This window comes from Methylomonas sp. ZR1 (assembly GCF_013141865.1).
Classification (GTDB): Bacteria; Pseudomonadota; Gammaproteobacteria; order Methylococcales; family Methylomonadaceae; genus Methylomonas.
The window spans coordinates 3,913,750-3,971,420 of sequence record NZ_RCST01000001.1 but is presented as its reverse complement, the minus strand read 5'-3'; the positions used below and the strand labels follow the sequence as shown (position 1 = coordinate 3,971,420).

The 57,671-nt window shown below is 53.4% G+C and carries 48 protein-coding genes (1 of these 48 running past the window's edge); 20 read left to right on the top strand and 28 right to left on the bottom strand.

The genetic code is table 11. The annotated features are described in order from the left end of the window. Together DDY07_RS17995 and aceE are read right to left on the bottom strand one after the other, a co-directional pair. Positions 1 to 588, bottom strand: the beginning of a protein-coding gene (locus tag DDY07_RS17995) for a 2-oxo acid dehydrogenase subunit E2 (protein ID WP_033158245.1). It extends 708 nt beyond the left edge of the window; only the first 588 of its 1,296 coding nucleotides appear in the window; its start codon is at positions 586 to 588; its stop codon lies beyond the left edge, outside the window. A gap of 13 nt (positions 589 to 601) precedes the next feature. Then, on the bottom strand, positions 602 to 3,274 hold the full coding sequence (gene aceE / locus DDY07_RS17990; protein ID WP_033158244.1) for a pyruvate dehydrogenase (acetyl-transferring), homodimeric type: 2,673 nt from the start codon (positions 3,272 to 3,274) through the stop codon (positions 602 to 604). A 284-nt stretch (positions 3,275 to 3,558) separates the two neighbouring features. On the opposite strand from aceE, the gene DDY07_RS23910 reads away from it, so the two are divergent. Next, a complete protein-coding gene (locus tag DDY07_RS23910; RefSeq protein WP_216614774.1) occupies positions 3,559 to 4,248 on the top strand; it encodes a VPLPA-CTERM sorting domain-containing protein in 690 nt (229 codons plus the stop codon). Here the strand turns inward: DDY07_RS23910 and DDY07_RS17980 are convergent. Beyond that, entirely contained in the window at positions 4,245 to 6,398 is a 2,154-nt protein-coding gene (locus tag DDY07_RS17980; RefSeq protein WP_171696880.1) for a retention module-containing protein, read from the bottom strand. The two genes, DDY07_RS23910 and DDY07_RS17980, sit on opposite strands and share 4 nt — an antisense overlap. A gap of 112 nt (positions 6,399 to 6,510) precedes the next feature. Further along, complete coding sequence (locus DDY07_RS17975; protein WP_171696879.1) at positions 6,511 to 8,115, bottom strand: YdiU family protein; 1,605 nt, start codon at positions 8,113 to 8,115, stop codon at positions 6,511 to 6,513. Positions 8,116 to 8,225: 110 nt separating this feature from the next. Here DDY07_RS17975 and bamE point away from each other — a divergent pair, with 110 nt between their 5' ends. Together bamE and DDY07_RS17965 are read left to right on the top strand one after the other, a co-directional pair. Then, on the top strand, positions 8,226 to 8,570 hold the full coding sequence (gene bamE / locus DDY07_RS17970) for an outer membrane protein assembly factor BamE (protein ID WP_026602570.1): 345 nt from the start codon (positions 8,226 to 8,228) through the stop codon (positions 8,568 to 8,570). A gap of 12 nt (positions 8,571 to 8,582) precedes the next feature. Continuing rightward, positions 8,583 to 9,524, top strand: coding sequence for a peptidoglycan DD-metalloendopeptidase family protein (locus DDY07_RS17965; protein WP_171696878.1), 942 nt, complete (start codon positions 8,583 to 8,585; stop codon positions 9,522 to 9,524). Here DDY07_RS17965 and DDY07_RS17960 read toward each other — a convergent pair. Then, the gene (locus tag DDY07_RS17960; RefSeq protein WP_171696877.1) at positions 9,521 to 11,683 is read right to left on the bottom strand and encodes a PAS domain S-box protein; all 2,163 of its coding nucleotides are present in this window, start codon (positions 11,681 to 11,683) and stop codon (positions 9,521 to 9,523) included. The genes DDY07_RS17965 and DDY07_RS17960 overlap by 4 nt on opposite strands. A 233-nt stretch (positions 11,684 to 11,916) precedes the next feature. After that, the gene (locus DDY07_RS17955) at positions 11,917 to 13,116 is read right to left on the bottom strand and encodes an MFS transporter (RefSeq protein ID WP_171696876.1); all 1,200 of its coding nucleotides are present in this window, start codon (positions 13,114 to 13,116) and stop codon (positions 11,917 to 11,919) included. Positions 13,117 to 13,272: 156 nt separating this feature from the next. Between DDY07_RS17955 and DDY07_RS17950 the strand changes: the two genes are divergently transcribed. Further along, entirely contained in the window at positions 13,273 to 14,058 is a 786-nt protein-coding gene (locus DDY07_RS17950) for a dienelactone hydrolase family protein (RefSeq protein WP_216614773.1), read from the top strand. On the opposite strand, the gene DDY07_RS17945 is transcribed toward DDY07_RS17950, so the two are convergent. After that, positions 14,059 to 14,754: a TetR/AcrR family transcriptional regulator gene (locus tag DDY07_RS17945; RefSeq protein ID WP_171696875.1), complete on the bottom strand. Its 696-nt coding sequence runs from the start codon at positions 14,752 to 14,754 to the stop codon at positions 14,059 to 14,061. It lies immediately after the preceding gene. A 136-nt stretch (positions 14,755 to 14,890) separates the two neighbouring features. On the opposite strand from DDY07_RS17945, the gene DDY07_RS17940 reads away from it, so the two are divergent. Together DDY07_RS17940 and DDY07_RS17935 are read left to right on the top strand one after the other, a co-directional pair. Further along, on the top strand, positions 14,891 to 16,060 hold the full coding sequence (locus tag DDY07_RS17940) for an efflux RND transporter periplasmic adaptor subunit (protein WP_253734531.1): 1,170 nt from the start codon (positions 14,891 to 14,893) through the stop codon (positions 16,058 to 16,060). After that, complete coding sequence (locus DDY07_RS17935; protein ID WP_171696874.1) at positions 16,060 to 19,122, top strand: efflux RND transporter permease subunit; 3,063 nt, start codon at positions 16,060 to 16,062, stop codon at positions 19,120 to 19,122. The genes DDY07_RS17940 and DDY07_RS17935 overlap by 1 nt, the downstream gene beginning before the upstream one ends. 19 nt (positions 19,123 to 19,141) lie before the next feature. Here DDY07_RS17935 and crp read toward each other — a convergent pair whose 3' ends face one another. After that, positions 19,142 to 19,795, bottom strand: a complete 654-nt coding sequence (gene crp / locus DDY07_RS17930) for a cAMP-activated global transcriptional regulator CRP (protein ID WP_033158235.1) — start codon at positions 19,793 to 19,795, stop codon at positions 19,142 to 19,144. Positions 19,796 to 19,923: 128 nt separating this feature from the next. On the opposite strand from crp, the gene DDY07_RS17925 reads away from it, so the two are divergent. Both DDY07_RS17925 and speD read left to right on the top strand, forming a co-directional pair. Continuing rightward, a complete protein-coding gene (locus DDY07_RS17925; protein WP_033158234.1) occupies positions 19,924 to 20,343 on the top strand; it encodes an OsmC family protein in 420 nt (139 codons plus the stop codon). A 4-nt stretch (positions 20,344 to 20,347) separates the two neighbouring features. Then, positions 20,348 to 21,127 (top strand): adenosylmethionine decarboxylase, encoded by a 780-nt coding sequence (gene speD / locus DDY07_RS17920; protein WP_033158233.1) that lies wholly within the window; start codon positions 20,348 to 20,350, stop codon positions 21,125 to 21,127. Between the two features lie 60 nt (positions 21,128 to 21,187). On the opposite strand, the gene DDY07_RS17915 is transcribed toward speD, so the two are convergent. The 3 genes from DDY07_RS17915 to apaG form a co-directional block, all read right to left on the bottom strand. After that, positions 21,188 to 21,508, bottom strand: coding sequence for a periplasmic heavy metal sensor (locus DDY07_RS17915; protein ID WP_171696873.1), 321 nt, complete (start codon positions 21,506 to 21,508; stop codon positions 21,188 to 21,190). A gap of 75 nt (positions 21,509 to 21,583) precedes the next feature. Then, positions 21,584 to 22,417 carry a symmetrical bis(5'-nucleosyl)-tetraphosphatase gene (locus DDY07_RS17910; protein WP_171696872.1) on the bottom strand — a complete coding sequence of 278 codons (834 nt, stop codon included), beginning with the start codon at positions 22,415 to 22,417 and terminating at the stop codon, positions 21,584 to 21,586. Next, the gene (gene apaG, locus DDY07_RS17905; RefSeq protein ID WP_020484295.1) at positions 22,417 to 22,794 is read right to left on the bottom strand and encodes a Co2+/Mg2+ efflux protein ApaG; all 378 of its coding nucleotides are present in this window, start codon (positions 22,792 to 22,794) and stop codon (positions 22,417 to 22,419) included. Before apaG ends, DDY07_RS17910 begins: the two co-directional genes overlap by 1 nt. 71 nt (positions 22,795 to 22,865) lie before the next feature. Between apaG and DDY07_RS17900 the strand changes: the two genes are divergently transcribed. The 4 genes from DDY07_RS17900 to DDY07_RS17885 all read left to right on the top strand — a co-directional run bounded on the left by DDY07_RS17900 (position 22,866) and on the right by DDY07_RS17885 (position 27,128). Beyond that, positions 22,866 to 23,387 carry an ankyrin repeat domain-containing protein gene (locus DDY07_RS17900; RefSeq protein WP_171696871.1) on the top strand — a complete coding sequence of 174 codons (522 nt, stop codon included), beginning with the start codon at positions 22,866 to 22,868 and terminating at the stop codon, positions 23,385 to 23,387. Between the two features lie 62 nt (positions 23,388 to 23,449). After that, positions 23,450 to 24,820: a UDP-N-acetylmuramate:L-alanyl-gamma-D-glutamyl-meso-diaminopimelate ligase gene (gene mpl / locus DDY07_RS17895; protein ID WP_171696870.1), complete on the top strand. Its 1,371-nt coding sequence runs from the start codon at positions 23,450 to 23,452 to the stop codon at positions 24,818 to 24,820. 3 nt (positions 24,821 to 24,823) lie between these two features. Further along, the gene (locus DDY07_RS17890) at positions 24,824 to 25,111 is read left to right on the top strand and encodes a SelT/SelW/SelH family protein (RefSeq protein WP_033158228.1); all 288 of its coding nucleotides are present in this window, start codon (positions 24,824 to 24,826) and stop codon (positions 25,109 to 25,111) included. Beyond that, positions 25,080 to 27,128: a serine/threonine protein kinase gene (locus tag DDY07_RS17885; RefSeq protein ID WP_171696869.1), complete on the top strand. Its 2,049-nt coding sequence runs from the start codon at positions 25,080 to 25,082 to the stop codon at positions 27,126 to 27,128. The genes DDY07_RS17890 and DDY07_RS17885 overlap by 32 nt, the downstream gene beginning before the upstream one ends. A 143-nt stretch (positions 27,129 to 27,271) precedes the next feature. Here DDY07_RS17885 and DDY07_RS17880 read toward each other — a convergent pair whose 3' ends face one another. From DDY07_RS17880 to DDY07_RS17870, 3 genes are all read right to left on the bottom strand, one after another. Then, positions 27,272 to 31,315, bottom strand: a complete 4,044-nt coding sequence (locus DDY07_RS17880) for a hypothetical protein (protein WP_171696868.1) — start codon at positions 31,313 to 31,315, stop codon at positions 27,272 to 27,274. Positions 31,316 to 31,574: 259 nt separating this feature from the next. Further along, a complete protein-coding gene (locus DDY07_RS17875) occupies positions 31,575 to 31,961 on the bottom strand; it encodes a diacylglycerol kinase (protein ID WP_171696867.1) in 387 nt (128 codons plus the stop codon). A 3-nt stretch (positions 31,962 to 31,964) separates the two neighbouring features. Continuing rightward, positions 31,965 to 32,600, bottom strand: coding sequence for a phosphatase PAP2 family protein (locus tag DDY07_RS17870; protein WP_171696866.1), 636 nt, complete (start codon positions 32,598 to 32,600; stop codon positions 31,965 to 31,967). Between the two features lie 347 nt (positions 32,601 to 32,947). Here DDY07_RS17870 and DDY07_RS17865 point away from each other — a divergent pair, with 347 nt between their 5' ends. Then, the gene (locus tag DDY07_RS17865) at positions 32,948 to 33,253 is read left to right on the top strand and encodes a hypothetical protein (protein ID WP_171696865.1); all 306 of its coding nucleotides are present in this window, start codon (positions 32,948 to 32,950) and stop codon (positions 33,251 to 33,253) included. Positions 33,254 to 33,362: 109 nt separating this feature from the next. On the opposite strand, the gene DDY07_RS17860 is transcribed toward DDY07_RS17865, so the two are convergent. From DDY07_RS17860 to DDY07_RS17850, 3 genes are all read right to left on the bottom strand, one after another. Further along, positions 33,363 to 34,067 (bottom strand): DUF2490 domain-containing protein, encoded by a 705-nt coding sequence (locus DDY07_RS17860; protein ID WP_171696864.1) that lies wholly within the window; start codon positions 34,065 to 34,067, stop codon positions 33,363 to 33,365. Positions 34,068 to 34,461: 394 nt separating this feature from the next. Then, complete coding sequence (locus DDY07_RS17855) at positions 34,462 to 34,896, bottom strand: hypothetical protein (protein ID WP_033158222.1); 435 nt, start codon at positions 34,894 to 34,896, stop codon at positions 34,462 to 34,464. Between the two features lie 174 nt (positions 34,897 to 35,070). Further along, positions 35,071 to 36,633 (bottom strand): bifunctional aminoglycoside phosphotransferase/ATP-binding protein, encoded by a 1,563-nt coding sequence (locus DDY07_RS17850; RefSeq protein WP_171696863.1) that lies wholly within the window; start codon positions 36,631 to 36,633, stop codon positions 35,071 to 35,073. A 315-nt stretch (positions 36,634 to 36,948) separates the two neighbouring features. Between DDY07_RS17850 and DDY07_RS17845 the strand changes: the two genes are divergently transcribed. The 6 genes from DDY07_RS17845 (at position 36,949) to DDY07_RS17820 (ending at position 44,224) form a co-directional block, all read left to right on the top strand. After that, positions 36,949 to 37,776: an undecaprenyl-diphosphate phosphatase gene (locus tag DDY07_RS17845; RefSeq protein WP_033158221.1), complete on the top strand. Its 828-nt coding sequence runs from the start codon at positions 36,949 to 36,951 to the stop codon at positions 37,774 to 37,776. A gap of 60 nt (positions 37,777 to 37,836) precedes the next feature. After that, entirely contained in the window at positions 37,837 to 38,820 is a 984-nt protein-coding gene (locus tag DDY07_RS17840) for a calcium/sodium antiporter (protein WP_171696862.1), read from the top strand. Between the two features lie 2 nt (positions 38,821 to 38,822). Continuing rightward, on the top strand, positions 38,823 to 41,489 hold the full coding sequence (locus tag DDY07_RS17835; RefSeq protein WP_171696861.1) for an MMPL family transporter: 2,667 nt from the start codon (positions 38,823 to 38,825) through the stop codon (positions 41,487 to 41,489). 116 nt (positions 41,490 to 41,605) lie between these two features. Beyond that, positions 41,606 to 42,451 (top strand): flagellar motor stator protein MotA, encoded by an 846-nt coding sequence (gene motA, locus DDY07_RS17830; protein ID WP_033158218.1) that lies wholly within the window; start codon positions 41,606 to 41,608, stop codon positions 42,449 to 42,451. Between the two features lie 11 nt (positions 42,452 to 42,462). Next, positions 42,463 to 43,434 (top strand): flagellar motor protein MotB, encoded by a 972-nt coding sequence (motB, locus tag DDY07_RS17825; RefSeq protein ID WP_171696860.1) that lies wholly within the window; start codon positions 42,463 to 42,465, stop codon positions 43,432 to 43,434. Positions 43,435 to 43,477: 43 nt separating this feature from the next. Next, on the top strand, positions 43,478 to 44,224 hold the full coding sequence (locus tag DDY07_RS17820; protein WP_171696859.1) for a hypothetical protein: 747 nt from the start codon (positions 43,478 to 43,480) through the stop codon (positions 44,222 to 44,224). Between the two features lie 79 nt (positions 44,225 to 44,303). Here the strand turns inward: DDY07_RS17820 and DDY07_RS17815 are convergent, their stop codons facing one another. The 11 genes from DDY07_RS17815 to pyrF all read right to left on the bottom strand — a co-directional run bounded on the left by DDY07_RS17815 (position 44,304) and on the right by pyrF (position 55,173). Continuing rightward, a complete protein-coding gene (locus tag DDY07_RS17815) occupies positions 44,304 to 46,139 on the bottom strand; it encodes an SDR family NAD(P)-dependent oxidoreductase (RefSeq protein WP_171696858.1) in 1,836 nt (611 codons plus the stop codon). Beyond that, positions 46,136 to 47,167: a glycosyltransferase family 4 protein gene (locus tag DDY07_RS17810; RefSeq protein ID WP_171696857.1), complete on the bottom strand. Its 1,032-nt coding sequence runs from the start codon at positions 47,165 to 47,167 to the stop codon at positions 46,136 to 46,138. The genes DDY07_RS17815 and DDY07_RS17810 overlap by 4 nt, the downstream gene beginning before the upstream one ends. Before the next feature lie 7 nt (positions 47,168 to 47,174). Further along, a complete protein-coding gene (locus DDY07_RS17805; protein WP_171696856.1) occupies positions 47,175 to 48,128 on the bottom strand; it encodes an NAD-dependent epimerase/dehydratase family protein in 954 nt (317 codons plus the stop codon). Positions 48,129 to 48,198: 70 nt separating this feature from the next. After that, entirely contained in the window at positions 48,199 to 48,657 is a 459-nt protein-coding gene (locus DDY07_RS17800; protein WP_171696855.1) for a DUF411 domain-containing protein, read from the bottom strand. Positions 48,658 to 48,667: 10 nt separating this feature from the next. After that, positions 48,668 to 49,087: a secondary thiamine-phosphate synthase enzyme YjbQ gene (locus DDY07_RS17795; protein WP_064008716.1), complete on the bottom strand. Its 420-nt coding sequence runs from the start codon at positions 49,085 to 49,087 to the stop codon at positions 48,668 to 48,670. A gap of 259 nt (positions 49,088 to 49,346) precedes the next feature. Then, on the bottom strand, positions 49,347 to 50,411 hold the full coding sequence (hemE, locus tag DDY07_RS17790; protein ID WP_171696854.1) for a uroporphyrinogen decarboxylase: 1,065 nt from the start codon (positions 50,409 to 50,411) through the stop codon (positions 49,347 to 49,349). 21 nt (positions 50,412 to 50,432) lie between these two features. Further along, positions 50,433 to 51,992 carry an AAA family ATPase gene (locus DDY07_RS17785; RefSeq protein ID WP_171696853.1) on the bottom strand — a complete coding sequence of 520 codons (1,560 nt, stop codon included), beginning with the start codon at positions 51,990 to 51,992 and terminating at the stop codon, positions 50,433 to 50,435. Then, positions 51,982 to 53,067 carry a 3-dehydroquinate synthase gene (gene aroB, locus DDY07_RS17780; RefSeq protein ID WP_171696852.1) on the bottom strand — a complete coding sequence of 362 codons (1,086 nt, stop codon included), beginning with the start codon at positions 53,065 to 53,067 and terminating at the stop codon, positions 51,982 to 51,984. The genes DDY07_RS17785 and aroB overlap by 11 nt, the downstream gene beginning before the upstream one ends. Further along, on the bottom strand, positions 53,039 to 53,593 hold the full coding sequence (locus tag DDY07_RS17775; protein WP_171696851.1) for a shikimate kinase: 555 nt from the start codon (positions 53,591 to 53,593) through the stop codon (positions 53,039 to 53,041). Before DDY07_RS17775 ends, aroB begins: the two co-directional genes overlap by 29 nt. Positions 53,594 to 53,861: 268 nt before the next feature. Further along, a complete protein-coding gene (locus tag DDY07_RS17770) occupies positions 53,862 to 54,224 on the bottom strand; it encodes an endonuclease domain-containing protein (RefSeq protein ID WP_171696850.1) in 363 nt (120 codons plus the stop codon). A gap of 223 nt (positions 54,225 to 54,447) precedes the next feature. Next, entirely contained in the window at positions 54,448 to 55,173 is a 726-nt protein-coding gene (pyrF, locus tag DDY07_RS17765) for an orotidine-5'-phosphate decarboxylase (protein WP_064008710.1), read from the bottom strand. 281 nt (positions 55,174 to 55,454) lie between these two features. Here pyrF and DDY07_RS17760 point away from each other — a divergent pair, with 281 nt between their 5' ends. Continuing rightward, positions 55,455 to 56,876: an undecaprenyl-phosphate glucose phosphotransferase gene (locus tag DDY07_RS17760; protein WP_253734530.1), complete on the top strand. Its 1,422-nt coding sequence runs from the start codon at positions 55,455 to 55,457 to the stop codon at positions 56,874 to 56,876. The last annotated feature ends 795 nt before the right edge of the window (positions 56,877 to 57,671 follow it).

Below are 57,671 nucleotides of genomic sequence, written 5' to 3'. Positions count from 1 at the left end.
ATCTACTGCCGGAATGGCCGGTATGCCTGCGCCACCGCTGGTCGAACCTCCGGAGGCCATGACTTGCTTGACGAAGTTTTTCACATCGTCTTGCAGGATACGGCCTTTACGGCCGCTGCCGGTTTGGATTTTGCTCAGGTCCACGCCCAATTCGCGGGCAAACAGTCTGACGCTGGGGGTGGCGTGTGCTTTAAACCCTTCATTGCTACTTGCCACGGGCGCAACAGGCGCTGCGGCTGGTTGGGCAGGTTCTACTTTTGGGGCTTCCGCAACCGGTGCAGGGCTCGGTTCAACTGGGGCAGGTGTTACAGTCTGTGCCGGTTCGGCGGGAACTGCAGCGGCTGCCTCGCCTGCTTCAAGAGTAGCGATCAGTGTGCCTTCGGAGACTTTATCGCCGGGTTTGATATGCACGGTTTTGATGGTGCCGGCCGCGCTGGACGGTAAATCCATCGTCGCTTTGTCGGTCTCCATCACCGCCAGGGTTTGTTCCACCGCGACCACGTCGCCGGGCTTGATCAGCACCTCGACGATGTCGATTTCAGGGACATTGCCGACGTCGGGGACCTTTATTTCAATTACAGAACTCATATGTCGCTTTCCGTTAGATCAACCAAGGGGCGGTTGCGTCAGGGTTGATGTTGTATTTAGCAATGGCTACCTCGACTTTCGCGGCGTCGAACTCGCCGGCTTGCGCCAGGCTGTGCAAGGCGGCAACGGCAACGTGGTATCTGTCCACTTCGAAGAAGCTACGCAGCTTGGCGCGGGTGTCCGAGCGGCCGAAACCGTCAGTACCCAACACCGTGTAAGAGCGATTCACCCAAGGGCGAATTTGTTCGGCAAATGCGCGCATGTAATCGGTAGCGGCGATGATCGGACCCTTGGTGCTATCCAGGCAGTGTTCGATATGCGTGATGCGCGGCTTTTCGGTCGGATGCAAACGGTTCCAGCGCTCGCAGGTTTGGCCGTCGCGAGCCAGCTCGGTAAAGCTTGGGCAGCTCCAGATGTCGGCGTCCACGCCCCAATCATCGTGCAGCAGTTTGGCGGCTTCAATGACTTCGATAAAGATGGTGCCGGAGCCCAGCAATTGCACGCGCGGTTTTTTGCTGTTCGGGCCTTTTTTGAACAAATACATGCCTTTCAGGATGTCGGCCTCCGCGCCTTCCGGCATGGCCGGCTGGTCGTAGTTTTCGTTCATCAAGGTGATGTAGTAAAAGATGTCTTCCTGCTCGACATACATCCGGCGCAAACCGTCCTGAATGATCACCGCCAATTCGCAGGCGAAGGTCGGGTCGTAGGAATAGCAGTTCGGTACTGTGGCGGACATCAGATGGCTGTGGCCGTCTTCATGCTGCAAACCTTCGCCGTTCAAGGTGGTTCTGCCGGCGGTGCCGCCCAGCAGGAAACCGCGGGTACGTTGGTCGGCCGCGGCCCAAATCAGGTCGCCGACCCGTTGGAAACCGAACATCGAGTAATAGATGAAAAAGGGAATCATCGGTACGCCGTGGGTCGAATACGCAGTGCCGGCGGCGATCCAGTCGCACAAACCGCCGGCTTCGTTGATACCCTCCTGTAACACTTGGCCGTGCTTGTCTTCCTTGTAAAACATCAATTGTTCGGCGTCTTGCGGGGTGTAAAGCTGGCCGACTTGCGACCAGATACCCAATTGCCGGAACATGCCTTCCATACCGAAGGTGCGCGACTCGTCCGGGACAATCGGTACTACGCGCTTACCGATTTGTTTGTCCTTGACCAGGATGTTCAAAATGCGCACAAAGGCCATGGTGGTGGAAATCTCGTGACCTTCGCCGGTGCCGTCCAATAGCGCTTTGAAAGCGGATAAGGCCGGTACTTCGAGCGGGTAGGACTTGGCGCGGCGAGCCGGCAGATAACCGCCCAGATCGACGCGGCGTTGGCGCAGGTAATTCAGTTCGGCGGAGTCTTCCGCGAAACGCAGGTAGGGCAGATTGATCAATTCTTCGTCGCTGACCGGCAATTGATAGCGGTCGCGGATGTATTTGATCGATTCCATGCTCATCTTCTTTTGCTGATGGCTGGTGTTTTGCGCTTGTCCTGAGTCGCCCATCCCGTAACCTTTGATGGTTTTAGCCAGAACCACGGTGGGCTGACCGGTATGGTTGACCGCCGCGTTGAAGGCCGCGAAGACTTTGATCGGGTCGTGGCCGCCGCGATTCAATTCCCAGATGTCGCGGTCGGTGTAATCCTTGACTAGTTCCTGCAGTTCGGGGGTGTTGAAGAATTTTTCCCGGACGTAGGCGCCGTCCTTGGATTTGAAGGTTTGGTAATCGCCGTCCACGCATTCCATCATGCGTTTAACCACCAAACCGTCCTTGTCGCGGGACAGAATCGCGTCCCAGCGCCGGCCCCAGATTACTTTGATGACATTCCAGTTGGCGCCGCGGAAGTTGGCTTCCAGTTCCTGAATGATTTTGCCGTTGCCGCGTACCGGGCCGTCCAGACGTTGCAGGTTGCAGTTGACGACGAAAATCAGGTTATCCAGTTTTTCCCGGCCTGCCATGCCGATCGCGCCCAGAGTTTCCGGTTCGTCGGTTTCGCCGTCGCCCAGGAAGGCCCAGACTTTACGGCCTTCGGTGTTGGCAAAGCCGCGGTTTTGCATGTAGCGCATGAAGCGGGCTTGGTAGATTGCCATGATCGGGCCAAGGCCCATCGATACGGTGGGGAATTGCCAGAAGTCCGGCATCAACCACGGGTGCGGGTAAGACGATAAGCCGTTGCCGCCGACTTCTTGTCTAAAGCTGTCCATTTGCTCTTCGCTCAAGCGGCCCAGCAAGAAGGCGTGAGCATAAGTGCCGGGCGCGGAATGACCTTGCGAGAAAATCAGGTCGCCGCCGTGTTTGTCCGAGGGGGCGTTCCAGAAATGATTTTGCCCGACATCGTATAAGGTGACGGCGGAAGCGAAACTGGCGATATGGCCGCCGACATTGGTGTATTTGTTGGCGCGCAACACCATCATCATCGCATTCCAGCGCACGTAAGAGCGGATGGTGCGTTCGATGTCGGTGTTGCCGGGAAATTTGGGTTGCCTATCTATCGGGATGGTGTTGATGTAAGGCGTATTAGCCGAGAACGGAATGTCCATGCCGGCTTGTCTGGCGGTACTGAGCAGGGTTTCAATCAGAAAACTGGCGCGGTCGCCGCCTTCTTTTTCTATCACCGCTTGCAGTGCCTCCATCCATTCTAGGGTTTCAGCAGGATCAATATCGTGTTTGGCGGCAATATCGGTATTGTTGGTCATTACGGAACCTTGGAAAACGTTGGATTAGCTTAAAAAGGATACCCGAAATGGCTGGTTTGAGCATATTTTTTTAGTAATCCGCTGCCGGCAAATCCGGCTAGAATCCAGGTAAAACCTGGGTGTAGCCAAAAAACGCAGCGGTTTAGTTTTTCGAAGCAGGCAAAAGGTTATTGTATGGTCAGAATTGCATTGGATTTAATGAGCTTCAGCCCTTAAGTACAGGTGGCTTTGCAAGCCGACATGACGTAAAATTTGTGCCAGTACTCATTTTTAAGGAAATCCCTATGCGTAATCAACTAGTTAAACCCTTGGTTGCCTTGTTTCTTTCTACGGCAAGCATAGAAGCTAGTGCTGGGCTGGTCAGTTTTACCTCCACTGAGTTCCAGCAAACCCTGGATGGACAGGTTTTTACTTTCTCTATTGATAATGCGCCTTTGGCGGATTTAGTGGCCGGCAGCTTCACTGTCCATGCGCGCGGAGATTACTCTATCAACGCATCTACTGCCAATCCTGAAAACATCGCCGTTACATTCGAAAGTGTGATCAGCAATCTGAAATTCGCTCCTATTGCTCCACCCGTTAACTCTAGTGCTGTCTTTGTCGACGCCAACAATTACAGCACGGTTACAAACGCCGATTTGGTCGAGTGGTCGCGGAGCACGCTGCTACCGGGTGCTTTATTGCAGAGTTGGACACAGGACAACAAAATTCTTATCACCTTGGCGCTGTCACCTGATGTGACCGCGGACTTGAATGCGGGGCAAGGCAGCAACCCTTTTGTCCAAGCCACTATTACGTATACGACTTCGGCAGTACCTTTGCCGGCCGCAACATGGCTGTTTTTGTCTGGTCTGATTGGTATGGTAGGCTACGGAAAACAGCGCAAAGCAGCGCAAAGCAGATTAAAGCTTGTTCCCAGACAACAAAAAGCCGGCTTATGCCGGCTTTTTTTGTTGCGAAATGCGCTTGATTAATGAATAACGCTATCGGGGTGTTGCAAATCAGGCAGCACACTGCTGATGCCAGTATTGAGCAATGCGCCGGTATCGACGGTAAAGCTACCAACGCCGGTGCTATCGCCATCACCATCTGTTGCACTAAAACCAAACTGTAATTGCAGGTTTTGTGGCGCTACGCTGGTATATTGCAGGCCTCCCACCGCGAGTTTGCCAAAATTGACCTGGATTTCCAGCCTGTCGTATCCACCAACCACATTAATCGGATCCGTAAGCCCACCTCCAGCAGGCGTGCTAAATACAACCGTTCCAGTATCAACTTGGGTTAGCCCCCTATAAGCTGTCCAGCTAAAAACATCCAAAGCACTACCAACATCGGCTTCATTGAGTTGTACCGAGTTTACTAATTGCGGAGATGTAATATCGAAACCGCCGACAGTACCAAACCTGTAGGTTATTACTTCCGATGCATCCAAAAATCTATCACCCACACCGACGTCATTGTTTGCTGAGTCGATAAACAGGTTGCTGCCCTCAACAAGCAGAGAATTCCCTACAGCAACTTTTCCGGCACCGAAAGCCAGCGCGGCGCTGCCAAAATCTAGCGTGGTGCTCGGCGCAGCAGGCAAATCCAAAACATCGTGCAATTCCAATTTGTACGCACCATCTACGGCGCCGTTAACTGTCGGCAGCAGCGAAAATACCATGCGGTCAGCGCTGAGGTCGGCAAATGTGGTCGTCAGGGCACCGTTATCGACAAAAGCATAAAGTTCTTGTAACTGGTCGCCGTTGCTATCGACAATCAAATAAGAAATACCGTCTGCTCGAGACGTTAACGCCCCATTATTGTTTGTCAAATTTACACCACCGGCACTCCCAAAGCCGTCAAAACCCAGATCGTAATCAATCAAGCCCGTTAATGTTTGACCTGCGGCATCTTGTAAATTCCCGTTGCTGTTTTTGACGAAGGGCGCATCATCAAACACGTTCGCACTAAACGTCGTATTCGCGACCCTTCCGTCCTGATCGGTTAACGTCGCGGAAAATGTAAAGCCAATAGCTGGCGATTCCGGTGCGCCTGTGTTTATGTGGGTCAAAGCGTTTAGCAAGGTAAAGGTGTAACTGTCATTGTTCACAACTACCTGATAAGAACCGTCGCTGGCTGTCAGGGTTTGCGTAGCGGCGTCCCAGGTTGCCCCGCTGGCCGACAAGACAACCGATGTTGGTGCTTGGCCGTTAATACGCAGAGTGCCGGTCTCGGCAGGGGGTAAGCTAGCGTCACTTTCGTCCACGATGACGTCGCTGACAGTGACAGTAGGCACGTAAACAATGCTGACTTCGGCGGGATTGGACTCCAGGCCCAAATCATCCTCGACGGTGTAGGTGATCAGAGTCGGATTGCCGGTAAAACCGGGGGTTGGCGTAAAAGTGATGGAGCCTGTAGTCGTGTCGACAGTCCAAATACCCTGGCCAGGCACAACTAGTGGTTGACCGGGTCCGTTACTGCCGACGATTTGCACGCTGGCGGGGTTGAGCGTGCCATCCGGGTCATTGTCGTTGCCCAGCACGTTGATCGTAACACTGCTGCCGGGTGTTAAGCCTGTAACGCTGTCATTGCCTGCAATCGGCGGCTGGTTGCCGGAGGTTGCAGCGGCCTGCTCCGGATTCAAAATCAAAACTTCCGGCACAATCGGCGGAAATGCGACATTGGGACCGGTGGTATCGAAACCATTCGTGACCGGTGCTACAGGGTTGAGATATTCGACGATAACCGGCACATGGCCTTCGTTACCTGCCCCAGGCGCGCCTCCTGCTGCCGGCGCACCGCCAGCGGCAGTCGCTTCAGCTATTGTGGTTGGATCGGCGCCGGCCAGTAAGGCCGCCTGAATATCTTCCGCGCTGGGACCGGCGGGTGTAGGATTCTGGACGATCTGAGCCGGCTCGCCTTGTTCCTGCAGCGCTGCAGCAAGCTGCATGCTGTCGTTGCCGCCCATATCAATAAACGAGCCATTGGCAAGTTGTATCATCACCGTGCTGCCGTCGGCAGTGGTCAAAAGATCGGTTGGATAAACGCGGTCGCCGACCTGCAAAATACGTTTACTGCCGTCGGCGGCAATGGCGGTAACGGTGCCAGTTGCGATTTTAACGATGCCGATTTCTTTGGCCATGCTTTGCTCCGAAGTTTATTCCAAATAAATAACGTGATTTTGTGACCGAATAATAAGCTAATTTGAACAAGTTAACATAGTACCTTGGTTCGAAATTTGCCGAGACGAGTCGTTAGGAGCTGCAGGACAGCATGGAGCAGCCGGCGCGCTGCTTAGCCCAATCGGGCCGTTTAGCGGCAAAACTCTGTTTATCCGCTTGTTCGGCGTAAGGGTGGCGCAGCACTTCGAGTAACTCCTGGACCAAAGAAAAATCGCCTTGTTCAGCCTGATCAATAGCCAATTGCGCCAGATAATTACGCAATACGTATTTCGGATTGACCGAGTTCATTGCTGAGCTGCGATCCAGCGGTAGCCTGCCGTCGCGCTGACTGCGCAGGCGATAAATGGCGAACCAGCGGCTAGCTTGTTCCATGAGGTCGTCGTTCAACGGCTCGTAGCTGGTGCGCTGCAACAGCGCTAAAAATTGCGCCGGCGAATTCGATTCCGCGCTGACATCGACATCAGCCAACTGCCGATAAAACAAAGTCATATCGGTTTCAGCGGTTTGCATGAGCTGGGTTAAGTCGTTCACCAAGGCCTCGTCTTCGCTGGGCTCGAACCTTGTTAGGCCCAATTTGGCGGCCATCATCGCCTGCCAGCCGGCGTCGAAGGTGTCGGTATAAGCCGATAAAGCTTGTTGCAAACTTTCGGCGCGCATAATCAAGGGATACAGAGCGTTGGCGAGTTGTACCAAATTCCAATAGGCGATTTTCGCCTGATTGCCGAACCGGTAGCGCCGGCCTTGGGCGTCGGTGGTGTTAGGCGTCCAGTCCGGATCGTAATTTTCAAGCCAGCCGTAAGGACCATAATCGATGGTCAAGCCCAGGATCGACATATTGTCGGTGTTCATCACGCCGTGCACAAAGCCGACCCGCTGCCAGTGCACGATCATTTCGGCCGTCTTGCGGCAGACTTGTTTAAACCATTCCAGGTAGACGGGAATCGATGGCTCACCCAGCTCCGGAAAATCGGTGCGAATGGTGTAATCCACCAGTTTTTTCAGCGAATCGAGGTCATCGCGCGCGGTGAATAGTTGAAAATTGCCGAAGCGGACGAACGACGGCGCCACCCGGCACACCACCGCGCCAGGTTCCATTTGCGGATTACCGTCGTAAAACATATCACGCACCACCTGTTTGCCGGTCAGGATTACACTCAAGGCGCGGGTGGTCGGCACACCGAGATGATGCATGGCTTCGCTGCACAAAAACTCACGTATTGACGAACGCAGTACAGCCAAGCCGTCGGCGCTACGGGAATAAGGCGTCACGCCCGCGCCTTTCAGTTGCAAGGTGTAGCGTTGCTTACGCTGATTAACCACCTCGCCCAAGTTGATGGCTCGGCCGTCGCCGAGCTGGCCGGCCCAATGGCCGAATTGATGGCCGCCGTAGCACATCGCATACGCTTCCATGCCTTTTGCTAGCCGGCTGCCGGAGAATACTTGGCAAAAATCTTCCGATTCGCAGAGTTCGGCGGATAAGTCCAAGTCTTCCGCGACTTCTCTGGAATAAGCGACCAATCTGGGTTGCTGCGCCGGCGTCGGATTGGCCCGGGAATAGCAGGCTGCATAAACTTGGCGCCGAAAATTATCCGGTTCGGGATCACCAGGCAACTCGCGGATAAAACGATTGTCGAAGTTCAGATTATCGAGGGCTGAATTGTGGTTTTCGGTAGGCATGATGACATCTTATCGGAGGCTAAAAAATTTTCGAATCGCGGCTGGAACCGGCTAAGATAAGCCACTAACAGCTAGTTTATATCAATCAATTTTTCAATCAGGGAATACCAATGAACAATTTTCTTGCAAAACGCGGACCACGCGCTTTTGGCTTTAGTTCACTTCTATTAGTCGCCAGCCTTGCGACGACGCAACTGACCGGTTGCTTTACTGTCGGCCAAGAGTTTTCCCCCGTCCGAGTGCCGGAAATCAAGGTCGGCCAAACCCGTAAGCAAGATATTACCGAAATGTTCGGCACGCCTTGGCGCACCGGCATGGAAGATGGTAAGCCTACCTGGACTTACGGGATCTACAAATATGCCCTGTTCGGCGGTAACGATTCCCAGGATTTGCTGATTCGTTTCGACGCACAAGGCGTGGTGCGGTCTTACACCTTTAGTTCTACCCGCAAATAATCGTGGCGACCGGTGTTTGCTCGCGGTATTTTAGCGATTTCGCTGTTACTGGCGTCCAGTAGCGGCGTAGCTAAAAAGCTTTATAAATATCAGGATGCCGAAGGTACCTGGTTTTTTACCGATCAGGCCCCCGCATCGAATCAGCCGGTAGCAGTCAGGCAGTTAAAAGCCGCCAATCCTAAGCGCGTTTGGCTGGAAAAAACGGCCGATGATTTGCAACCGAGTTTTTTTGCGCTGAACGCCTATCCGGGGCCCATCGAACTGGCCGTCGATTGGCGTGAGCGGGAAAATGTCAGCGCCAATCCGGATTTGCCGCGCCGCTTTGTCGTTGAATCCGGCCAGTCCGGCAGCTTGTTCTCGCTTATTCCCAACCAGAGCGCCGGATTTTATAGTGTCAATCTGCAATACAGCTATGTGGTCGGGCGGCCTTTACCCGGCTATGTGAGTCAAACGCTTTATAAGCCACCCTTGCCGGCCGGTGCACAGTTTCAAATTACCCAAGCTTTTAATGGACCATACAGTCATAACGATGAACAGAATCGTTATGCGGTAGACATCATGATGCCGGTTGATACGCCGGTTTACGCAGCCCGGGGCGGTATCGTGCTGGAAGTGGAAAATGACTATACCAGTCATGGTACTAGCCAGGCTTACGCCAGCAAGGCTAACAGTATCAGGATCTTGCATGAGGACGGCTCCATGGCTGTGTACGCGCATTTGGCTCTGGAAAAAGCCCAAGTCACGCCAGGAATGCGGGTGGCAACCGGGCAGCTGATCGCTTACTCCGGCAATACCGGTTTGACGACCGGGCCGCATTTGCATTTTGCGGTGCAGATCAATCGCGGTATGGAGCTGATTTCCGTACCGTTTCAATTTACCGACGAGAACGGTCTGGCGGTAGAACCGAAGCTTGGCCTTTGGTTATCCGGACCGGCGGCTACCGTCGGTAATTAGCCATCGGCTTTGGGTCTGAAAAACCGAAAGCAGCCCCGCCCCGCGCATTTGGCTTGATACATGGCATTGTCGGCGTTTTTCATCAGGCTATTTGCCTCCAGGCCGTCATCGGGATAAACGGCAATGCCGATACTGGAAGAAATATCCAGCGTGTGTTGTTGAATCACAAACGGCTGATTCAGACTGCTTAAGATGTTTTCGGCCACCAGCCCGGCCGCGGAGTGTCGGTCCAATTGGCAGAGTAAAATTACAAACTCATCGCCGCCCAAACGCGATACGGTATCCGTTTCCCGCTTGACGCAAGCCTCCAGACGATTCGCCACCTCTTTCAGCAATAAGTCGCCGACATCGTGGCCGAAGCTGTCGTTGACCGGCTTGAATTTATCCAGATCCAGATAGAGCAAGGCCAGCAAACTGCGCTCGCGTCTGGCCTGAGCGATAGCCTGATGCAAACGGTCGATCAGCAAGGTGCGATTGGGCAAATCGGTCAGTGCGTCGAAGTGGGCCAGATGATGAATGTGTTGCTCTATGGCTTTACGTGCCGTTATGTCCATCATCGTGCCGACATAATGGGTTATCTTGCCATCCGGGCTTTTCACGGCGCTGATGGTGAGCCATTCCGGAAATATATTGCCGTTCTTGCGCCGATTCCAGATTTCACCTTGCCAGACACCTTTGCTATCAATGGATTGCCACATTTCGGCAAAAAACAGCGCATCGTGAATGCCGGAATTGAGGATATTCATTTTTTGACCGATGGCCTCTTCGCTGGCGTAGCCGGTAATCTCGGTAAAGGATTTATTCACCTTTAAAATGACGGCATCGGCATCGGTAATCATCATGCCCTCCTGCGATTCAAAAGCTGTCGCGGCAATTCGCAGTTCGGTGTCCAGGCGTTTGCGTTCGCTAATATTTTGCGCGAAGGTAAAACTCAGTTCCAAGCCATTGTGAGCGATATAGTGGCAGGTGAGCTCAACCGGGAAAATCGTGCCGTCCTTACGTCGATGGCGGCTTTCGTGGCTGACAATTTCACAGTCGCGCAAGCGCTGCCAGATGTTTGACCAGGCACTGGCCAAAAGGTCCGGATCGAATTCCCAGGGTGCCATACCCACCAGCTCGTCCCGCGAATAGCCCAAGGACTGACAAGCGTAATCGTTGACGTACGTCACCATGCCCTTGGAATCAAGACAGAAGAAAGCGGTCTTGCTTTTATCGACCATGGTTTTGGCCAGCCACAACTCGTTTTCGATCTTCTTTAGCTCGGTGATGTCATCGTATACTCCCAATACCCCGATGGTTTCGCCCAAACTATTGCGCAGTGGCGCTTTCGATGTTCTCAGTAGAATCTCTTTGCCCTCAGGCGTGGTTTGCGGCTCTTCGTAAGCCAGCTTAGGCAGATTGGATTGCATGACCTGGCGGTCGTCGGCACGATAGCGCAAAGCCTGGTTTCGCCAGGATAGTTGCTGATCGACTTTACCGAGGAGGTCTTCGGTTCTCGTGAAACCGCCATCTCGCGCGAACTGCGAGTTGCAGCCGAGATAGCGCGAGTGCAGGTCTTTCCAAAATACCCGCATGGGTATGGTTTCGATCACCGATTGCAGCAAGCTGCGCGACTCGGCGAGCGCATTCATCGCATTGATGCGTTTGGAAATATCGTAGAGCAATACCAGTTGCATTTTCTTGCCGGCCCCGCCTGTGCGGGTAGCGGTGGTCATGACGTGCTTGTTCAGGCCGTTTTTGCAACGAACTTTGATTTCCAGGGGCTGAAATTCTTGGTCGTCATTTTCGAAGCGCTTTTGCCATTCCGCGCCAATCGTTTCACGGTAAACAGGATCGGGGAAGGCCTGTAATTGCCACGCGGACAGGTTGGGAATATCCCGGAGCCGGTAGCCGAAGACCTTGGTAAATTCCGGGTTCAGCATTTGCAGATTGCGCTTGTCGTCGAATAGCGCCAGTGGAATGGGGAGTGCGGTGACAATAGTGCTTAATTGGATATTGTCGTCGTTCAAACTGTTCAACTGGTCTAAAAAAACAATGATCATCGCGCAGATCAGCGAGGCGACCAGTAGCGAAGCGACCAAGCCGGTAAGTAGATAATCGAAGCTGATTTCGCCTTTCAGCAGCCATTCCATTATCGCCACAATCGATTCGGTAAGCATTGTCGCCAGAACAACCGAAATCAGCCAAAGCTGGTATTTATTGATACGCTGTAACCGGCTGAGAAGGATGTATTTCAAACTAGGCTTTAAGTACTTATTCGGCTGAAACGCTCAGTCGTTGACGAGATTTTTTTGTACGCTAAAGCTTACATCTTTGTAGGTCTATTTCAAAATCTTTCGGGAGTTTTTCCGTTTTTAGTCTACGGCTGCTCCAATCCAATGGACGCTCAATGTCAATGAGCTGCTTTACCCCGGCGACGAGCGATGAGGATGCATAAGGCCATTAAACAAAATCCGGCCCCCGCGTAAAACGTAAACTCGGCGCCGTAGCTATCCCACAGCAACCCCGCCATGACGCTAGCCAACAGCATGGCGATGCCGCCGACCAGATTGAAAAATCCGTAAGCGGTGCCGCGCAGGTCGGCCGGTGACGTGTCCGCGACCATTTTGGCCAGCAGGCCTTGAGTCATGCCCATGTGCACCCCCCAAAGCCCAACGCCGGCCAACACTATCCGCCAATCGGCGCTACTGGCCAGTACCAAGTCGGCGGCGATCAGTACCAACAGCCCCCAAGCCAGCAGTTTCCGGTGCGATACGCGGTCGGACAGACGGCCAAACGGGTAAGCCGTGGCCGAATACACAACATTCATCGCCACCATTGCCAAGGGTAACAGCGCAATCGGAATGCCGCTTTGTTGGGCGCGCAGCACCAAAAAGGCCTCGCTGAATCGCGCCAGTGTGAACACCGCGCCTATCATCACTACTCGCCAATAGTCGGCATTTAAGCGTTGCAGATTGACGCGCTTGATGGGGTTGCCGTGTTGCGAACGCTGCAGATGCTTGGGTTCGCGCACACCAAACAGCAACATCAGCACCGACAACCCGCCGGGGATCACGGCCACCCAAAAAACCGCCCGAAAATCGTTGGCCCAAAGTAGCATCAGCGCCACCGCCAGCAATGGTCCCAGAAAAGAGCCGACCGTATCCAGCGATTGCCTGAGGCCAAAGGCCGCGCCGCGAATTTTCGGCGGGGTGATGTCGGCAACCAGTGCGTCGCGCGGTGCGCCGCGTATGCCCTTGCCCACCCGGTCCAGCAGTCGCGCGCTTAAAACCATGCCGCTGCTGCCGGCGATGGCAAACAGGGGTTTGGTCAAGGCTCCCAGGCTGTAACCTATCAAGGCCAGACTTTTGCGCTTGCCCAAATAATCGCTGAGCACCCCGGAAAATACTTTGACGATCAGCGCGGTCGCTTCCGCGGCGCCTTCGATCAAACCGATGCTCAAACTGCTGGCATGCAGAGTGGTGAGCATGAATACCGGCAGCAGGCTGTGGATCATTTCCGAGGAAATATCCATCAACATACTGACAAAGCCCAATGCCCAAACGCTTTTCGGGATTTGTCGCCAGATAGGTTTTGCGCCGGAATGCGTCATGGAGTTTATGTTTGCCGTTCGTTTAAAGGAAATCACAGCGCCTAGGTTGCCGTAAAACCCGCCGCCCCGATGGAATTTTATTGTCGCAAGGCCCTAGAGATTGACAATGCCCGTTAGCAGTGTAAACGTAAGGCCATTTTTCAACAGGAGGTTTTTATGATGCGTAGTTTATTCTTTTTGGCCTTATTGTTCAGTTCCGGTTTGCAAGCGGCATTGCAGGAGCAAGCCGTGAGTTATGCCGCCGGCGATACCACGCTAAAAGGCTATCTGGTTTGGGACGACACGAAAGGCGACAAGCAGCCCGGCGTGCTGGTGGTTCACGAATGGTGGGGCTTGAACGACTACGCCCGGCAGCGCGCGAAGATGTTGGCGGAACTGGGTTATACCGCGCTGGCGGTCGATATGTACGGCGACGGCAAATCCAGCGAGCATGCAGCCGAAGCCTCAACCTTCATGAACAGCGTCGTGGAGCGGGCGGGCGTTTCGCAATTACGTTTTACCGCGGCTTTAGCCTTTTTACAAAAACAAGCCAGTGTCGATAAGGGCAAGATTGCGGCGATAGGTTATTGTTTCGGCGGTGCGACAGTCTTGAATATGGCGCGCTTGGGTACCGATCTGGCGGCAGTGGTGAGTTTTCACGGCAATCTGTCCACGCAAACGCCGGCAAGACGTGGGCAGGTCAAATCGCGGGTATTGGTTTTGAACGGCGCGGCCGACGAGTTTGTCAGCGCCGACAGCATTGCGGCATTTGAAAAAGAAATGACCCAAGCCGGCGTGGACTATCGTTTGGTTAACTATCCCGGCGCGCGCCACGGCTTCACCAACCCCGACGCGGATAGGTTAGGCAAAGCCAATAATTTGCCTATTGCTTACGATGCCGACGCGGATAAACAATCCTGGGAAGCCATGCAACAGTTGTTTCGCGAAGTGTTCAAGCAATAGCTAATCGTCAGTCAAATCGGTGGCAGTCGGTGCATAGGCTCTGATAAACGCGCTGACGGCGCGCTCGACTGTGGCTTTAACTTGTTTGGGTTTCAATTCCCGGCGGGCGTTGAACAAGCCCGATTCGTAGACTTCCGATTCCAGCAAACCGCGAAAATGCGCGGCCACCACATGTGGGTCGGCATGCCGCAACTGGCCGGCATTCATCGCTTGTGCGAAAAATTGCGCAGTAAATTGCATGCCCTTGGCGGGGCCGTTTTCGAAAAACAGGCGGCCGGCTTCCGGATGAGTGGCGGCGGCTGCGATCAACATGCGTCGGGCCGCCAAACTTTTCAAGGACAGAAAGTTGCTCATCACGCCTTCGCCGAAACGTTGCAAAGTGGCCGGCAAGTCGTCGGAAGGTTGCAACAGTGCCAGGACTTGGTTGACCTGGTCTGGCAGTGTATCGAGAGGTGCACTGCCGCAGTCCGGCATCAGCAAGGAAAATAATTGCTCGCTGTGGCGATCAGCGGAACGGCGCGCCAATTCCAGAAACAACTGTTCCTTTGAGCTGAAATAGTTGTACAGCGTGGCCTTGGAGTGGCCGGCAGTAGCGGCGATTTCCGCCATCGTCGCTTGTTCGAAACCGACTTTTTCAAACAGGGTTTTTGCCGCATCCAGAATAGCTTGGCAACGTTCTCCACTTTTCTTTCTCATGGAACCTTCCTTATTCGAGCGAGTCGGCTGAGTTTCGAGCGCTAGGCCGCTATTTGGCTTATTCTAGACCCGATGGTTCAGTTTTAAATTGTCGTATAGACTTGGAGCTGAGTAATGTTTGCCGAGATTTTTCGTCATGATGACACACCTAGCCCGCCGTATAAGCTTTTATACCCTTTATTCCCAGCGTGGATTGGCACGCGGTTCATTGCTTATCGGGATTTTTACCGTACTAGCATGCTGTGCGGTGCTAATAGTTTGGTTGTTAAACCGGGAAAGTCCAGGCGCTGCCGCGCCGGGAAAAACGGTGCCGGCGCTGACGGTGACGCGGGCAGTGCCGCAATGGCGGCAGTGGCCAACCACCCTGGAAGCGTCGGGGGCGATTACGGCCTGGCAAGAAGCCGTCATCGGCGCCCAGCAATCCGGATTAAGGTTAATCGAAGTCAATGTCAATGTCGGCGATCAGGTCAAGCGCGGTCAGCTATTGGCGCGTTTCGACGCTGATATGCTGCGCGCCGATCTGGCGCAATTGCAGGCCAATCTGGCCCAGGCGCGGGCCACTGCCGCGCAAGCCGAAACCAACAAACAGCGGGTGCTGAAACTCAAAAACGCAGCGACGCTGAGTCAACAGGAGTTGTTGCGGTACGAAACCGAAGCGGAAACCTCCCGCATTCAGGTCGATGCGATCAAGGCCCAGTTGGCTGCTAAACAGTTGCAACTAAGCTATGCCGAGGTGCGGGCGCCTGACGACGGCGCGATTAGCGCGCGAATGGCAACCCTGGGCGCGGTGGCCGGCAGCGGGCAGGAGTTGTTTCGATTAATTCGGCAAAATCGCCTGGAATGGCGCGGTGAATTGACCGCCGGGCAAATCGCGCAAATTCAGGCGGGGCAAGCGATTCAACTGAGCCTGCCGGACGGCAGCGTTGCCCAAGCTAGGGTGCGGCAACTGGCGCCGGCCTTGGACGAGCAGTCGCGATTGGGCGTCGTGTACGCCGACATCCTGCCGGGCAGTCAGGCGCGGGCCGGCATGTATGCCAATGGTCGGATCGAGTTAAGTCAGCGTCCGGCATTGGTGGTGCCGGCCGCCAGCGTGGTGATCCGCGATGGCCGCAACTATGTGCTGACGCTACTCAGCGATGCCGATACCTCGCTGGTAAGTTTGCAGGCGGTCGAAATCGGCCGTCGATACGGCGTGGACATTGAAATCGTCCACGGTTTGAGCGAAGCAGAGCGCGTGGTATTGGAGGGGGCCGGCTTTCTCAATGATGGTGATCTCGTGCACATCGCGCCGACGAGGATTGATTAATGAGTTTTGCCTCTTGGTCGATTCGCAGCCCCATTCCATCGATTTTACTGTTTATCTTGCTGTCATTGGCCGGACTACGCGGCTTGCAGCAGTTGTCGATACAGAGCTTGCCGGATCTGGATTTACCCAGCGTCATTGTCAAACTTAATCAACCGGGCGCGGCGCCGGCACAACTTGAAACCGAAGTGGCGCGCAAAGTCGAGGATTCGATTGCCACGCTGTCCGGGTTGAAGCATATCCGCACCTCGATTACCGATGGTTTGGTGCAAATCAATGTCGAATTTATTCTGGAAAAAAAGCTTTCCGATGCCTTGATAGAAACCAAGGATGCGGTGGACAGGGTGCGCTCGGATTTGCCTAGCAGTGTGCTGCAACCTAGTATCAGTGCGGTGACCGTGGGTGGCGCGCCGATTTTGACCTATGCGATTGCCTCGACCAAACTGGACGAGGAAGCCTTATCCTGGCAGGTGGATGATAACGTCAGCAAGGTCATGTTGGGCGTGGCCGGCGTCGGCCGTTTCGAACGCCTGGGCGGAGTGCAGCGGGAAATACAACTGGAAGTCGATCCGGTGCGCTTGGCTTCGCTGGGCGTCACCGCGACCGATGTGTCGCGAGCCTTGAAACAGGCGCAGCAGGAGTCTTCCGGCGGCCGGGGTAATGTGGGCTTGGCGGAGCAATCGGTGCGCACACTGGCCACGGTGCGGCAGGCCAGCGAACTGGCGGCCTTGCCGGTGCCTATAGCCAACGGCGGCGAGGTGCGCTTGGAGCAAATCGCCACGGTCCGCGACACCGTTGCCGAGCGTACGCAATTGGCAGCCTTGGACGGCAAGCCGTTGATCGGTTTCAACATCTACAGGGCCAAGGGTTTTGACGAAACCCGCATCGCCAATGATGTGGAGCAGGCCTTGGCGCGGATGCGGGAAGCCGATCCTTCCTCGAGTTTTACCCTGATTTCCGGTTCGGTGGCGTATTCGCAAGAGCAGTATGAAGGCTCGATGATGATGCTCTACGAAGGCGCGCTGTTGGCGGTCTTGGTGGTGTGGTGGTTCTTGCGCGATTGGCGGGCAACTTTGGTGTCGGCGTCGGCCCTGCCTTTGTCGATTTTGCCGACGTTCGCGGTGATGCATTGGTTGGGGTTTTCCATGAACATGCTGACCATGCTGGCCTTGGCTATCGTGGTCGGGATATTGGTGGACGATGCGATTGTGGAAATCGAAAACATCGCCCGGCATGTGCGGATGGGCAAGGGCATCCGTCAGGCCGCCGCCGAGGCGGTCGACGAAATCGCACTGGCGGTCATCGCCACCACCTTAACGCTGGTGGTGGTGTTTATGCCTACTGCCCTGATGAGCGGGGTGTCGGGATTGTTTTTTCGGCAGTTCGGTTGGACCGCCGTGGTGGCGGTGCTGGCATCCTTGTTGGTGGCGCGCCTGCTGACGCCGATGCTGGCGGCTTATTTACTCACAGAAGGTCATCACCCGGCCAGCGTCGATGGCAGATTAATGCCCATTTACCTGAAAACCGTGCAGTGGACGCTACGTCATCGCCAGGCGACGATGCTGCTCTCCACGCTGTTTTTTATGGGTGCTTGCTTATTGCTGCCCTTGATCCCGGCGGGATTCGTGCCGCCCGCTGATCGTGGTTACACCACGGTGCAATTCGAGTTGCCGCCGGGTAGTTCGATAAACGATGCCGGTCGAGTCGCCGAAGCGGCGCGAGCGGTTCTGCAACCGCTGGCAGGTGTCGAACACATTTTTACCGCGGTCGGTAGCAGTCAAATAGTCGGTGGCGGCGTGACCAGACCGGGCGAACAACGTAAGGGCGCGCTGACCTTAACTTTGAGCGAGCGCGGGCAGCGGCCGCATCAAACGCAGATTGAACAGGCGGTGCGGGCAGTATTGCGCGAAGTGCCGGGCGCCCGCTTCTCCATTGGCATCGGGGGGCCGGGCGAGAAGATGTCTTTGATACTGTCTAGCGATAATGCGGCGGCCTTAAAGGCCAGCGCGCAGGCCTTAGAGCGCGATTTGCGTAATATGGGTAGCTTGAGCAGCATCAGCTCCACGGCCAGCCTGGAACGGCCGGAGATTGCGATTCGGCCGGACTGGCAGCGCGCTGCCGAATTAGGCGTGACAGCCGAACTGATCGGCGAAACGGTGCGCATTGCCACCACTGGTGATTTTGATGCCCAATTGGCCAAGCTGAATCTGGATAACCGCCAACTGGCGATTCGGGTAAGGATAGCCGATGCCGCACGGCAGAATTTGCAGGTCTTAGCCAATCTAAGAGTTAGGGCGGGGGATAGGTTGGTACCGCTGTCTAGTGTGGCCGAGCTATCGTTAGCCAGCGGTTCGGCGCAGGTGGACAGGTATGACCGTCGCCGCTATGTCACGGTCAACGCCGAACTGGGCGGCATGTCCCTGGGTGAGGCGCTGGCCGCCGCCAAAACTTTGCCGGCAGTGGTTAATATGCCGTCCAGCGTTAAATTGATTCGTACCGGCGACGCCGAAATCATGGCCGAATTGGCCAGCAGTTTTGGTATGGCGATGCTGACCGGATTGCTGTGCGTGTTTTGCGTATTGGTGTTGTTATTTAAGGATTTCTTTCAACCCTTGACCATCCTGTCGGCGATACCGTTGTCGATGGGCGGCGCGTTTGTCGCACTGTTGCTGACCGGCGGCGAGTTGAATATTCCGTCGATGATAGGCTTGATCATGCTGATGGGCATCGTCACCAAAAACTCGATCCTGCTGGTGGAATATGCGTTGCTGGCGATGCGAGAACATGGTCTGAGTCGGCACGAGGCCTTGCTGGATGCCTGCCATAAACGCGCCCGGCCTATAGTCATGACGACGGTGGCCATGATTGCCGGTATGTTGCCTATTGCGTTGGGATGGGGGGCGGACGCCAGTTTTCGCCAGCCGATGGCGGTGGCGGTGATTGGCGGCTTGATTAGCTCTACTTTGTTAAGTCTGCTGGTGGTGCCGGTGGTGTTTACCTATGTCGATGGTGCTCGGCAAAGTTTGGTAAAGCCGTTTTTCGGTAGTGTCTCAAAGGGCGAATGAATTCGCCCTTCACGCGGCGTTAACGTGTGCCGAATACCACGATGGTTTTACCGTGTGCGGTGATCAAGCCCTTGTCTTCCAGCTCTTTCAATACGCGCCCTGCCATCTCGCGGGAACAACCGACGATGCGGCCGATTTCCTGGCGGGTGATATGTAACTGCATGCCGTCCGGATGGGTAATTGCGTCCGGCTCCTTGGCCAAATCCAACAGGGTGCGGGCGATACGGCCTTCCACGTCCATAAACGCCAGATCGCGGTATTTGCGGCTGGTGATCAACAAACGGGTCGAGAGCTGTTCGCCGAGTACCGTCAAAATCTCCACCGCCTGATCGCGCAACTCGGCGTTTAACAGCATTTTGAAGCGTTCATAACCGATTTCCGCCATTTGGCATTTGGTGCGGGTTTTCACCAGTACGCTCCGCGTTTCGGCGTTTTTGAACACCCCGATCTCGCCGACGAAATCGTGTTTGTTCAAATACGCCAAAATCAACTCGCGGCCTTCCTCGTCCTCGACGCTGACGCTGACCGAGCCGTCGACCACAAACAACAGCTTGTCGCCTATATCGCCGGGGCGGACTATGGTGATTTTGGCCGGATAGCTTCTAACATGGCAGAAGCGTAAAAAGGCATCCAGGGCAGAGGGTGAAATCTTGTTTTGTTTAACAAAGCTCATAATTTGTAATAATTCTGTGAACTAGATTGGTTACCCTATCAAGGTGCAGTAGTTTTACAAAAAAATCAAGACATTTGACGGGTTCGTTGTAAAATTCGCGACAATTTTGAATTTGGTTGGGGTTTAACATGCAGGCAACGATTAAATGGGTCGACGGCAGATTATTCGTCGGCGAATCCGGCAGCGGGCACACGGTTGTGATGGACGGTCCGCCGGATCACGGCGGCCGTAATCTCGGGGTACGCCCCATGGAAATGCTGTTGTTGGGCGTGGGCGGCTGTTCGTCGTTCGACGTCGTGGATATTCTGCAAAAAGGCCGCCACGAGATCGTACATTGCACTGCCGAACTGACTGCGGAACGGGTGGACACAGTACCGGCCGTATTCAGCAAAATTCATTTGCACTTCAAGGTGACGGGTAAAAATCTGCCGGTTGCCGCAGTGGAACGGGCGGTGAAGTTATCCGCCGAAAAATATTGCTCGGCTTCCATTATGTTGGGCAAAGCGGGCGTGGAAATAAGTCATGATTTTGAAGTTATAGAGGGTTGATCGGTTGAGCAAATTACAGTTACACGGGTTTAATAACCTGACCAAATCGTTGAGTTTTAATATTTACGACGTTTGCTATGCACCCAAAGAGCAGGAAAAAGCCTACATCGAATATATCGACGAAGCCTATAACGCCAAGCGTTTGACGCAGATTTTAAAAGACGTAGCCAACATCATTGGCGCGCAAATTTTGAATATCGCCCATCAGGATTACGATCCACAGGGTGCCAGTGTGACGATGCTGATTTCCGAAGGTGCGGTTATTCCGGCCGGCATGAATTCCGAGTCACCCGGCCCGTTGCCGGAAACGGTTTTGGCGCATTTGGATAAAAGCCACATCACCGTACACACTTATCCGGAAAGCCATCCGGATACCGATATTTGTACGTTTCGGGCCGACATCGACGTGTCAACTTGTGGGCAAATTTCCCCGCTGAAAGCCTTGAATTATTTGATTCACAGTTTCGAGTCCGACATCGTCATCATGGACTACCGCGTGCGTGGCTTTACCCGCGATGTATCCGGGCAAAAACATTACATTGATCATAAAATCAATTCCATCCAGAATTACATCGCGGAAAGCACGAAAGAGCTGTACCAGATGATCGACGTCAATGTGTATCAGGAAAACATCTTCCACACCAAGATGATGTTGAAAGAAACCGAACTGGAAAATTACTTGTTCGAGAAAGAAAGTAATTTCAGCGACGAGGATCAGGAAGAAATCCAAGGCATGCTGCAGGAAGAAATGGCCGAGATTTTTTACGGCCGAAATTTTTCTTAAAGAATTTCTTATTCCCGGTAACAGCCTCGGCGGTACAAGCGACCGCCGAGGCTGTTTTGTTTATGGGGCCGGTTTACGAGGGGCTTGCTCGCGCATTTGTTCTTGATGTTGTTTGCGCAAGTCGTCCATTTTTTGCATTTGTTCCGGGCTTAATACTTCTTTCATTCGGCTGTGCGACTCTTCGTGGATGGCGCGGAATTTTTCGTGCTGTTCTTTAAAAATCGCTTCCAGTTTGGTTTTTTGCTCAGGGCTGAGTTGCAGCAGTTTATTCAAATGTTCTAGCTTGTGGTCCACCGGTTGGCCATAGTCGTTTTCACTAGGGTAAGCGAAGGCGGTTAATGGCAAGGCCAGGATGATGGCGACGAACAGGTTTTTTCGCATGGTCTAATCTCGAGTTAAATTGATGTGGTGCTTGGTGTGCGAGGGAGCTGATGCCGGAACGCCGGCAAAAGTTCACTATTCTGAAAAAGCCTTGGGGTTTTGCACGGGCGCGCAGTCGATGCTGAAACGTCTGGGTTGTTCTGACAGTTCCAGCGCCGTCAATTGTCCGCCCCACAAGCAGCCGGTGTCTATTGAGTAACAGTTATAGCCGGCGAAATAGCCCAGCGTGGACCAATGGCCGAAGATGATGCGCATATCGATACTTTTGCGGCCCGGCACTTCAAACCAGGGCATTAAGTGGTCGGGCTGGCTGCCGGGAGCGCCTTTGGGCCCAAAATCCATCACGCCGTCCAGGGTGCAATAGCGCAGCCGGCTGAAACAATTGATCGCAAAGCGCAGCTTTTCGGTTTTCAGTAAATCGTCGCGCCAGACTACGGGCTTGTTGCCATACATGGAGCGGAAAAAGCGTTCGTGATCCGGGCTTTGCATGGCTTGCTCGGTTTCACGCGCCATGCGCAATGTGGTTTCAAAATCCCACTGCGGTGGCAAACCGGCATGCAGCATGCAAAAATTATCATTGTGATGGAACAGCTTTTGATGGCGTAGCCAGGTTATCAGCTCTTCGCAATCCTCGGCCCTTAAAACGTCGCTCAGCGTGTCTTTTTTACCGGCCTTGCCCAGCGACACCACGGTCGCAATCAAGTGCAGATCGTGATTGCCCAGTACGGTAACGGCCGCAGAACCCAAGCCTTTCACAAAGCGTAGCGTTTCCAAGGATTTTGGGCCGCGGTTCACCAAGTCGCCGGCCAGCCAGAGTTGATCCTGATTCGGATCGAAGCTTATATGGTCCAGCAAACGACGGAACTCGTCGTAACAGCCTTGAATGTCACCAATTGCATAAATCGCCATTAGTGCAGCGTTCTAGGTATCGATAAAGTGAATTTGGGAATGGCTGCGTTAAAATTTTCGCCGGCGTCCGATTGCATTTGATACTTACCTTGCATCACCCCGACCGGAGTTTCTATCATCGCCGCGCTGGTATAGCGGAATGAGTCGCCAGGGCTAAGATGCGGGTTTTCTCCCACCACACCGTCGCCGTTGACTTCCTGCACCTTGCCGTTGGCATCGGTGATCAGCCAGTGGCGAGTCAGCAATTTGGCCGGTGTGGAACCGACGTTGGTGATGGTGATGGTATAGGCGAACACATAGCGGTTCTGTTCGGGGGACGATTGGGCCTCGATATAATAGGGTTGGGCTTCAACTAAAACTTTGTTTTTTTCGCTCATTGATAGATGATGTAAATCAGTATTTGCCTTATTTCAACCCAACTCATACCCAAACGCAAGCAAGCAATCCGATGAATATCCGCAGATTTCTAAGCGCCGGGCTAATCGCCTGGTCCCTGCAGGCGCTTGCCGAAGATACTAAAGATTTGTTTGCTGCCGCAGCCACCGGCAAGCTGGATCGCGTCGAGGCGCTATTGGCGCAAGGCTTGGACGTCAATGGCAAACTGGAGACCGACCGTACTGCGCTGATGGCAGCCAGTTTTAACGGCAATTTACGGATTGTCAAGGCGCTGCTGGCTTATGGCGCCGACGTCAATTTGGCGGATAAACTGGGTTCCACCGCATTAACGGATGCCGTGATGTTTGGCAATGCCGACATCGTTGGCGTGTTAATCGCGGCCGGTGCCAACGTCAACGCGGCGGACAGCCAGAGCGTGAAAATACTCGATAAAGCCAAAAAGCTTGGCCGGGAAAACATCGTAAAGCAGTTAGAAGCGGCTGGCGCCAAAGGTTCGGAAGCCAAAGTCGAAGAAAAAATCGAAGGCGAACCCAAAGCCGAGGAAGAAAAAAAGCCGGAAGAACCCAAAAAATGATCCAATTCGCTGACGATCCAATTCCGGATTTGAATCTCATTAAACCCGCTAAAATTATCAGAATGACAGAATTACAAAAGCCACTACACATCCACATCCTCGGCATTTGCGGTACCTTCATGGGCGGCTTGGCCTTGATCGCCCGCGAATTGGGTTATACCGTCAGCGGCTCCGATCAAAACGTCTACCCGCCGATGAGCACGCAACTGGAAGAGCAAGGTATTCGGCTGATGAACGGCTACAAGGCCGAAAATTTGGACGTTAAACCCGATCTGGTTGTGGTCGGCAACGCCATGTCACGCGGTAATCCGGAAGTGGAAGCGGTATTGAACTTAGGCTTGCCCTATATCTCCGGTCCGCAATGGTTGGCGGAACATGTGTTACAACATAAATGGGTATTGGCGGTGGCCGGTACGCACGGCAAGACCACCACCAGCAGCATGTTGGCTTGGGTGCTGGAATACAACGGTTTCAAACCGGGTTTTCTGATCGGCGGCATTCCGTTGAATTTCGGCATCTCCGCGCGCTTGGGCGAGTCGGATTTTTTCGTGATCGAAGCCGACGAATACGACTGCGCCTTTTTCGACAAACGCTCCAAATTCGTCCATTACCGGCCACGCACCGCGATTTTGAACAACCTGGAATACGATCACGCCGACATCTTCGAAAACCTGGACGCCATTAAAAAACAGTTTCACCATCTGGTGCGCACCATACCCAGCGAAGGTCTGATCATCGCGCCGGCTTGCGAACAACATGTTACCGAAGTGCTGGAAACAGGCTGCTGGACGCCAGTTGTGAAAACTGCGATCGACGGTGAGGGCGATTGGCAAGCGCACTTGTTAAAAGCTGACGGCAGTCGCTTCAGCGTCAGTTTTGCCGGTGAAGAGCAAAGAGTAGTCGAGTGGACTTTGACCGGTCGCCATAGCGTCTACAACGCCTTGTCTGCCATCGCCGCCGCCCGGCATATCGGCATTCTGGCAAAAGATGCGATAGCGGCTTTGCAGCAGTTTCAAAATGTGAAACGGCGCATGGAAGTCATCGTCAAAAGTGCTGGTGTTACCGTTTACGACGACTTTGCCCACCATCCGACAGCGATAAAAACCACGCTGGACGGCTTGCGCCAACAAGTCGGTAACGAAAAAATCCTGGCCATCGTCGAGCCGCGCTCCAACACGATGCGGCTGGGCGTGCATACGCAATCGCTCGCAGAATCGTTGGGCCAAGCCGACCGGGCCATCGTTTATCAGCCCGACAACCTGGGTTGGGACTTAAGCCAGCTGCTGAAATACGCCGGCAATATCGAGATTTACAATGACCTGGAAAGCATCATTTCCACCATCAAAGCCCAAGCCGGCGGCGTTTGCCATGTGTTGCTGATGAGTAACGGCAGTTTCGGTGGCATATACAAACGCCTGCGGGACGAGTTGTAAGCCATGAACCGCGTCGAAATCCGCTACTGCACGCAATGTCGCTGGTTGCTGCGCGCTGCATGGATGGCGCAAGAATTGTTAAGCACTTTTGAACAGGAACTGGACGAGCTGGTGCTGCAGCCGGATACCGGCGGTATTTTCGAGGTGCGCGCCAACGGCGAATTAGTTTGGTCTCGCAAGCAGCAAGGCCGGTTTCCGGAGATTACCGAGTTAAAGCAATTGGTGCGCGACCAAATTGCCCCCGAGCGGGATCTGGGGCATGCCGACCGCAAGCCCGCGCCGCAGTCTTGATCAGGCTGCGCAAAGACTAAACAAGGCTAAGCTGTCTGAGATGATGCTCCCGGAAGACGACGACGCTACCCTCATCAAACCCAAAGACGACGATCTGACCCGGATCAAGCCTCGCCCCTACCCACAGGTGTTGAACGGCAGTTCGGAGCAGGACGGTAAATTCAACGATGATTATTCCTTGCGCGGCGCCGTGGGCGTGGGCGGCGGCGGTCAGGTGTTGCTGGGTTTTGACGAGCGCATCGGCCGCGAAGTGGCGATCAAGGAATTACTGGATCAGGCAGCGAATGATGATATCGAGCTGAGCGCACGTTTTCTGCGCGAAGCTCGCATCACCGGTCGCCTGGAGCATCCGGGGATTGTGCCGGTTTACGATCTGGGAACGAAGCAAAGCGGCGCGCCCTACTATGTGATGCGCTTGGTGCGTGGCGATACACTGGCCAAAGCCCTAAAAGCCTGTAATGACGAGGTGTTGGCCGAGCATGCCTTGTCGCGGCGCCTGAGTTTGCTGGACAGACTGATCGACGTTTGCGAAGCGGTGGCGTACGCCCACTCCAAAGGCGTGATTCATCGCGACATCAAACCCGGCAATATCGTGCTGGGCCCGTTCGGTGAAACCATTGTGTTGGACTGGGGCTTGGCCAAGGTGGAAAACGAAGCCGATCTGGCGCCGCTGCTGCATGCTGCATCCACTCAGGCTGCCGACGATGCGGATTTGACCCGGATCGGCGACATTCTCGGCACCCCGGCCTATATGGCGCCGGAACAAGCCAATCCCGATTTCGGTGCGGTAGATACGCGCTCCGATGTGTTCGCGCTTGGCTGTATTCTCTATTATTTATTGGCCGGCCATCCGCCGCTAAGCGGTAGCGCTGATGAAATATTGGCGCAACTCAGTTCGCTGGCGCCCATGCCCTCGGCGCGGGATCCGAAGCTGCCCATGCCGCCGGAATTGATCGCCATCTGCGACAAGGCCTTATCCAAGGACAAAACCTTACGGTTTCCGAATGCGGCTGCGTTAGCCGACGAATTGCGGGCCTATCGCGACGGCCGCTTGGTGAGTGCCTATGCCTATTCGCGTGGCGAACTGCTACGCCGCTTCATCGCCCGTAACAAAGTCGTGCTGGCGGCTAGTCTGGCGGTATTACTGGCGATTTTGATCGGCGCCGGGCTGGCCTTCAAATTTGGCGTGGAGGCGCATAAAGCCCGAGACTTGGCGGTGGCTGAAGGCGAACTCGTCAAGCAGGAAAAGCAGCAGGTGGAGCGTGCGCTAGCCGATGTCACCCGTATTTCCAATCAGAACCTGACGGCTGCCAATCAGATCGCGGACCGCATCTTGGGCAACCTGAACGAAATGCGCATGGGCATGCAGCAAACCGCCGAGTCCTTACACGGCAACGCCGATTTAGCCGCATCCAGCGGCTTACTGGAGAGCTTGCTGCAACGTTATCCGCGCGGTGAAAGTTTCGCTACCACCCGTGCGCCCGGCACTATCGTTGCGGTGGCGCCGGCCAAATATCGCCAAGCGCTGGGTGCCGATACCTCGCAACTTGAGCACAACCGGATGGTTTTGGAGCGGGGAGTGCCGATTCTGAGCCGGATTTATCAAGCCCCGGAAGGCTTTCCCGCCGTCACGATGGTGGTGCCGATCAAACAGGGTAAAACCATCCCGGGCTTTATTTCCATGCGCATCAAACCGGTCGATTTTCTGGGTGGTTTGCTGGCCGAGGATACTCAGACCCAAAAACGCACAGTGTGGGTCGTGCAAGATGATGGCCTGCTGCTTTACGATAGCGATCCGCAGGAGATTGGCCTTAATTTGTTCCGTGAGGAGCGCTTCAATCAGATACCGGAACTGCGCCAGCTCGCGGCTGAAATCGCCGATCAAGACGCCGGCGTGGGCTATTACCAAAGCCAATCAGCGGGTCAATCCGCGCCCTCAAGGCAGATCGCCGCCTGGGTAAGTTTAAGGCCGGCGGAGAATCGGGGCTGGAAAGTGGTGGTTTTAGAAGCTTGGTGACGCGGCTGTATTGCACAGTCTCGCCCTTGGAACTTATACAAGGCGTGGCGAAAGCATTGCGTTGAAACGTAGCCGGTTAGAGAAAGCTTTGAGGGTCATTGCGCGTAATAAAGCCCCCGGCTGTGCCGGGGGTATCTGCTATGTCAAGCTTCTGATTTCGGCACGGCCACTTGAGGCTGTGATTTTTTCCAAAGCCCACCACCGATAAAACAGTTCCAGCCCCAGCGCAGCCAATTCAACAAGGCTGCGGCCATCCACAACGACCAAGCCAGCATCAAAATCCGGTAGGCCAGTAAAGGCAGGCTGACTACCGTGGCAATGGCCAACTGCGGACCATTGCGATCCTGATACCAATTTAGCAAGGTCGCAGACGATTGATTCCCGGCAATTTGCATATCCGGATTACCCAACAAACCTTGCTCGACCGCTATTGCTATCAGCAACAAGGACAGCAGCGTCAAACCGGCCAAACAGATTTGCGCCAAATTGAACCAGCGCGGCCGTTCCGGTGCATGCTCGGCGCGGAAACCCAGAGCAAACAACCAGCCCACCACCAAAAATGCAGCGGTAATATGCAACTGGCTCAAGCCGATCAGCAACAAAAACCACTGCCAATGCTTTAGCGGCGTGATACTCAGCTTACCCAAGCCCAGCGCCAATACGGCCAGCACTATCAATAAGCCCCAGATCAACGCGGCCGGCCCGAACTTCGGCCCAAAGGTCCACAATAACCAACGCTCTTGCGGCATCAGCAACTGAATACGACTGTTCACGCTGGCAACGCCGAGATCAACCAGCGGCGTGCGTAACAGCAAACCGGGTTCTTGCGCTGTCTGCCAATTCAACACAATTTGCTGAGTGCCGGGATGTATCGGCAAACTCACCACAGCACCTTGCTGACGAATCGGCTGACTCACGCCGTCTATCGTCACACTTTGCAGTTCCGCCTGCTCCGGCAGTTTCACGGGGTGTTGTCCACCTTTGGAACTACGGATGCTCAAGGTCAATTCCACCGTTTCACTACGCTGCCCAGGTTTGACCATGAGCTCACTTCTATCGATGGTCAAGGTCGCCCCTGCCACCGCTTGCGGACGGCTGATAGTTAGATTGACCCGCTCGCCCGGCCAAGGCCGCCACTCCGGTAGCCATTGTCCTTGACTATCCTGATGATGCACCACCGCAATACCGTCAGCCTGCAAATGCCAGATTGGACTAACATCGGCACGCCAAACCTCGTGCCATTCCGGCGTATCGGCGGCCTGCAATAACAATTGCTCGGTTTTAGCCAATGCGGACTCCCATTCCATAGTCGCCTGGCCGGCCGCCATGTTGACTAATACTTTACCGTCCTTGATTCGCACTTGCGGACTGGTGACCGCTTCGCCCGGCAACAACGGTAGCTCCAGTAACACCGGACTGAGTGCGCCGGCCAATTGCTCGACGCGGGTGGTCACCCGCCAGTCCAAGCCCAAATGCAGGGTTCTTTCCACCCGCACGAATGCCGGCAAGGCAGTTTGTTGTAGTTTATTTTTCGGTCCACTATCGGGTTGCAATCGGCTGAACTCCAGTTGTGGACCCACCTTGCCGTCCTCGTATAAACCATCCACCCGCCAGCCGTCGGCGGTAACACCGGCGTGTTGCGGCGGCAATGGCAGCGGCAAACTAAATTTATCCTGCGCGGTATAGCGGCCCTGCATCGTCACTTTGTGTACTCCAGGCGACACAGCCAGCCACAAGCTGCCGTCATCCTGTCTGATCAAGGCTTGCGCCTCGCCGCCATCGACGCTGACCTGCTCCGGAAACCATTGCTCAAGCTGGGCCGGCAACGGTACTGCCAAATCTTGCTGAGCGTGCAATTGCAGTTCGATGCGCAACATCTCCGGCTTTACCATTAATTGCATGTCGGCGATCTGCGCGCAGTTGGGCAGGCATTGCGGTGCTTGCAGCAGGCGGGCTTTCAGTTGCTCCAGCATTGGCGCGTCGGGCAGATCGGCATAGGCCTTTTCACTGGGCGCCATCAACAACGGCAGCAGCAACAGGCAGGTCAAAGTCGGCAGGGACAAGCGCCAGTTGGCGGCGATGGCTCCCAGCATTTTTAACACCAACACCGCCACCAACAGGGCATGGGCAAAATGCAGCAACATCAGCATAAATGGCGACAAATACCACAGCCGGATTTGTTGGTCGCTATCAACCGCGCCGTTCCAGCTTAACTCCACGCGCTGCCAGCCCCAATGCGGCAAACCGGGACCGGTTTGCAGATTGGCGTCCGGGTCGATCCGCTGCAAACTGGCAGCGCTGCCACCATAAGCACTCGACATCTTGGGTTTAGCGGAATACTCGGACTCCGTTTTAGCAAGTTCTCTAAGTTCCGGCTCCGGCGCCATCGCCGAATCCGCCATTTGTTCTACTTGCATCGCCATTGGTGCGGCGGCGCTCACCATCGAATGCAAACGTTGAATAGGCTGCCGGGGCAGTTCCAGTTGCGGATAAATGCCGATACGAATCTGCGCTATCATGAATGGAATCGTCAGCATTAGCAGCGCCAGCCAGCTGGCGTTGCGATACCATTTCAACCATTGCCAAAAGCTACCCGCCGGTAATACCCGCAGCAACGCCAACACCGCCAGCATATTCAGCCAAATCAAGCGCGGCGCATCGGTTTCGTGCCAAATCAGCGCCAAACTGAGCAAGGCAAATGCGCCCCATTGTGGCGACCAGAGTCGGCCCGCGGCCAATGCAGCGATCAAGACCAAAAACAAGTCCAGCAAGGTCCAGCGGTTTAACCAGCTATTCGGCACATTATCCACGCCGCTGACCGCCAGCAGACGCCAGCCCGGCGGGATATTCAATTCAGCCTGTACTTGTTGAAAACGCTGTTGCCAGCCGCTGGCGCTCAAGCTACTTAAATCGGCTTCGATCCGGCTGTCGGCATTCAGCTGGATGGCACCGCGGCGCACTTCCACGCCCTGGTTGCCATCCGCCAGTTGCGTGATCAATTGGCTCTGACCGTCCAGTTGCACTTGGCCCAGTCCCAGCTCGGGCACCGCGTTCAAACGCCAGTCGCGACTCATCGTACCGGTGATGTTATCGCTGACCGTGTAACCGCCGCCCTCGAAGTCCAGCCACAGCGTGCGCTGCAGCTTGAGTTGATTCGGTTCGGGCTCAGGGTCGCCGCGGCGCATGACCTTAAACTTCATACTCTCGCCTTGCTGGAGTTGATAAGTAGGTAAATGCTGCCATTCGGCGGGCAGATTGGTTTGGCTGCCGTCTATCGCGGTCAAATTCTCGATCTCCACCAAACGCAAGGCAGGCACGGCCTGGAACGCCCACAACTCGTCCGCCGGCCAGTTCTGGTCAGTTACGGCCAAATCCAGTTGCGTCAAAGCTTGCGGATGGCGGGCATGAATGTCTATGCTCCAGCGTCCCGGCCGCACTTGCACCAAGAGCCGGCCGTTTCCGTCCAGACGAGCCGGCAACGGACTATTCAACGCCACCGGGATAAAATTAGGCAGTAAAGCATAAGGAAACTCAATCTCCCGCGCCTTGCCGGAGACTTCCAAATCCAGACGGGTAATGACTTGCAGCGGCACCTCGTCCTGCACCTGCCGGAATACTTGCAGGTCCAGCCTATCCTGCTCCCGGTCGGCAGTGTCGGCGTTCTCGGTATTCAGCCACAAGGCACCTTGCTTGATGGGTGGATACGCGACCGGCTTATCGTTGACGCTGAGCTGAATCAAGCCGCTGGCTTCGGGTAATGCCAGTTGCTCCGGCAAATTTTCCCAGAAAAATTCGCCGCTAATCTGGTAGCGGCCGGCGGGCAAGTGCAGGGCCGGCTTACCGTCTTTTTCTACGACCGGCTGGGTTTGTTTGTTGACGGTGACCGCCTGCGGCCAATGTTGCGTGTCGCCCGGCAAGCTAATCCAATCCTGGCGATACACGGTCCATTCGGCAACGAAGCTGCCGTGCTTAGCTTGTAAATTCAGGTGCAGAGCGCCCGGCCAGGCGCAGTGTTTTTGTTGAAAATCGTCGAAGATAAACGGGCAACGATACTGAGTTTCATCCGCCAATACCCAGTTGACCCAGGGTTTTAACGGCTCCGGAACGTCTTGCATGTCCAACGCTATTGCCGTTTGCAGCGGTGCCAGCCCAAGCAATAGCCACAGCATAAAAGCCAATCGTCCCATATTATCCTCCCGCCCTCATCCCATTTAAGGGATTTGATAAACATCACAGAAAACTCTCTCCCTCCGCACCCAGGGGCATAAAGGGATTTATGTATCTTAACATTCGTCATGCTTATCTAGCGTGGGGGCGATTTATCCCCAGCCGGGCTAAAGCTGGTGAAATTGAGCAATCTCCGGTTTTTGCTTTTAAGTCGCTGCGCCGTCTGCCTCTTGTAGCTATTTGTCTGATGGTGCCTGAGAAATCTTTATCAGCGGCGGATCAAGCGATTAACGACCCTAAGTAGCTGAGCTCCGAGAGCATGATCACTGCCCAAATCAGAATGCTGATGCCGGTCGCGGCTGCGGCAATATCCTTGATGACGCGGATTTTTTCATTTTGCCGAGTTTCCACGAAATCGCAGAGCGCCTCTATCGTGGTGTTAAACATTTCGCATATCAGCATCAGCCCGGTGGCGGTAAGTACCGAGATGAAATCCACCCATTGGCGAAAATAAAAGCATACGGCCAAAATCAACACGGACAGTACGACCTTATAGGCCACACTAAAATCATAAACAACCGCGTAGCGCAGACCTGACAAACAGACCTTCAATTTTCTTAAAGGGTGATAACCGCTTTGTCCGGTATTAAGAAACTTGTTTCGCATGACTCACCTGATGAATATGCCGCCGTTTTGCAGCAGATTAATTAAACCCAGCACCCACAATAGTCCCAGTAAGGCGCCAGCTAGTACATCCGAGGGGAAATGAACTTGCAGATAGACTCGTGAGACGGCAACCAGGGATACCGTCAATAGCGTAAACCCGGTCAAAGCGTAAAAGTTAAGCCCCAGTTTTTCGGGTTTGCACATCCAGCATAAGGCCGTAGCAAAGGCAACGATTTGCGCGGTGTGGGCACTTGGGAAGGAGGCGTCCAAGGGGATTTCACCCACAACGGGGAAAAAGTCGGGCCGCGGGCGAGCGAACCAAAGCTTGGCGAGACGACTGAACAGGGCAACACCCGTTAGGCTCAAGACCATCAGCCCTGCCTCTTTGATACGGCTGTTTCTCACCAGAACACCGCTTAGCACTGCGGTTATCGGGGCCAGAATGAACAGCGAACCAGTCCAGGTGATGGCGGCAAAAAAACGATCCAGCAAGATACTTCTAATGCTGTGCGCGGTACTCAGCAGAAAGCGATCCCATTGGTACCAGTGCGCACTGACGCGCTCGATAAAAACCAACAGTGCGATTGCCGTTAACCAACATCCAAACGTCGGGAGATATTTCAAGCCTAACATTTTCATTATTTTGCCTCCGCGTTAGCCAACCACTAATCCGGCCGTCGAATCTCGCTGTTTCCGGGCAGTAGAGAGCGTCATTGTTACCATGGATTCCGGCTTTTGCCGGAAACATCTACTTCCACACCGCGGCTTGCCGCTTCGCCTGTCATGCTCCTTGGCGTATTACCGACAAATTGTTGGGAAAACGGCAGGGTTTTAGGTGCTGATAAATTATTTGTTAATTATTTAACAATGACTTATGCGTTTTTAGTGGTGGCATTCTAATTGCTAAGCAAGAGTCGCCGGCACCGGCCTGGTTGACTTTGCAACCTGGTTTGGCCGGTATTCTTTATTAGTCATGAGGTGTTGATATGTTCGAAGCCATTGTATTGTTCATACTGACCGGCCTGGTCGCTGCGTGCGCATACTCGTCTCAGGGTTGCGAACTTTCCTTTTTCGGCAAACTATTTCGTTCCGCTAAAGGCCAAACGCCAGCAACTTCGACCAGCCAGTCTGTCGCTACTGACAGCACGGAACCAAGCTCCAGTTTTCTGGAACAGCTGCAAAGCGAAATTGAAGCCACTTTATTTCCGCGTCCTACGGACTCGGTATTGCGGCGTCATTACGATGCCTTGGTTGCTGTGGAAGTGAAAAACCGGTTGAGCTTTTTTAGCTGAGAGCCGAGGATTCTATATGCAGCCCAGGCGGGCTGCATATAGAGTCAGCCCAAAGCTTGGTCTCAGTGCCTCGCTGGTGGTAGCGAAAAAATCCCCGCATTTCTCTGGCTTAGAAATTGACATTGATATTGGTTAGCCAAACGTGATTGGTAACATCGGGCGAGCCGTAGTTATGGATGTATTGCAATTGATAGCCGGTATCGACATTCAAATTTTTGGTTACTTTGTAGCCCACCCCGACATAACTGCGATTTTGGTTGATACCGGTCTGCACGGATCGCGCCAGCCGGCCCTCGTCTATGGAATTGAAATACACAAACAGCTCATCAAGCGCGATTAGATAAGCTTGGCTGTCCGGTATTGAATAGACTAAACGGAAGCGGTGCCGCATGCGATGGCCGACGTCGCCTTCGTGGGCAAAGAAGCGTTGCTCGAGACGAAACCGGTACTGAAAATTCAATTGCGACGTCCAGTTGTCTATCCACTGCACCTGCTGCATCGCATCGTTAGTGGCCATTTCAAAGTCGGTTTGCTCGTTGTATTCGCCTTGCCAGGTATAGCCTAGCCAGAGCTGCAATTTGTTGGTTAGCTTATAGCCGAGCAGCGGACGGACAATAATTTGATTAAACAAGGTATTGTCGGTTTTGGTGCGCGGTGCCAATTCCAGAAAAGCTAAGTAGGGGCTGCCGCCGAAATCGGTTTGATAGGTATTGCTGATCCAGGTGCTGAAATCGTCTTGCACGGGGCCGGCTTCAACTGCGAACGATGTCAGCGTAAGGCCGGTGAACAGCAGGGATAAGTGAGTTTTTTGCATGTGTTGGTACCGAAGAACTTGATTTGAAACGAACGGCGTCACGGTCAGCGCGGCTTTGCGTGTGCGGGTGCACGGTTTATCTGCTGGCGATAAGCTTATCTCAATTCTTGATAAATGTGCTTACTCAGGGCAGGTATTCTGCGTGCTGCGCAGTGGCTCAGGTTTATAAGTTTGTTGATTCAGGGAGTCGAGCGTAAGTCATCTGCTTGCCGCCATGCGGCTTTGTAGCAGCGGGAAAACCCGAAAGAGGGGTTTGGCTGGATTACATTGCAGACAAGCTGTTTGCCAAAGAAGTCTGCAACAGCAAAAAGTATCAAACGATGACGTGATTTAGAGCGGTTTTAGACAAACCCTCCGGTTGCCGGAGGGGATGCGCTAGCAAACTGAATGCGGATTAGTCGGTCAATCCGCTTACACCTTCGACAGACCAATTTTCGAAATCGCTGGCTCCGGAGGTGTCGTCGCCTTTGCCGTATTGGATCCGGCAAGCGTAGTGACGCATCACGTTGGGGCTGTCTTTCCCGCTGATTTCCACGTCGGCATTGACAATATATTCGTAGTTGCCGAGAGTCCAGGCATTGGTCGGTTGGCTGGCAAATGACAGGCTTTGATCTTCGTCGGCTTCGTTTTTGATGTAGGTGTTGCAGTGGGCGAACGCCATAGCGGTCATGTCTGTGCTAATGGACATAGGGTTAGCCGCGTCCTTGCTTTCCACCAAAAATAAATCGGAAGCGGCGATGTCGTACATAAACGGCAGGAAAAACTTAATCTGAATGGCTAGCAGGCCTGCCAGACAGACGGCAAATATTATAATTTTCTTTTTATTCATGGCTCAAATGGTGGTTTTTATTGGTTTAATTATCTAGCGATCACCCGCGATTCTAACAAAGATCGTGGACAGTAGGAAATGCCAACCCTCTCCGCCTAATTTACCGTGAATTTAATATTGTCCAAGCGCGCAGTTTTACAGCGTCCGTTTCGGCAAACGCCGGTTTGGCTTGGCTTATCCTAGTGTTCGCGCCAGCTCGTGCCAAGCTGCTTGTTGATCGATTTCGTCCAGACCGTCGCTATTGTTGGTCAATACGAGGTTGTACGGCAGCTCTTCGGTTTGCAATGCTTCGGCGCCTGTCTTGGCTTTGTCCAATACGCTCAAGTCGGCTTCCGATGGGTCGCCGCCTTGTTCTTGTCTACGCTGTATGCGTTGCTGCAGCACCTTGTCCTTAGCCTGTATCGAAACAATGACGAAAGGAATTCCCAGGCTTTGTGCCAGTAACTGGAACGGGCGGCGTTGGGCGTGTTGCAAAAATGCGGCATCGACAATAACCGGGAACCCGAATTTAAGCAGAGTTTGTGCTAGGTCTAGCAAATGTTGGTAGGTTTTTTGGCCGGCTTGTGGATGGTATATGCCGCCATCGATTGCCGAACTGCTTTTTTGCAGGGCGCTTAACCCAAACAGCCGTTTTCTCTCGACATCCGAACGCAAGCGGATCAGCTGATGTTTTTCCAATAGTAATTGCGATACCGCGCTTTTACCGCAACCTGGCAGGCCATGGGTCAGAAGCAATGCCGGTTTGCGCGGGCTTAAACTGCTGTCGGCCAAATTTAAATAACTTAGGCATGCTTGTCTGGCCGATTCTGCGCCGGTTTGCGCAAACCTGAACCCGGCAATCTTCGCGCGCACCGCGGCCCGGTAACTGAGATAAAAGCGCAACACGCCGAGGCCAGCGTAATCGCCACTGATTTGCACATAGGCGTTCAAAAACCGGTACGCCAGATCGGCGCGCCCGCGATGGAGCAAGTCCATGATCAGGAATGCCGCATCGCTCATCGTATCTATCCAGCGCAATTCGGGCGAAAACTCGATACCGTCGAATGCGACCGGCCGACCTCTTAACAGCACGATATTGCCCAGATGCAGGTCTCCGTGGCATTCACGGATAAAGCCGGCTTGTTGCCGCTGCAAAAACAGGTTTTCGGCCGCCAAAAATGCTTGCCGACAGTTATCTTGCATTGACTTGATCAATGCGGCATCTTCGGGTTTCATCAACTCAAGCAATTGCTGAAAATTTTGCCGGGCCGGCGCTTCAATGGTGGCCGGAGAGCCGTAGTTCGAGTCCGGACTCGCCGGCGCCAAGCCCCTATGAAACCGGGCGATAGTGTCGGCCAAGCTGTCGATATGCGTTGGCGTAATTTCCTGATGGGGCAGCAAAGTATCCAGCAGCTTACCGGCGGCAAAGCGGCGCATTTTTACCGCATATTCAAACGCCGGCTCCACGTTGATTCGGGGTTGTTTGGGGCTCCCGCCAATAGCCGCCACCTGCAAATAAATGCCGGGCGCCAGACGCCGATTCAAGCGAATTTCTTCCTGACAGTAAAAGTGGCGCTGGCTAAGTTGGCTGAAATCCAAAAAGCCCAAATCGACCGGTTTTTTAATCTTGTAAGCATAGCGGCCGGCCAGCAATACCCAGGAAATATGAGTTTCCAGCACGGTGACCCGTTTGACCGGGTGCGGGAAACAGGCAGGATCGCAAAGAGCGCTTATCAGTGGAGGATATGCAATGGCCATGATTAAACACCTTCCCAGACTGAGCGGGATTAATACTGCAACGGCAGTGCCTGTACTGTCGGCGATTCTGGCAGACCGGAGAGCGCTATGCAAAGCACGCCCAAACCTAAATTGCTGCCAGGCACGTCGGTCATAAATGCCAGGATTTGCCGTGCCTTACAGCGTAAAGTTACGTAATGGTTGAGATTTCGACTATAATCCCGCCCAGCTTATATGGCTTTTTCATAGGCTTACCAAATTCGACTGGTTTACATCAACTTCATCGACATGCTGATTTCGACCCTGGTACCTGACTGGTACGGAGCCTGATAAAAAATGGACATTACCCTCATCATTAAATCCCTGATACTCGGCGTAGTTGAAGGTTTAACCGAATTTCTTCCCATTTCCAGCACCGGTCATTTGATTTTAGCCGGAGACTTGCTGAATTTTAACGACGATAAAGCCAAGCTGTTTACCATCGTCATTCAGGTCGGCGCGATTCTGGCGATTTGCTGGGAATACCGGGCCAAGATCGGCTCGGTATTGAGCGGATTGACCAGCGACAGGCAGGCGCAAAAATTTGTATTGAATCTGGCGATTGCGTTTATGCCGCTGGCGACGCTGGGCTTGTTGTTTGGCAAACATATCAAGGCCGCGCTGTTCAAGCCGGTGCCGGTGGCGTTGGCGTTTATCATCGGTGCGTTCGTGATTATCTGGGCGGAAAAGCGTGAGCACAAAATCCGGGTTGATAATGTTGACGATCTCAGTCCGCTGGATGCCTTGAAATTGGGTATCGCCCAAGCTTTTGCCTTGATCCCCGGCACCTCCCGTTCCGGCGCGACCATTATCGGCGGCTTGCTGTTCGGTTTGTCGCGTAAGGCGTCTACCGAGTTTTCTTTCTTTTTGGCGATTCCCACCTTGGTCGTCGCCAGTCTGTACGACTTATACAAGCACCGCGACTTGCTGCATATCGAAAGCGATGCACTGTCGTTCGCGGTCGGTTTAGTCGCGGCTTTTATCAGTGCCTTGCTGGCGGTAAAAGGTTTGCTGCGTTACATCAGTCATCACGATTTCATCATTTTTGCCTGGTATCGGATTGTGTTTGGCGTGGTGGTGATTGCCAGTGCTTACAGCGGTTTGGTGCAGTGGACGGTGGATTAGCATTCGGCGTCACGTAGGGCAGTATTTCGGTTTTTTGATCTTTAAAATTAAGGGTAGGTTATGGCTTTGCCACTGTTGATGATAGTCATCGGTCTGATTGTGTTGGTTTGGAGTGCCGATATTTTTGTCGAAGGAGCTGCGGCGATAGCGCGTTTTCTGGGCATGTCGCCGTTGTTAATAGGTATGGTGGTGATCGGTTTCGGCACCTCCGCGCCGGAGTTGTCCGTGTCCGCCTTGTCGGCCTGGCAAGGCAATCCGGGTATAGCGCTGGGCAATGCTTACGGGTCGAATATCACCAATATTGCCTTGATTCTGGGGATGGTCGCCTTGATCAGTCCCATTACCGTCCATTCGCAAATCGTTAAAAAAGAACTGCCGGTGTTGTTCGCGGTGACCTTGTTTGTGCTAGGTCAGGTATACGACGGCGATCTGTCGCGGATGGATGCGGTGCTGGAACTGGCGGTATTCGTTGGCGTGATGACCTGGATGGTCCGACAAGGGATGAGTAAAACAGCCGAGACGACCGACGTGTTAGGCGAAGAAGTTGCTGAAGAATTGGAAGAGCATGCGATGTCCTGCGCTCAGGCTGTCATCTGGCTGGTTTCCGGTTTGCTGTTATTGGTGATCAGCTCCCGCTTATTGGTTTGGGGAGCCGTATCGATTGCCCAGGATTTGGGCGTCAGCGATTTGGTGATTGGTTTGACCATCGTCGCCATCGGTACCTCCTTGCCTGAATTGGCGTCGTCGATTGCCGCCGCCCGTAAAGGCGAGCACGATCTGGCCTTGGGCAATATCATCGGTTCCAATTTATTCAACACGTTGGCGGTGGTGGGTTTGGCCGGGGTGATTCAGCCGATGTCGATTCCAGTGGAAATCGTTAATCGCGATTGGCCGCTGATGGCCTTGTTAACGGTGTCGCTGTTCTTTTTGGGCTACGCCAGAAAAGGCGAGCAAGGCCGCATCAATCGGGTTGAAGGCGGCATCTTGTTGGCCATTTACGCCAGTTACACCGTGTACTTGATTAACACCGTCGTGAGCGCTTAAGTATGTCCTTGGAAAAACGTTTGGGAAATATCGCTTTTCGATGGGGCAACTGGTTGCTGTATTCGCCGGGGTTAGTGTTACTGGCTTCGGTAATCTTGGCTTATCTGGCCGCGCAATACACCGGCAATCATCTGACCGTCAACACCGATACGGCGGAACTGATCGCTCCGGAAGCGCCGTTTCAGCAAAACCGCCGCAAATTCGAACAGCAGTTCGGCCAGGAAGTCCATACCTTGCTGCTGGTGATCGAGTCTTCCAGTCCGGAGTTGACCAAGGCCGCTGCCCAACGCTTGAGCCGGGAGCTTAGAGCGGATACCGAACATTTCACCAAAGTCTATCGGCCGGATGAAAATGCGTTTTTTCAGCGCAATGGCCTGCTGTATCTGGATACTGATAAGTTGCAGGATTTTTCGGTGACGCTGGCGCAAGCCCAGCCGTTTATCGGCCGCATCTCGCAAGATCCCAGCCTGAATGGCTTTTTCTCGATCTTCGAAGATGCGCTGAATGCAGAAACCAAAACCGAAGAAGTGCCCATCGATCTGATGTCTTTAATCGACAAGGTCAGCAACTCGCTGCATAAGACCCTGAACGGCGAAACCGACCTGCTGTCCTGGCAAAAACTGATTGCCGAAAACAAGATCAGCGAAGAGCAATCGGACAAAGCCTTTATCTTTGTCACGCCAAAATTCGATTACACCCAAATTTTGCCGGTAGAGCCGGCGATTAATGTCATCCGGCACGCCGCCGACAAAATTCAAGACCCCAACATGCCGGCCGTCAAAGTCTGGGTGACCGGCGAAGTCGGTTTGGAGCACGACGAAATGGCCGGCATGAGTGAGGGGACCTTTACCGCCAGCATTTTTTCGATTGTATTGGTCTGCGGCATTTTGCTGGTTGCCTACCGCTCCTGGCTGTTGATGCTGGCTACCTTGCTGACATTGGCTTTGGGCATGGTGTTTTGCGGTTTGTTCGCCTCCGTGGCGGTGAAACAACTCAATCTGATTTCTGTTGCCTTCGCGGTATCCAATATTGGTTTGGGCGTGGAGTATGCGATCCATTTTTGCCTGCGTTATCGCGACAATCTGGATTTGTACGGTAGCGACAAAGGCAAGGCAATCCGTTCGGCCTTGTTGGCAACCAGTCCGTCTTTGATTTTGTGCGCCGGCACTACCTCCATCGGTTTGTATGCCTTTATTCCCACCGACTACCAAGGCATTTCCGAGTTGGGTTTGCTGGCCGGTACCAGCTTGTTCATTTGCTTATTCATTACGCTGACTGTGCTGCCGGTGCTGCTTAAGGTGTTGCCGAATCCGCCCGTGCATCAATTGCATGGCGAGCAACCCGGCGAGTCGAAGTTTACCCACGTGTTGGCTCACTATACGTTGCACTATGCCAAACCGATTTCCTTGTTGACTTTGCTGGGCGCGGTGGTTGCCGTGTACTTTGTGTTTCAGGTGCAAACCGATTTCAATCCCTTGAATCTGCGCGATCCGCATACCGAGTCGGTGATTGCCTTCAAGGACTTGATGAAAGAGCGCGAAACTTCGCCGATGACCTTGACGGTTTTGGTGAAAAACGAAGACGAAGCCAGAGCGGCGCAGAAAAAGCTGGAGAGTCTGAAAACCGTAGATAAAACCGTCAGCTTGTTCGACTTTGTGCCTGACGATCAAGAAAGCAAATTGGGTATCATCGACGATATGGTGCTGACCCTGGGTCCGCAAAGCCAGTTTTTCCCGCAATTGAAAACCGGCACCGATCCGTTGCCGGCCATCAAGCGGATGATCGCCGCGATTGATGCCAACCTGCCGAAAAAAACCAATCCGGCGGACATCAAATCCCTGCAAACCTTTAAACAGCAGTTGCAAGACGTGATGGTGGAGTTGGAAGCCAGATTCCAGCCGGACCGCGGCGTGTTTATCGAGAAGATTCAAACCTCGTTGCTCGGCACTTTGCCCACTGTCATGAACCAGCTTCTGATCGGTTTCCATGCCGAGGAAATTGTACCGACCAGTATCCCGGCGGAAATCAAGGAACGCTGGTTGAGTAAAGACGGTTTATACCGTATCCAGATTTTTCCAAAGGAAGATTTGAACGATCTCGGTAACTTGCAGGCTTTCATCACCGACGTACAGGCCGTAGCGCCCAACGCCACCGATTTGCCGGTCATGTATTGGGAATCCATGAAAGCGGTGATCGGTGCCTTCCAGGAAGCCATCATCATTGCCCTGGTGGCGATTGCCTTGCTGCTGATGTTCATACGCCGCAGTATCGTCGACACGCTGTTGGTGATGACACCCTTAGTGTTGGCCGGCTTGTTCACAATGGCAACTACCGTGTTTACCGGCACGCCGATCAATTTTGCCAATATTATCGCTTTGCCTTTATTAATGGGGCTGGGTGTCGATAACGGCATCCATATGGTTGAAAAATTGCATCATTCGTTGTCCGAGGATCAGAATATTTATCAATCCAGTACCGCGCGCGGCATGTTCTACGGCGCGTTGACCACCATTTCCAGCTTTGTTGGTTTGGCATTTTCCCCGCATCAGGGCATCTCCAGCATGGGCTTGGTCATCACTATCGGCATTTTCTGGATCATGACGTGTACTTTTGTGGTGCTGCCGGCTATCAGCAAGCTGGTTTTAAAAAAAACTGAGCATTTAGCCTGAGAGTTTGAAAACCATAGCCTAGACTTATCCGGCAACTTACATGGCGGCCGGTAAAGGTAGCGAACCCAGGGTAAGTTTGATTTTTATAATTAACTTTTAGTTTTTTAGAGGCAACCATGTTTGTAATCATTGGTTATGTGATTATTTTAGGCTGTGTATTGGGCGGCTTTTTGATGGCCGGCGGCCATCTGGGCGTGCTTTGGCAGCCGGTTGAGGTGCTGATCATCGTCGGTGCCGCCTTCGGTTCCTTCCTGGCCAGTAACTCGCTGGCCACCAGTAAAGCAGCGATGGCCGGCGGAACCGCCACGCTGAAAGGTAGTACCTACACCAAGGAGTACTACATGGAACTGCTGATGAGCTTTAACGCGCTGAGTCAGAAGGCCCGCAAGGAAGGTTTGTTGTCCCTGGAAAAAGTGGTGGACGATCCGGAGGGTAGCTCCATATTCGGTGAAAAAATCGTCCACGATCACCATCTGATGGAGTTCATTTGCGACAAGCTCAGGCTGATCCTGACCGGGGTTGATGTCAACCAACTGGAAGACATCATGGACGCGGAAATCGAAGTACACCACGCCGAAGGCAACGAGCCGATCAAAGCCGTGCAAAAAGTCGGTGATGGCATGCCGGCTTTCGGTATCGTCGCGGCGGTAATGGGGGTGGTACATACGATGGAATCGGTGGGTATTCCGCCGGCGGAACTGGGCAAATTGATCGCGGCGGCGCTGGTCGGTACCTTCCTGGGTATTTTGGTGTCTTACGGCTTTATCGGCCCGGTAGCGTCGGTCATGGAAGCGCGGCTGGAAGAAGAAAGCAACGCCTATAAATGCACGCAAAAAGGCCTGCTGAATTGCGCGAAAGGTACTTCGCCGGCGATGACGGTGGAATTCATGCGTACCGCGATTCCACATCATGCCAGGCCGACCTTTACCGAGCTGGAAGAACAATTGAAAGCCGGCAAATAAGGTAAACGACAATGGCCGAACAACCCATAATCATCAAGAAAATCAAGAAGGGTGGTCACGGTGGGCATCACGGCGGGGCCTGGAAAATTGCCTATGCCGACTTCGTGACGGCGATGATGGCTTTCTTTCTGTTGATGTGGTTACTCGGTTCCACCGACGAGAAAACTAAAAAAGGCATTTCCGAATATTTCCAAAACCCGTTTGGCGTCGCGATTGTCAGTAACCCCGGTGAGGGCTCCGGCGACCGGACCAGCATCATTCAGGCCGGCGGCCAGGACTTGAAATCGCAAGACGAGGGGCAAGTGCATCAAGGGGAAAATACCCCGGCCGAGCCAACGCCTGAGGATATTGAAAAACTGGCGGAAGAGCAGGAAAAACTCAAGCTGGAAAAATTGCAGGAAAAAATCGAGGACATGCTGAAAGCCAATGACAAGTTGGCGGAATATAAAGATCAGATCAAGCTGGAAACCACCCCGGAAGGTTTGAAAATCCAGATTATCGATGCGCAAAATCGGCCGATGTTCAAACTGGCCAGTTCCGGTATCGAAACCTATGCGCAAGCCATCCTGCGCGAGTTGGCACCGGTGATCAACGAATTACCCAACAAAGTCACCATCAACGGCCATACCGACGCATTGCCGTTTCCCAGCAATCGCACCGGTTATTCCAACTGGGAGCTATCCAGCGATCGGGCCAATGTGGCGCGCCGTGAGTTAACCCAAGGCGGACTCAGTGAAGACAAGGTGCTGCGCGTGGTCGGCTTGGCATCCAGTATTCCCTACAAGGGCGACGTGCCTAACGATCCGATGAATCGGCGGATTTCCATCGTCGTGATGAATAAAAAGACCGAAAATCAGGTGCTGCACGATGGCGCTGAAGATAAGCCCGGCAGCAGCGATACCTCTGTGCCCGGTTTGCCGGCCATATCGCCGACTATTCAGCAAAATACCAAAATTACAGGGGCGGACGGCGCTGCGCATTAATTTGGCCCGGTCAGTACTAGGCTGAACGTACGGTAAGGATCTGATGCAGTTATTCAAGGCTCTCCTGAGTCAGCTAATGGCCTGTGTCGCTGTGATGGGCTTACGCGCACAAATCCTGCCCATTAGCGTTTGGCAAGCTGTCGCTATTCAGGCCGGCTTGGCCGCACTGTTCTCTCGCGGTTTTCGCCAGCCTGTCTGGTGGCTGCCGATTCATTTGCTATTTTTGCCGACCGTGTTAGTGGGGCTGAGCTGGCAATTGCCTGCTTGGCTGTATCTGCTGACATTGCTGCTGCTAACCCTATTATTTTGGGGGACAGTGAAAGGTGATGTGCCGTTGTTCTTATCGTCTTCCGCTGTCAGTCAGGCGCTGATCGAAATAGTAAGCCGCGAACGGGCGCAAGCGTTTATCGATATTGGCGCCGGTCTGGCTACCGTTGTCGTGCCGCTTGCAAAAGCCCGGCCGGACATGGCTGTGGTGGCCTTGGAGCGGGCGCCGCTACCCTGGCTGCTGGCAAGATGGCGTTGCCGCAATCTGGCTAATGTCCGGGTCGGCAGATCCAGTTTTTGGGAGCAGGATTTACGCGAGTTTGATGTGGTGTTCGCCTTCCTGTCGCCGCTGGTGATGGCGAAAATAGGCGAAAAAGTCCGACGGGAAATGCGGGACGGCTGTTTATTTATCTCGTCCTCTTTTCCGATACCGGATAGCCACCCTGAATCGGTGCTCGAACTGAACGATAGCCGCAAAACCAAGCTGTATTGCTATCGGATAGGCGGATCTCTGAAAAGTTAAGAACCCTTTGGCTTTCTTCAGCAGGAGGGGGCTTAGCTCAATGACATTGCCTGGAGCGAGTGATCTTTAGCGCTGATATTTAAGCCGTCGGCGTATTCGTAAATTCGGGGACCAACTGCTTCAAACCGGCCAACAGCTGTTGGTTATCGTAGCTCCTGCACTGCTTCTGCAAATCCTCAATCTGTTTAGCCCATTCCACCGAGTCGTAGAGTCGGGCTTTGGCCAGGCGCAATTTCGCATGGCTGGTTGCCATTAATTGTTCCTGATCGTGGAATAATTCTTCGTAGAGTTTTTCGCCGGGCCGCAAGCCGACAATCTTAATGGCAATGTCTTTATTCGGGACTTTGCCGCTCAGGCGGATCATCTGCTCCGCCAGGTAAGTAATTTTGACCGGTTCGCCCATATCCAATACAAACACTTCGCCGCCCTGGCCTATGGTTTCCGCTTGCATGATGAGCTGGCAGGCTTCCGGAATCGTCATGAAGTAGCGGGTAATATCCGGATGCGTGACCGTGATGGGGCCGCCGGCCTTGATTTGCTCTCTAAACAGCGGCACGACGCTACCGGCCGAATCGAGCACGTTGCCGAAGCGTACCGTGGTAAAGCGGGTGTTGCCGGTCTGATTCAGGTTTTGGCACAGGATTTCCGCCGCCCGCTTGGTGGCGCCCATCACGTTGGTCGGATTGACGGCTTTATCGGTGGAAATTAACACAAAGCGCGCCACTCCGGCGGCAATCGCCGCTTCCGCCAGGATCTTGGTGCCGATCAGGTTGTTATGCACCGCTTCGCGGATCTGATTTTCCAGCAAAGGCACATGTTTATAAGCGGCGGCGTGAAACACGATTTCCGGTTTTTGCCCGGCAATTAATTGCTGCACCGCAACGGGATCGGCGACATCGCCCAACACGGCTTGGTGCGATAACTCCGGAAACAGCCGATTCAAGTCGGCGTTGACTTTGTACAAATTAAACTCGCACTGATCGAATACGATCAGCTTGTGCGGCTGGGCTCTGGCCAATTGCTTGCAAAGCTCGGAACCTATCGAACCGCCGCCGCCTGTCACCAAAATGACTTTGCCGTGTAGATGGTTTTTTATGCCGGGCCAATCCAGCTTCACCGGCGTGCGGCCCAGAATATCTTCAATAGAGACGCTGCGCAGATTGGCGGTGGTGACCGCGCCGCTCAGCAGTTCCTTAACCGACGGCAGGGTCTGAAAATCCACAGAGCAGTTTTCGCAGATTTCCACGATACGGCGCATTTGCTGATCGCTGGCCGACGGCACGGCAATCAGCACCGTTTCGATATTCCAGCGTTCGATTAACTCCGGAATTTGCTCGACCGTGCCGGCGACGCGGATGCCGCGAATTTCGCGCTTGTATTTACCATGGTTGTCGTCGACGAACACTATCGGCACATAATCGCTATCGACATTGGCTAATAAATCTCTCACCAGCATTTCGCCGGCGGAACCGGCACCGACGATCAATGCGCGCTTACCCACGCGCTCGGCAAACGTCTGTTCCTTCCAAAAGCGATATACCAGACGCGGAATGCTGAGCAAGGAAAACAGGATCAGCACGTAAAGGGGGACGACCGAACGCGGCACGCCGTGTAGGCGGTCGTATAAAAACAAGGCGGAGGCAATAAAAAAAATCCCGGTCAACACCGCTTTGCCGATGCGGATCAGGTCCGGCAGCGAGGAAAACCGCCAAACGCCGCGGTACAAACCATACACCCAGAATAAACTGACTTGGATGGCTATGACCCAAGGCAGGAACAATAAGGCCGAATAAAAAAATTCGTCCGGGATGTTCTGCAGATTAAAGCGTAGCCAGTAAGCGCCAAACCAGGCCAGCGGGATCATGGCCAGGTCGTGTAAGAAAATGGTGGTGCGGGAGCGGAATCTTAAAGTCACGAATTAACCAACTCGGATTGGCCGGCCTTAAACCGGTAAGCCAGATAGATTAAGGGCAGATAAGCCACGATAACGCCGGCTAAAGCATGGCTGGGATGCTTGAATATCCATAGGGATATAGGCAGCAGCCAACCGCAATTAATTACCCAGCTTGCCAATAACACCGGTAAATGCCCGTAACGCTTGGCTGCATGCTGATAGGTATGCGAGCAATGCGCCGCGTACCATTTTTGTCCGCTGAACATTCTGACCGCCAGGGTATAGCTGGCATCCACGATAAACGCACCGAATAAAATCAGCCCGCAATACAGCAGCACGGCGGCCTGTTGTGCGGCCAGTAAAATTAATAAACCCAGCAACAGCCCTATAAAGCCGCTACCGACATCGCCCATGAAGATTTTCGCTTTCGGCCAATTCCACAGCAAAAAGCCGCCGCAAGCCGCCGCCAAACTCAAGGCAACACCGCATAAGCTTTGGTCGATAAAAAACAGATAGCCCGCCAATGCCGAGGATACAAACAGCGCTTCCGACGCGGCAATGCCGTCGGTACCGTCCATGAAATTGAACAGGTTTAAGGCCCACACCAAAAACAGTGCTCCCAAGGGGTAGCCCAACCAGCCTGGATTGACGCTTAAGCGCCCGAAGAGAGCGTCGAATGGCGCGGGGACCAATACCACGGGAAGGCCGCCCAACAATTCCAGGGCGATGATCGCCGCCAGCAAATGCGTCAAGAAACGCCAGCGCGCGGCCACTTCGCCGTGATCGTCACAAAAGCCGATAGCGGCTACCAATAGCGTGGAGCCCAGCAAGGCCAGGGATGTGCCAGTCAGTTGCCGGTCAAAAAACAACCAGAGCATCGCCACGCTGAAGGCCAGCACGATAGCCAAGCCGCCGCCGCGCGGGGTTGGCACGCTGTGTGAGCTGCGTTGGTTGGGAATGTCCAGTACCTTGTAAGTTAAGGCGTAACGGCGAATCAGGCCGGTCAATACGGCGGCGAGCAGCAAGGTAACAGTAGAAAGCAGTAGCACGCTGGATTTAACTTAGATGGCGAATAATATCGGGCAGGGCTTTCCAGAGAGTTTGGCGAGGTTGAAAACCCAATTCGCTGGCGATTTTAGCAGACGAATACCACGCCGAACCGGTTAATTTTTCCAGGCTATCGCTATCGATGGGAAAGCGTCGCCCCGTCAGCCGGCCAAAGCCATCGCCCAATTTGGCTAAACTGGTTAACAACGGCATCGGTATCGACCAGGCGACAGGCCCCTTGCCGAGCGCGGCTCTGATCGCGTCGTAAATCTGCCGGGTGGAATAACTTTGTTGATCCGTGACGATATAGACCTGCCCGGCTGCTTCGGGATTTTCTGCAGCCAACAATGCCGATGCCACCACATCATCGACATGCACCATGGAGCGCTGGTTACCGGATTCCGGTAGCGGCGGGAATATGCCGCGGCGAATTGCGTGGATCATGCGCGGCAGATTGCCTTTCCCGGTGTCGCCGTAGACCATGCTGGGCCGTAACACCACAGGATGCGGGACGTAGCCGCCGTTCAGCACCAGTTGTTCGGCTTCGTATTTGGACAAACCGTAGGGATCTGAGGCGGGGGCGTTGACCGTTTCATCCATGGCTTGTCGGCTAGTCTGGCTGACGGCTTTGACGCTGCTGAAGAACACAAAGGCTTTCACTCCGGCCTGTTGTGCGGCTTCCAGCAGTTTGCGCGTGCCTTCGGTGTTGATTTGCCGGTATTCGGCCTCATCCTGCCGACTTTCCGCCAAGGCGTGGGCTTTGCCGGCCAGATGAAATATTACGTCTATTCCGGCGCACAACTCCGGGGGGCAAGCTCCCGGTGCTGCCAAATCCAAAGCGATGTTGTTCTCATCATTCCCCGTGCGACTACATGTTCTGATCGTATAACCCTGATTGACCAAGGCTTGGCATAGGTGCGCGCCGATAAAACCGCTGGCACCGGTGACGAGGGCCTTAGTCATGCTATATGTTGGCGAAAAGACATAATGATTGGCAGCGATTTAAACGGACGGCGAGAGTACGTAAGTTGAGTTATTGCTTGCTGCCATGCTCTGCAAACACTTCATACTTACCTTCCTTATCGAAGGAAACCACCTTGTACGCATCTTGCTGCCCGCCCATTTCCATGCCGGGGCTGCCCATCGGCATGCCCGGCGCGGCGATACCGACTATGTTGGATTTGCTTTGCAAAAGCTTTTGAATATCGGTAGCAGGCACATGGCCTTCGATCACGTGGCCGTCCACGACCGCAGTATGGCAGGACGCCAGCTTCTCAGGGACACCGAAACGGGCTTTGATGGTTTCCATGTCATCGCTAACCATGTCGTTGATTTTAAAACCGTTTTGTTTGGCATGTTCCAGCCATTTACCGCAACAACCGCAAGTGGGGCTGCGATAGACTGTCATTTCCAGCGGCTTGCCGGCTTCCTCGGCGGACAGGCTTTGGCTGCAAGCCGCCAGTAATAAAACGATTAGTTTTGCTGCTCTCATAAATACCTCTTTATTCGCCGTGTAGTGTAACGATGATAGTGCGATTGCCTGCATGATTGCGATGCTCACATAGATAAATGCCCTGCCAAATCCCCAAGGCCAATTGGCCGTCGCTGATCGGAATGCTCAGCGAGCTGCCTAAAATAACGGTTTTAATATGAGCGGGCATATCGTCCGGCCCTTCGAGCGTGTGGCGGTAGTATGGTTCATTTTCCGTTACCGCTCGGGAGAAATAACTTTCCAGGTCTCGGCGCACGTCCGCGTCCGCGTTTTCGTTGATTGCCAGCGATGCCGAGGTATGTTGCAAAAACACATGCGCCAAGCCGATTTCAATTTTATCCAGCTCGGCTAGCTGGCCGACGATTTCCCGCGTGATCAAATGAAAACCGCGCGGTTTTGCGGCAAGCTGGATGCGTTTTTGAATCCACATGGCGAGAATGTTAAAAATTGATAAATGCTGGAAATTTGGATGGCTGCAAATTATTCAGCGAATCGTAAAACTCCGCCATTGGTCCTCTAATCCCGGAGCAATACCGCAAAGTTGAGGTAGATAATTCCTTCTCCCTCCGGGAGAAGGTTAGGATGAGGGAGATTAAAATCAATTATTTACACCCCTCACCCCAGCCCTCTCCCGGAGGGAGAGGGAGGCGTAACTTAGCGGCATTGTCCTTAAGTGTAAATGCCCTTATTTATCGATGATATTGCGGACTCAATTCCCGCACCGCATCGACCATGGCCTTGACGTGTTCCGGATTAATGTCCGGCAAAATGCCGTGACCCAGATTGAATACATGTCCCGAGCCATTGCCGAAACCTTGCAGCACTTTGCCGACTTTCTCGCGGATCACTTCCGGTTGCGCATATAGCGTGATCGGGTCCATATTGCCCTGCAACGCCACCCGGTCGCCGACTCGGGCGCGCGCTTGGCCGATGTCGGTTTGCCAGTCCAGGCCCAGTGCGTCGTAACCGGTATCGGCCATCGCTTCCAGCCACAGACCGCCGCCCTTGGTAAACAAAATGGTGGGGATTTTCTTGCCATCGTGGCGGGTATTTAACAGCTCGCGAACCTGCCGCGCATAGCGTAGCGAAAACTCCAGATAATCGTCGTGGCTGAGCATGCCCCCCCAGGTGTCGAACACCATCACCGCATCGGCGCCGGCGGCGATTTGCGCATTCAAATAAGAGGCGACCGATTGCGCCAGCTTATCCAGCATTTGGTGCATGAGTTGCGGTTGTTCGAACATCAGGCTTTTTACTTTCTGAAAGCTTTTGCTACTTTTGCCTTCCACCATGTAGGTGGCCAGCGTCCAGGGACTTCCGGAAAAACCGATCAATGGCACTCGCCCATGCAGATTGGTTTTGATCAAGCGCACTGCGTCGATCACGTAGCGCAATTCGGCTTCAGGATCGGGAATCGGCAGTTTGGCGATGTCAGCGGCGGTTCTAACCGGGTTTGAGAATTGCGGGCCTTCACCTTCGGCAAACGACAAGCCTAGGCCCATCGCATCGGGAATGGTCAGAATGTCGGAAAACAAGATGGCAGCGTCGAAATTAAAACGTTCCAGCGGTTGCAAGGTCACTTCGCAGGCCAGTTCCGGATTGGTGCATAGCTGCATGAAGCTGCCGGCCTTGGCGCGCACTTCCCGATACTCGGGTAAATAACGTCCGGCTTGGCGCATCATCCAGACCGGTGTGCGCTCGACAGGCTGTCTTAACAGGGCTTTTAAGAATAAGTCGTTTTGTAAGTTGGTCATTCGTTTGATTGGGGGTGAGAATCAGCGGCGGCTTTCTTTTTGTACGGCCCGGAAGCGCTTTTCCATGGCCTGCTTAAATTCGCCGGGCATCACGGCTTTAAGCTGGATCGCTTCGGCGGCGGTTTGAAAAGAGCCGTAAATTACCACGTATTTTTCCTGTTCGCCTTGTTTGATCGGATAGAACTTCAGGCCGTCGCGGTAATCGGCGTATTTTTTTTGGAAACGTAGCGCCGCATCTTTACTGGACAGTACCATGACTTGCAGCGTGAAGTTGCCGGCCGGTTGCGCCATTATCCAGTCCTGGTCGCTGCCTTCGAAGGCGGGTTTGGCAGGTTTACGTTCCACGGGCTTGGTCGCGGCTTGGATGGGCGGCGGCTCTGCTGCAGGGATTGGCTCTGCGACAGGCGTTGCTGGTTTTTCCGGCTGCGGCTCGGGTTTAGGTGACGCCGGGCTGGTGACGGTTGCTGCTGCACTGATAGTTTCGCTGGCAACAGGCTGGCTTGCCGGCTGTTTTTCCGTGTTATTTGGAACAGGATTGGCCGGCTTGGGCTTTTCCTGAACGGGGGCAACGGCGACCGCATCAATAGGTGGTGACGGTTCCGGCTCGGTAGCTTTAGGTTCGGGCAATGCTGCAACCGGGATTGGTGCTATTGGTATCTCATTTGCAGGAACCGATGGCTCTACGAGTGCAGGTGTTGCCGGAACGGGCAGGCTTTCGATCACAAGCTTGCTGGTGTTTTCGCTTTGGCTGGCAAGCGGCGCATTGACGGAGGGCTGTTCAATAATCCTGTCCAGCGGTAATAAAGATTGCACCGCATAGCCGGCTCCGGCTAAAACGCCGGCGATTGCCAACCATAATCCCACCTTGCTGCGTTTTTGGCTTTGGTAATTAGCCCATTTAGGCAATTGCGCCAGAATTTTGCCGGGGATGCCGTTGCTGGCGCGGTATAAATCCTCGATCAGGCTGTCGCTGATGGCGTTGAATGACACCACCGCGCCCGGTTGCGCCGACAGGTTTTGCAAATACTCGCCGCATTGCTTTTTGCTGAGCGGCGGTAGTTCGATGAAATGACATTCTTCCACCCGTTTGTCGGTACCGCTTTTGATGTGGAATTGATCGTGATTCATCGCCAACACCAGTCGCAAACCCGGTAGCGATTCGGCAAACTCGATCAGCATTGTGATCAAGCCGGGCACCAAGTTGCCGGCATCGTCGATCAACAGCACTACTTTTTGTTTGGCGCATTTGTCGCGCAATGCGCTTAGATCGAAAGCCGAGGCTTTGGCGAGGTTCAGACCGCGTAACACATCGTTGATCAGACTTTCGAAGCTGGAGTCTGCTGAGGCAGGCAACAACACGACCTCCCACATATCCTTGCGATTTTGCCTGACAGCCTCCAATAACGTGGTTTTACCGATGCCTTCCGGGCCACAGACGATCAGAGATTGCTGCAAATTGGCCAGCAAGTGCAGCAGCAAATCCAGCTTTTGCGAGCGCTCCAGCGTTATCAAGGCCCGTTCGGTATTGTTGACCACGGAGCGCTTTTGGTAACTGTAAGTCAGGTCGTCGTTATCCAGCATAGCTGTTCAAGGTTGCCTGCAATTGCGCCAGATCGACGTTGACGGGGAGAGAGGCTTTGCCGACCGCTTCCAGCAAAATCACCCGAATTTTGCCGTCGACATTTTTTTTGTCCACGGCCATCAAGTCCACATATTGTTCGGTCGTCATTTCCTTAGGCGGTGTGACGGGCAAATTGGCGGCCTTGAATACGGCGATAATGCGCTCGACGTCGGCATCGTTCAGCCAGCCCAGGCGCCGCGACAAATCGGCGGCAAAACAAGTGCCGATAGCCACCGCCTCGCCATGCAGATAATGACCATAACCGCTGCCGGTTTCGATGGCATGGCCGAAGGTGTGGCCTAGATTTAGCGTGGCGCGCACACCGGATTCGAACTCGTCTTCGCCGACCACTTCCGCTTTATTGATGCAGGAGCGCTCGATGGCATAAGCCAAGGCGTCTTTATCGCGCGCCAGCAATTTTGACATATTGGCTTCCAGCCATTCTAAAAAGCCGGGGTCGCGGATCAGACCGTATTTAATGACTTCCGCCAGGCCAGCCGAAAGTTGTCTGTCGTCAAGAGTATCCAGCACGTCAGCGTCGGCGATGACGCATTGCGGTTGATAAAACGCGCCTATCATATTTTTACCCAGCGGATGGTTCACGCCGGTTTTACCGCCGACGGAGGAATCGACCTGAGCCAATAGAGTGGTGGGGATTTGGATAAAGGCGATGCCGCGTTGATAACAGGCCGCCGCAAAGCCGCCCATGTCGCCGATCACTCCGCCGCCCAAGGCAATTAACGTGGCGTTGCGGCTAAATTTTTTGGCGAGCAATTGATCGAAGACTTTTTCTAAATATTCGAGCGTTTTGTATTGCTCGCCGTCTGGGAGAATGACTGCTTCGACTTGATAGTCGCCGCCCAATGCCGTCTGCAATTTGGCCAGATAAAGCGGGGCGATAGTCTCGTTAGTAACGATCAATACCTGCTTGGAGCGAATATGTTTAGTCACCAGTTCCGCCTGGGCCAGTAAGCCGGCACCAATGTAAATCGGATAACTTCTGTCGTTATTTAGTGCAACTTGCAATTCTTTCATGATCTTCTAAAGCAGCCTGATATTGCTGCAAAATGGTTTTAACCACGGTTTTAGTGGGCAGTACGCCGGAGTCGATTTTAAAATCGGCGCATTCGGTATACAGCGGGTCGCGTTGCGCCAGCAAGGTTTGCAGGCGTTGTCTGGGGTTGTCGGTACGTAGCAGCGGGCGTTGCGTATCGTGCTTGGTGCGGTGCAGGATTTTGTCGATAGAGCAATGCAGATACACGACAAAGCCGTTTTCCTTTAACGCAGTCCGATTTTCCGGCATTAACACCGCGCCGCCGCCGGTAGCCATTACTATCCCTTGCAACGCCGATAAATGACGGATCACGGTTTGCTCGCGCATCCGGAAGCCTTCTTCGCCTTCGTAAGAGAAGATCGTCGGAATATCGACGCCGGTGCATTCCTCGATGACTCTATCGCTGTCGTAGAACGGCCATTGCAAGGCTTTAGCAATCTGTTTGCCTATGGTGGTTTTACCCACACCCATCAGGCCGATCAAATAGATATTTGCCGCTGGTTTCATTGCATTGGCTGGTTTCGCGCATTAAAAACCGGAGCATTATGCCCACTTTTTGCAGGGAGTTAAATTTTAGATGCCGGGCGTTAGCTTTTGAAGGGCTCTAAAAATTAAAGGAATCCCCTTCTATCACGGGAGAAGGAGGGGGTGAGGAACATAAAAATAGGAAATTCACCTTATTTAATTCTCCTCACCCCAACCCTCTCCATCAGGAGAGGGAGTTTATTGGTCAACTACGCCCGACATTGCCCAGCCTCGTGCACCCATGCAGTCGTCAATCAGGAGAGGGAGTTATTTTTACTGTATCTCTTAACTCAAGAAAAGTCAGATGAATGGCTTCCATCACGGCAGATATGTCTTGTAAAACCTCGTGATTCCAAAATCTCAACACTCGATACCCCAGCTGTTGTAAATACTGACTTCTGTTTTGATCGTATTCCTGTTGCTCGGCATGCTGCCCGCCATCAACTTCAATTACCAACTTGGGTTCCAGGCAAACAAAATCAACGATGAATGGGCCGATAACCTGCTGTCTACGAAATTTACAGCCCAACAATTGCCGATTTCTGAGCTGTTGCCAAATCACTTGTTCTGAGTTGGTTTGATTTTTGCGTAGTGAACGGGCCAATTCTTTCATTGCAAAAGCCTTTTTTGGATTCCCTCACCCCAGCCCTCTCCCGGGGGGAGAGGGAGTTATCTTTCCGATCTAGATGGGGCGATCCTAATTTAGTCTAGCTAATAAAAATACCGGTATTCCCCCTCTCCCTCATGGAGAGGGCTGGGGTGAGGGGAGTTAAAAGTCCCGGCAAAATTAAATTTTTTACCCCTCAAGCTAACTAAACCCGGATTAACGCAAACACTCAACCAAACTGCGCCGCTATCTGCCCCTGAATTTTTTCCGCCATCGCTTTACGGTCGGCCGCATCGCGGATGGGTCTGCCCACCACTATATAGTCCGCGCCGTTTTGAATGGCCTGTTCGACGCTTACCGCACGTTTTTGATCGTCGTCTTCGCGGTTGTCCACCGGCCGGATACCGGGAGTGATGACCAGCAGCTTTTCGCCCAACTGTTCCCGAATCATCGCCACTTCCAGGCCGGAGGAAACAATGCCGTCGCAGCCGATTTGCAAAGCGCGTTTGGCGCGGGATAACACCAACTCACGCACATCGCACCGAAAGCCCAAGTCGTCCAAATCGCCGCGATCCAGGCTGGTTAACGCGGTGACGGCCAAAACCTTTAAGTCGCCTTTCGCTGCTGCTGCCGCTTCCATGATGGAATCGTTGCCATGGATAGTGGCCAGGTCCACGCCTTTATTACTCAGTGCTTTAATGGCGCGGCCCACCGTCGCCGGAATATCGAAAAACTTAAGATCGACAAACACTTTTTTATCACGTGCCTTTAGCCATTCAATAAAACCGAAATAATCACCCGACATGAACAACTCCATGCCTACTTTGTAAAAAATCACCGCATCACCCAACTCTTCGACCAAGGCTTGCGCCTCGGCGATGCTGGACACATCCAGGGCCATGATCAGGCGCTCGCGGACAGGAATGGCTTTAGCTGATATGAAAGAATCTGACATAGGAAATTATGAAATAGTCTGTTTACTTGGTTAAGGGTGGCGTTTTTATTGGTGAGCTTGGCAAGACCTGCTAAAGTGGCTTGCAAGCAACGTTGAATTTTCAGTCGGCATTCGAGTACCAAATGCTGCGCTTGCGATGTCGCTAAGAATTAGTGCCTAGCGGTTTACATGCCGCCGCAGGCGTTTCATTAAGCTTTCATTAAGCTGAAATAATTTTGGCTTAAAGTCCTATAATCAGGCAGGCAAATGATCCACTCATTAAGCTAACCAGTATATTTGATATGAATCAGTTTCGCCCAAAAGGATTTATCAGGCCGCTACAGCCCGAATTGCAAAGCATTAAGCGGGCAATGGACACCGCGTTGATTTTTATCACGCTATACATCTCTCTGCATATTTATGGCGAGACGTTCAGTCGTGAATACCTAGGTTTATTCATTGTTTGCACGGTGCTGTTCGGTATTTTCGCCGAGCACCAGGAAATCTATCACGGCTGGCGGGGCGATCCCCTGTTTGACGACGCCGTACGGATATTGTTGTCGTGGATAGTGGCCTTTGCGCTGATTGCCAGCAGTTTTTTCGTGTTCGACCTTGGGTTTGAATACTCGCGGCAAGTATTGGAGCTTTGGCTGCCGCTGGCACCGCTCAGCATCATCATGCTGCACTCGCTGCGCCGCTCGACGTTGTCTTATTTGCGGATGCACGGGCTTAATACCCGAAACTACGCAATTTTGGGCGGCAATTCATTAGGTAAGCGCCTAAACGCCGCATTGACCGAAATGCCGTGGCTTGGATACAGCTTTGTGGGATTTTTCGACGACCGAATCGAGAACAAGCAGCGCAGGCAGGATGAAGACATGGTCGACGTCATCGTTGGTGACTTTAAAGAGCTATTGGAAAGAGCGCAACGCGGAGAAATCGATCATATCTACATCACCCTTCCCCTGCGTGCGGAAAAGCGAATCAACCAATTGATTCGAGAGCTGGCCGACAGCACCGTGTCGGTCAACATTGTCCCGGACTTTTTTACCTTTAACCTGATGCAGTCTAAACTCAGCAGCGTAAAAGGGATACCGGTGGTCAGCGTCTTCGATACGCCGTTAAATTCGTCGCTGGACGGCGCGGTCAAACGCCTTGAAGATTTACTGTTGTGCGCGATCATCTTACCGATTATCGCGATACCGATGCTGATCATCGCCATTGCGATCAAAATTACATCGCCGGGGCCGGTCATTTTCAAGCAAATGCGTTACGGGGTTAAGGGTGAGCAGATTGAGGTTTGGAAGTTTCGATCTATGTCGGTCTGTGAAAATGGCGACAGCATCAAACAAGCCACGGCCAATGACAGCAGGGTGACGCCGCTAGGCAGTTTTTTACGGCGCACTTCGCTAGACGAATTGCCGCAATTTCTAAACGTATTGAGCGGCACCATGTCCGTGGTTGGCCCACGGCCCCATGCAGTGGCGCACAATGAATACTACCGCAAACAGATCCAGGGCTATATGCTGCGGCACAAAATGAAACCCGGCATCACAGGCTTGGCGCAAATCAGCGGTTGTCGCGGCGAAACCGAAACCATCGACAAAATGGAAAGACGGATTCATCACGACCTGGAATACATCCGCCAATGGTCTGTGATTTTGGATTTAAAGATTGTGGTATTAACTATTTTTAAAGGATTTGTGGGGCAGCAGGCTTATTGACTAAAAGCTCCTCTCTTTTGAAAAAGGAAAGCTATTAAGTTTAGCCTCCTCTCCTTGCGGGAGAGGGTTGGGTTGAGGGGAATTAAAAAGGAAGCTCTGACTAAGTCCTTAGATAGGCTCACCACGAACAGTATTTTATTAATTCCGGTCGGGGTAACCTGTCGAACCACCTGTACTCTGAGGGGCTGATCGGAACCAAATTGTTTAGAGCGTCCTAAGGTGAGTTATTCGTTTTGGTTCCCTAACCCCAATTTTCCATTTTGTGCCTTTTGGGTATATATGAAGGCAATGTAGTTAAGTTAAGAGTTGAATATGTTGTAAGATCGAATTTATTCGACCTTTGGCGCCCATAGCGAGAATAAATTGGCACCTACAAGTTTTAGTTAGCGGCATTTAGTATGAAGGGAGAAAAGGGTTCTTTAATTTTTAAGCGGACCTTTTCATAAGCTTTAATTCTACTTTGTCAGATTTGGGGTATCACATTGCCGAAGGTCGTTATTCCGGCATGGATTGCCGGAACCCAGGCTCCATGGATGGTTAGAAGCTCGCCATTCATAACGCTGGATACCCGCTCTTGTGACCTTTGGGTGTCCCAGCGCGGATATGACGGACTTCCTTCTAATCTGACCAAGTAGAATTAAGAATGCCCAACAGAAATCGGTAGCTGGAGTGTGGGGGCCAAAAAAAATGAACCAAGGACATCCAAGGCCAATAGATGGCGCTGCCACATAAGGACATAAACCATGCGATTAACGCAACAACAAGCCGACATCTTAAAGAGCATTGCCGCTGACG

What these genes read in the sequence shown, in the direction of transcription:
- aceE (WP_033158244.1), bottom strand. Translation starts at nt 3,274, where the DNA reads ATGACCAACAATACCGATATTGCCGCCAAACACGATATTGATCCTGCT.
- DDY07_RS23910 (WP_216614774.1), top strand. Translation starts at nt 3,559, where the DNA reads ATGCGTAATCAACTAGTTAAACCCTTGGTTGCCTTGTTTCTTTCTACG.
- DDY07_RS17980 (WP_171696880.1), bottom strand. Translation starts at nt 6,398, where the DNA reads ATGGCCAAAGAAATCGGCATCGTTAAAATCGCAACTGGCACCGTTACC.
- DDY07_RS17975 (WP_171696879.1), bottom strand. Translation starts at nt 8,115, where the DNA reads ATGCCTACCGAAAACCACAATTCAGCCCTCGATAATCTGAACTTCGAC.
- bamE (WP_026602570.1), top strand. Translation starts at nt 8,226, where the DNA reads ATGAACAATTTTCTTGCAAAACGCGGACCACGCGCTTTTGGCTTTAGT.
- DDY07_RS17960 (WP_171696877.1), bottom strand. Translation starts at nt 11,683, where the DNA reads ATGCTTACCGAATCGATTGTGGCGATAATGGAATGGCTGCTGAAAGGC.
- DDY07_RS17955 (WP_171696876.1), bottom strand. Translation starts at nt 13,116, where the DNA reads ATGACGCATTCCGGCGCAAAACCTATCTGGCGACAAATCCCGAAAAGC.
- DDY07_RS17950 (WP_216614773.1), top strand. Translation starts at nt 13,273, where the DNA reads ATGATGCGTAGTTTATTCTTTTTGGCCTTATTGTTCAGTTCCGGTTTG.
- DDY07_RS17945 (WP_171696875.1), bottom strand. Translation starts at nt 14,754, where the DNA reads ATGAGAAAGAAAAGTGGAGAACGTTGCCAAGCTATTCTGGATGCGGCA.
- DDY07_RS17940 (WP_253734531.1), top strand. Translation starts at nt 14,891, where the DNA reads ATGATGACACACCTAGCCCGCCGTATAAGCTTTTATACCCTTTATTCC.
- DDY07_RS17935 (WP_171696874.1), top strand. Translation starts at nt 16,060, where the DNA reads ATGAGTTTTGCCTCTTGGTCGATTCGCAGCCCCATTCCATCGATTTTA.
- crp (WP_033158235.1), bottom strand. Translation starts at nt 19,795, where the DNA reads ATGAGCTTTGTTAAACAAAACAAGATTTCACCCTCTGCCCTGGATGCC.
- DDY07_RS17925 (WP_033158234.1), top strand. Translation starts at nt 19,924, where the DNA reads ATGCAGGCAACGATTAAATGGGTCGACGGCAGATTATTCGTCGGCGAA.
- DDY07_RS17915 (WP_171696873.1), bottom strand. Translation starts at nt 21,508, where the DNA reads ATGCGAAAAAACCTGTTCGTCGCCATCATCCTGGCCTTGCCATTAACC.
- DDY07_RS17910 (WP_171696872.1), bottom strand. Translation starts at nt 22,417, where the DNA reads ATGGCGATTTATGCAATTGGTGACATTCAAGGCTGTTACGACGAGTTC.
- apaG (WP_020484295.1), bottom strand. Translation starts at nt 22,794, where the DNA reads ATGAGCGAAAAAAACAAAGTTTTAGTTGAAGCCCAACCCTATTATATC.
- DDY07_RS17900 (WP_171696871.1), top strand. Translation starts at nt 22,866, where the DNA reads ATGAATATCCGCAGATTTCTAAGCGCCGGGCTAATCGCCTGGTCCCTG.
- mpl (WP_171696870.1), top strand. Translation starts at nt 23,450, where the DNA reads ATGACAGAATTACAAAAGCCACTACACATCCACATCCTCGGCATTTGC.
- DDY07_RS17890 (WP_033158228.1), top strand. Translation starts at nt 24,824, where the DNA reads ATGAACCGCGTCGAAATCCGCTACTGCACGCAATGTCGCTGGTTGCTG.
- DDY07_RS17885 (WP_171696869.1), top strand. Translation starts at nt 25,080, where the DNA reads ATGCCGACCGCAAGCCCGCGCCGCAGTCTTGATCAGGCTGCGCAAAGA.
- DDY07_RS17880 (WP_171696868.1), bottom strand. Translation starts at nt 31,315, where the DNA reads ATGGGACGATTGGCTTTTATGCTGTGGCTATTGCTTGGGCTGGCACCG.
- DDY07_RS17875 (WP_171696867.1), bottom strand. Translation starts at nt 31,961, where the DNA reads ATGCGAAACAAGTTTCTTAATACCGGACAAAGCGGTTATCACCCTTTA.
- DDY07_RS17870 (WP_171696866.1), bottom strand. Translation starts at nt 32,600, where the DNA reads ATGAAAATGTTAGGCTTGAAATATCTCCCGACGTTTGGATGTTGGTTA.
- DDY07_RS17865 (WP_171696865.1), top strand. Translation starts at nt 32,948, where the DNA reads ATGTTCGAAGCCATTGTATTGTTCATACTGACCGGCCTGGTCGCTGCG.
- DDY07_RS17860 (WP_171696864.1), bottom strand. Translation starts at nt 34,067, where the DNA reads ATGCAAAAAACTCACTTATCCCTGCTGTTCACCGGCCTTACGCTGACA.
- DDY07_RS17855 (WP_033158222.1), bottom strand. Translation starts at nt 34,896, where the DNA reads ATGAATAAAAAGAAAATTATAATATTTGCCGTCTGTCTGGCAGGCCTG.
- DDY07_RS17850 (WP_171696863.1), bottom strand. Translation starts at nt 36,633, where the DNA reads ATGGCCATTGCATATCCTCCACTGATAAGCGCTCTTTGCGATCCTGCC.
- DDY07_RS17845 (WP_033158221.1), top strand. Translation starts at nt 36,949, where the DNA reads ATGGACATTACCCTCATCATTAAATCCCTGATACTCGGCGTAGTTGAA.
- DDY07_RS17840 (WP_171696862.1), top strand. Translation starts at nt 37,837, where the DNA reads ATGGCTTTGCCACTGTTGATGATAGTCATCGGTCTGATTGTGTTGGTT.
- DDY07_RS17835 (WP_171696861.1), top strand. Translation starts at nt 38,823, where the DNA reads ATGTCCTTGGAAAAACGTTTGGGAAATATCGCTTTTCGATGGGGCAAC.
- motA (WP_033158218.1), top strand. Translation starts at nt 41,606, where the DNA reads ATGTTTGTAATCATTGGTTATGTGATTATTTTAGGCTGTGTATTGGGC.
- motB (WP_171696860.1), top strand. Translation starts at nt 42,463, where the DNA reads ATGGCCGAACAACCCATAATCATCAAGAAAATCAAGAAGGGTGGTCAC.
- DDY07_RS17820 (WP_171696859.1), top strand. Translation starts at nt 43,478, where the DNA reads ATGCAGTTATTCAAGGCTCTCCTGAGTCAGCTAATGGCCTGTGTCGCT.
- DDY07_RS17805 (WP_171696856.1), bottom strand. Translation starts at nt 48,128, where the DNA reads ATGACTAAGGCCCTCGTCACCGGTGCCAGCGGTTTTATCGGCGCGCAC.
- DDY07_RS17800 (WP_171696855.1), bottom strand. Translation starts at nt 48,657, where the DNA reads ATGAGAGCAGCAAAACTAATCGTTTTATTACTGGCGGCTTGCAGCCAA.
- DDY07_RS17795 (WP_064008716.1), bottom strand. Translation starts at nt 49,087, where the DNA reads ATGTGGATTCAAAAACGCATCCAGCTTGCCGCAAAACCGCGCGGTTTT.
- hemE (WP_171696854.1), bottom strand. Translation starts at nt 50,411, where the DNA reads ATGACCAACTTACAAAACGACTTATTCTTAAAAGCCCTGTTAAGACAG.
- DDY07_RS17785 (WP_171696853.1), bottom strand. Translation starts at nt 51,992, where the DNA reads ATGCTGGATAACGACGACCTGACTTACAGTTACCAAAAGCGCTCCGTG.
- aroB (WP_171696852.1), bottom strand. Translation starts at nt 53,067, where the DNA reads ATGAAAGAATTGCAAGTTGCACTAAATAACGACAGAAGTTATCCGATT.
- DDY07_RS17775 (WP_171696851.1), bottom strand. Translation starts at nt 53,593, where the DNA reads ATGAAACCAGCGGCAAATATCTATTTGATCGGCCTGATGGGTGTGGGT.
- DDY07_RS17770 (WP_171696850.1), bottom strand. Translation starts at nt 54,224, where the DNA reads ATGAAAGAATTGGCCCGTTCACTACGCAAAAATCAAACCAACTCAGAA.
- pyrF (WP_064008710.1), bottom strand. Translation starts at nt 55,173, where the DNA reads ATGTCAGATTCTTTCATATCAGCTAAAGCCATTCCTGTCCGCGAGCGC.
- DDY07_RS17760 (WP_253734530.1), top strand. Translation starts at nt 55,455, where the DNA reads ATGAATCAGTTTCGCCCAAAAGGATTTATCAGGCCGCTACAGCCCGAA.